The organism is Edwardsiella sp. A.80236 (assembly GCF_044540725.1).
GTDB classification, from domain to species: Bacteria; Pseudomonadota; Gammaproteobacteria; order Enterobacterales; family Enterobacteriaceae; genus Edwardsiella; species Edwardsiella tarda.
This window is the reverse complement of record NZ_JBIUCY010000021.1, coordinates 1-54156: the sequence shown is the minus strand read 5'-3', so window position 1 is coordinate 54156 and position 54156 is coordinate 1. Positions and strand designations below refer to the sequence as shown.

The 54156-nt window shown below is 56.7% G+C and carries 48 protein-coding genes, 1 tRNA gene and 1 pseudogene; 42 read left to right on the top strand and 8 right to left on the bottom strand.

Annotated features, from left to right (window positions below; translation table 11 throughout):
- The first annotated feature begins 524 nt into the window (after nucleotides 1–524).
- The gene (locus ACEQFP_RS15415; protein WP_071842160.1) at nucleotides 525–1310 is read left to right on the top strand and encodes an endonuclease/exonuclease/phosphatase family protein; all 786 of its coding nucleotides are present in this window, start codon (nucleotides 525–527) and stop codon (nucleotides 1308–1310) included.
- Between the two features lie 64 nt (nucleotides 1311–1374).
- Here ACEQFP_RS15415 and mltD read toward each other — a convergent pair whose 3' ends face one another.
- Together mltD and gloB are read right to left on the bottom strand one after the other, a co-directional pair.
- Nucleotides 1375–2754 (bottom strand): murein transglycosylase D, encoded by a 1380-nt coding sequence (gene mltD, locus ACEQFP_RS15410; RefSeq protein WP_047059254.1) that lies wholly within the window; start codon nucleotides 2752–2754, stop codon nucleotides 1375–1377.
- Nucleotides 2755–2823: 69 nt separating this feature from the next.
- Entirely contained in the window at nucleotides 2824–3579 is a 756-nt protein-coding gene (gloB, locus tag ACEQFP_RS15405) for a hydroxyacylglutathione hydrolase (RefSeq protein WP_068871693.1), read from the bottom strand.
- A 31-nt stretch (nucleotides 3580–3610) separates the two neighbouring features.
- Here gloB and ACEQFP_RS15400 point away from each other — a divergent pair, with 31 nt between their 5' ends.
- A complete protein-coding gene (locus ACEQFP_RS15400) occupies nucleotides 3611–4333 on the top strand; it encodes a methyltransferase domain-containing protein (protein WP_005295048.1) in 723 nt (240 codons plus the stop codon).
- Here ACEQFP_RS15400 and rnhA read toward each other — a convergent pair.
- The gene (gene rnhA / locus ACEQFP_RS15395; RefSeq protein WP_005289597.1) at nucleotides 4330–4800 is read right to left on the bottom strand and encodes a ribonuclease HI; all 471 of its coding nucleotides are present in this window, start codon (nucleotides 4798–4800) and stop codon (nucleotides 4330–4332) included. The genes ACEQFP_RS15400 and rnhA overlap by 4 nt on opposite strands.
- A 67-nt stretch (nucleotides 4801–4867) precedes the next feature.
- Here rnhA and dnaQ point away from each other — a divergent pair, with 67 nt between their 5' ends.
- Nucleotides 4868–5599: a DNA polymerase III subunit epsilon gene (dnaQ, locus tag ACEQFP_RS15390; protein ID WP_035600474.1), complete on the top strand. Its 732-nt coding sequence runs from the start codon at nucleotides 4868–4870 to the stop codon at nucleotides 5597–5599.
- A gap of 131 nt (nucleotides 5600–5730) precedes the next feature.
- Nucleotides 5731–5807: transfer RNA gene (locus ACEQFP_RS15385), tRNA-Asp, on the top strand.
- A gap of 343 nt (nucleotides 5808–6150) precedes the next feature.
- On the opposite strand, the gene hmpA is transcribed toward ACEQFP_RS15385, so the two are convergent.
- Nucleotides 6151–7344: an NO-inducible flavohemoprotein gene (hmpA, locus tag ACEQFP_RS15380; RefSeq protein WP_035600170.1), complete on the bottom strand. Its 1194-nt coding sequence runs from the start codon at nucleotides 7342–7344 to the stop codon at nucleotides 6151–6153.
- A 357-nt stretch (nucleotides 7345–7701) separates the two neighbouring features.
- On the opposite strand from hmpA, the gene glyA reads away from it, so the two are divergent.
- On the top strand, nucleotides 7702–8955 hold the full coding sequence (gene glyA, locus ACEQFP_RS15375; RefSeq protein WP_035600167.1) for a serine hydroxymethyltransferase: 1254 nt from the start codon (nucleotides 7702–7704) through the stop codon (nucleotides 8953–8955).
- Between the two features lie 47 nt (nucleotides 8956–9002).
- On the opposite strand, the gene ACEQFP_RS15370 is transcribed toward glyA, so the two are convergent.
- Both ACEQFP_RS15370 and suhB read right to left on the bottom strand, forming a co-directional pair.
- Nucleotides 9003–10034 (bottom strand): PRD domain-containing protein, encoded by a 1032-nt coding sequence (locus tag ACEQFP_RS15370; RefSeq protein ID WP_005295054.1) that lies wholly within the window; start codon nucleotides 10032–10034, stop codon nucleotides 9003–9005.
- 196 nt (nucleotides 10035–10230) lie between these two features.
- On the bottom strand, nucleotides 10231–11034 hold the full coding sequence (gene suhB, locus ACEQFP_RS15365; protein ID WP_005295055.1) for an inositol-1-monophosphatase: 804 nt from the start codon (nucleotides 11032–11034) through the stop codon (nucleotides 10231–10233).
- Between the two features lie 228 nt (nucleotides 11035–11262).
- Here suhB and trmJ point away from each other — a divergent pair, with 228 nt between their 5' ends.
- From trmJ to ACEQFP_RS15220, 29 genes are all read left to right on the top strand, one after another.
- Nucleotides 11263–12000, top strand: a complete 738-nt coding sequence (trmJ, locus tag ACEQFP_RS15360) for a tRNA (cytosine(32)/uridine(32)-2'-O)-methyltransferase TrmJ (protein WP_005289581.1) — start codon at nucleotides 11263–11265, stop codon at nucleotides 11998–12000.
- Nucleotides 12001–12221: 221 nt separating this feature from the next.
- A complete protein-coding gene (gene iscR / locus ACEQFP_RS15355) occupies nucleotides 12222–12719 on the top strand; it encodes a Fe-S cluster assembly transcriptional regulator IscR (protein WP_005295060.1) in 498 nt (165 codons plus the stop codon).
- Between the two features lie 69 nt (nucleotides 12720–12788).
- Nucleotides 12789–14003, top strand: a complete 1215-nt coding sequence (locus tag ACEQFP_RS15350; protein WP_005295063.1) for an IscS subfamily cysteine desulfurase — start codon at nucleotides 12789–12791, stop codon at nucleotides 14001–14003.
- Between the two features lie 30 nt (nucleotides 14004–14033).
- On the top strand, nucleotides 14034–14420 hold the full coding sequence (iscU, locus tag ACEQFP_RS15345) for a Fe-S cluster assembly scaffold IscU (protein WP_005289576.1): 387 nt from the start codon (nucleotides 14034–14036) through the stop codon (nucleotides 14418–14420).
- Between the two features lie 66 nt (nucleotides 14421–14486).
- A complete protein-coding gene (iscA, locus tag ACEQFP_RS15340) occupies nucleotides 14487–14810 on the top strand; it encodes an iron-sulfur cluster assembly protein IscA (protein ID WP_005289574.1) in 324 nt (107 codons plus the stop codon).
- 67 nt (nucleotides 14811–14877) lie between these two features.
- Complete coding sequence (hscB, locus tag ACEQFP_RS15335) at nucleotides 14878–15396, top strand: co-chaperone HscB (RefSeq protein WP_005289570.1); 519 nt, start codon at nucleotides 14878–14880, stop codon at nucleotides 15394–15396.
- Nucleotides 15397–15426: 30 nt separating this feature from the next.
- Nucleotides 15427–17277 (top strand): Fe-S protein assembly chaperone HscA, encoded by a 1851-nt coding sequence (hscA, locus tag ACEQFP_RS15330; protein ID WP_005289568.1) that lies wholly within the window; start codon nucleotides 15427–15429, stop codon nucleotides 17275–17277.
- Nucleotides 17278–17279: 2 nt separating this feature from the next.
- The gene (gene fdx / locus ACEQFP_RS15325) at nucleotides 17280–17615 is read left to right on the top strand and encodes an ISC system 2Fe-2S type ferredoxin (protein ID WP_005289566.1); all 336 of its coding nucleotides are present in this window, start codon (nucleotides 17280–17282) and stop codon (nucleotides 17613–17615) included.
- 1 nt (nucleotide 17616) lies between these two features.
- Nucleotides 17617–17817: a Fe-S cluster assembly protein IscX gene (gene iscX / locus ACEQFP_RS15320; protein ID WP_005295068.1), complete on the top strand. Its 201-nt coding sequence runs from the start codon at nucleotides 17617–17619 to the stop codon at nucleotides 17815–17817.
- Between the two features lie 133 nt (nucleotides 17818–17950).
- Nucleotides 17951–19252 (top strand): aminopeptidase PepB, encoded by a 1302-nt coding sequence (pepB, locus tag ACEQFP_RS15315; protein ID WP_035600163.1) that lies wholly within the window; start codon nucleotides 17951–17953, stop codon nucleotides 19250–19252.
- A gap of 79 nt (nucleotides 19253–19331) precedes the next feature.
- Nucleotides 19332–20198: an enhanced serine sensitivity protein SseB C-terminal domain-containing protein gene (locus tag ACEQFP_RS15310; RefSeq protein WP_005295072.1), complete on the top strand. Its 867-nt coding sequence runs from the start codon at nucleotides 19332–19334 to the stop codon at nucleotides 20196–20198.
- A 301-nt stretch (nucleotides 20199–20499) separates the two neighbouring features.
- On the top strand, nucleotides 20500–20931 hold the full coding sequence (gene ndk / locus ACEQFP_RS15305; RefSeq protein ID WP_005289558.1) for a nucleoside-diphosphate kinase: 432 nt from the start codon (nucleotides 20500–20502) through the stop codon (nucleotides 20929–20931).
- A 250-nt stretch (nucleotides 20932–21181) separates the two neighbouring features.
- Complete coding sequence (locus tag ACEQFP_RS15300; protein ID WP_172953296.1) at nucleotides 21182–22354, top strand: bifunctional tRNA (adenosine(37)-C2)-methyltransferase TrmG/ribosomal RNA large subunit methyltransferase RlmN; 1173 nt, start codon at nucleotides 21182–21184, stop codon at nucleotides 22352–22354.
- Between the two features lie 81 nt (nucleotides 22355–22435).
- Complete coding sequence (pilW, locus tag ACEQFP_RS15295) at nucleotides 22436–23185, top strand: type IV pilus biogenesis/stability protein PilW (protein WP_068871695.1); 750 nt, start codon at nucleotides 22436–22438, stop codon at nucleotides 23183–23185.
- Nucleotides 23175–24224 carry a cytoskeleton protein RodZ gene (rodZ, locus tag ACEQFP_RS15290; RefSeq protein ID WP_005295079.1) on the top strand — a complete coding sequence of 350 codons (1050 nt, stop codon included), beginning with the start codon at nucleotides 23175–23177 and terminating at the stop codon, nucleotides 24222–24224. The genes pilW and rodZ overlap by 11 nt, the downstream gene beginning before the upstream one ends.
- A 25-nt stretch (nucleotides 24225–24249) precedes the next feature.
- A complete protein-coding gene (gene ispG, locus ACEQFP_RS15285) occupies nucleotides 24250–25371 on the top strand; it encodes a flavodoxin-dependent (E)-4-hydroxy-3-methylbut-2-enyl-diphosphate synthase (protein ID WP_005289547.1) in 1122 nt (373 codons plus the stop codon).
- Between the two features lie 109 nt (nucleotides 25372–25480).
- Complete coding sequence (gene hisS, locus ACEQFP_RS15280) at nucleotides 25481–26755, top strand: histidine--tRNA ligase (RefSeq protein WP_396464355.1); 1275 nt, start codon at nucleotides 25481–25483, stop codon at nucleotides 26753–26755.
- Nucleotides 26756–26768: 13 nt separating this feature from the next.
- Nucleotides 26769–27389 (top strand): YfgM family protein, encoded by a 621-nt coding sequence (locus ACEQFP_RS15275; protein ID WP_005289543.1) that lies wholly within the window; start codon nucleotides 26769–26771, stop codon nucleotides 27387–27389.
- A gap of 11 nt (nucleotides 27390–27400) precedes the next feature.
- A complete protein-coding gene (bamB, locus tag ACEQFP_RS15270) occupies nucleotides 27401–28579 on the top strand; it encodes an outer membrane protein assembly factor BamB (protein ID WP_005289541.1) in 1179 nt (392 codons plus the stop codon).
- A 135-nt stretch (nucleotides 28580–28714) separates the two neighbouring features.
- The gene (gene der, locus ACEQFP_RS15265) at nucleotides 28715–30205 is read left to right on the top strand and encodes a ribosome biogenesis GTPase Der (protein ID WP_005289538.1); all 1491 of its coding nucleotides are present in this window, start codon (nucleotides 28715–28717) and stop codon (nucleotides 30203–30205) included.
- A gap of 93 nt (nucleotides 30206–30298) precedes the next feature.
- Nucleotides 30299–31255: an AEC family transporter gene (locus tag ACEQFP_RS15260; RefSeq protein ID WP_005289536.1), complete on the top strand. Its 957-nt coding sequence runs from the start codon at nucleotides 30299–30301 to the stop codon at nucleotides 31253–31255.
- 9 nt (nucleotides 31256–31264) lie between these two features.
- Nucleotides 31265–31486 carry a zinc ribbon domain-containing protein gene (locus tag ACEQFP_RS15255; RefSeq protein ID WP_005289535.1) on the top strand — a complete coding sequence of 74 codons (222 nt, stop codon included), beginning with the start codon at nucleotides 31265–31267 and terminating at the stop codon, nucleotides 31484–31486.
- Between the two features lie 442 nt (nucleotides 31487–31928).
- Nucleotides 31929–33383 (top strand): ammonia-forming nitrite reductase cytochrome c552 subunit, encoded by a 1455-nt coding sequence (nrfA, locus tag ACEQFP_RS15250; RefSeq protein WP_396464354.1) that lies wholly within the window; start codon nucleotides 31929–31931, stop codon nucleotides 33381–33383.
- Nucleotides 33384–33426: 43 nt separating this feature from the next.
- Entirely contained in the window at nucleotides 33427–34026 is a 600-nt protein-coding gene (gene nrfB / locus ACEQFP_RS15245) for a cytochrome c nitrite reductase pentaheme subunit (RefSeq protein WP_047059273.1), read from the top strand.
- A complete protein-coding gene (gene nrfC / locus ACEQFP_RS15240) occupies nucleotides 34023–34694 on the top strand; it encodes a cytochrome c nitrite reductase Fe-S protein (RefSeq protein WP_035600146.1) in 672 nt (223 codons plus the stop codon). Before nrfB ends, nrfC begins: the two co-directional genes overlap by 4 nt.
- Nucleotides 34691–35641, top strand: coding sequence for a cytochrome c nitrite reductase subunit NrfD (nrfD, locus tag ACEQFP_RS15235; RefSeq protein ID WP_035600143.1), 951 nt, complete (start codon nucleotides 34691–34693; stop codon nucleotides 35639–35641). The genes nrfC and nrfD overlap by 4 nt, the downstream gene beginning before the upstream one ends.
- A 33-nt stretch (nucleotides 35642–35674) precedes the next feature.
- The gene (nrfE, locus tag ACEQFP_RS15230; protein WP_068871697.1) at nucleotides 35675–37354 is read left to right on the top strand and encodes a heme lyase NrfEFG subunit NrfE; all 1680 of its coding nucleotides are present in this window, start codon (nucleotides 35675–35677) and stop codon (nucleotides 37352–37354) included.
- The gene (locus ACEQFP_RS15225; protein ID WP_005289523.1) at nucleotides 37354–37743 is read left to right on the top strand and encodes a cytochrome c-type biogenesis protein CcmH; all 390 of its coding nucleotides are present in this window, start codon (nucleotides 37354–37356) and stop codon (nucleotides 37741–37743) included. The genes nrfE and ACEQFP_RS15225 overlap by 1 nt, the downstream gene beginning before the upstream one ends.
- Nucleotides 37740–38324 carry a heme lyase NrfEFG subunit NrfG gene (locus ACEQFP_RS15220; protein ID WP_068871769.1) on the top strand — a complete coding sequence of 195 codons (585 nt, stop codon included), beginning with the start codon at nucleotides 37740–37742 and terminating at the stop codon, nucleotides 38322–38324. Before ACEQFP_RS15225 ends, ACEQFP_RS15220 begins: the two co-directional genes overlap by 4 nt.
- Nucleotides 38325–38347: 23 nt before the next feature.
- Here the strand turns inward: ACEQFP_RS15220 and xseA are convergent, their stop codons facing one another.
- The gene (xseA, locus tag ACEQFP_RS15215; RefSeq protein ID WP_068871699.1) at nucleotides 38348–39733 is read right to left on the bottom strand and encodes an exodeoxyribonuclease VII large subunit; all 1386 of its coding nucleotides are present in this window, start codon (nucleotides 39731–39733) and stop codon (nucleotides 38348–38350) included.
- 171 nt (nucleotides 39734–39904) lie between these two features.
- Here xseA and guaB point away from each other — a divergent pair, with 171 nt between their 5' ends.
- The 4 genes from guaB to ACEQFP_RS15195 all read left to right on the top strand — a co-directional run bounded on the left by guaB (nucleotide 39905) and on the right by ACEQFP_RS15195 (nucleotide 46647).
- A complete protein-coding gene (gene guaB / locus ACEQFP_RS15210) occupies nucleotides 39905–41371 on the top strand; it encodes an IMP dehydrogenase (protein ID WP_005289515.1) in 1467 nt (488 codons plus the stop codon).
- An 83-nt stretch (nucleotides 41372–41454) separates the two neighbouring features.
- Nucleotides 41455–43032, top strand: coding sequence for a glutamine-hydrolyzing GMP synthase (gene guaA, locus ACEQFP_RS15205; protein ID WP_005289513.1), 1578 nt, complete (start codon nucleotides 41455–41457; stop codon nucleotides 43030–43032).
- A gap of 307 nt (nucleotides 43033–43339) precedes the next feature.
- On the top strand, nucleotides 43340–44527 hold the full coding sequence (locus ACEQFP_RS15200) for a tyrosine-type recombinase/integrase (RefSeq protein ID WP_370547225.1): 1188 nt from the start codon (nucleotides 43340–43342) through the stop codon (nucleotides 44525–44527).
- Nucleotides 44528–44571: 44 nt separating this feature from the next.
- Nucleotides 44572–46647 (top strand): nuclease-related domain-containing protein, encoded by a 2076-nt coding sequence (locus ACEQFP_RS15195; RefSeq protein ID WP_370547226.1) that lies wholly within the window; start codon nucleotides 44572–44574, stop codon nucleotides 46645–46647.
- A gap of 80 nt (nucleotides 46648–46727) precedes the next feature.
- Here the strand turns inward: ACEQFP_RS15195 and ACEQFP_RS15190 are convergent, their stop codons facing one another.
- Nucleotides 46728–47618, bottom strand: coding sequence for a LuxR family transcriptional regulator (locus ACEQFP_RS15190; protein ID WP_370547227.1), 891 nt, complete (start codon nucleotides 47616–47618; stop codon nucleotides 46728–46730).
- A gap of 211 nt (nucleotides 47619–47829) precedes the next feature.
- Between ACEQFP_RS15190 and ACEQFP_RS15185 the strand changes: the two genes are divergently transcribed.
- From ACEQFP_RS15185 to ACEQFP_RS15170, 4 genes and pseudogenes are all read left to right on the top strand, one after another.
- Complete coding sequence (locus ACEQFP_RS15185; protein WP_040046762.1) at nucleotides 47830–48060, top strand: AlpA family transcriptional regulator; 231 nt, start codon at nucleotides 47830–47832, stop codon at nucleotides 48058–48060.
- A gap of 4 nt (nucleotides 48061–48064) precedes the next feature.
- Complete coding sequence (locus tag ACEQFP_RS15180) at nucleotides 48065–48928, top strand: helicase RepA family protein (RefSeq protein WP_370547228.1); 864 nt, start codon at nucleotides 48065–48067, stop codon at nucleotides 48926–48928.
- Nucleotides 48915–49667: pseudogene (locus tag ACEQFP_RS15175) on the top strand (ABC transporter ATPase); the annotation flags it as partial. The gene ACEQFP_RS15180 and the pseudogene ACEQFP_RS15175, both read left to right, overlap by 14 nt.
- Nucleotides 49668–50547: 880 nt before the next feature.
- On the top strand, nucleotides 50548–53895 hold the full coding sequence (locus ACEQFP_RS15170) for a VPA1262 family protein (protein ID WP_370547229.1): 3348 nt from the start codon (nucleotides 50548–50550) through the stop codon (nucleotides 53893–53895).
- Nucleotides 53896–54156: the final 261 nt, after the last annotated feature.

The following is a 54156-nucleotide window of genomic DNA, read 5'->3' as shown; positions in this document are numbered from 1 at the left end:
GAGCGGTAGTTCAGTTGGTTAGAATACCTGCCTGTCACGCAGGGGGTCGCGGGTTCGAGTCCCGTCCGTTCCGCCACTCATTTTAAAAGGCCCGCTATTTATAGCGGGTCTTTTTTCATATGCACTTCCTGGTCGTTCAGTTAGCCTTAGCCGATTCACCGACTCATCCCCTTGATCGACGTTTCACTGATTAATCCGTTGCGCTGTGTGCCATTCTTTGGTTATCAACAGAAGGCGATACCGGTGATAACGCGTTTCGCTGATGCCGCCAGATCGCTCCCGCTGATTGTCGTCATAAACCTGTTAGCCGTTAAGGTATCGCGCTATTGTTCGCTTGCGGTTCGGATCTGTGCGTAGCCTCCTACGTCGCTGAGATGCAGAGACCGCTACCTCCATGATGAAAGAGACGGTTGTAATTCGAGCTGTGCATACCTATAACAGAAGAGTAGACTCGTTAAGATAACGTAGTGTGTGCGCCATCGCGGCTCGTCTCTACGGTGTATTTTGAGCAACAGGCGGTAAACGTGCGCAAAAAGAACTTTGCTATGCGCTATACGGCGGGTATGCCGGCGACGCGTATTTTCCCCGGCGCTATTCATGAGCTTGGTCAACCCGTGGCGGCGACACATACGCTGCCAAGCGATGACATCCTACGCATCATGGTCTGGAATATCTTCAAGCAGCAACGAGCCGATTGGCTCTCGGTGTTGAAGGAGTATGGGCGGCGTTCGCAGTTGGTGTTGCTGCAAGAGGCACAGACGACGCCTGAGCTAGTCCGTTTCGCCACCAGTAACTATCTTACGGCCGATCAGGTACCCGCCTTCTCCCTACCGCAGCACCCCTCCGGGGTGATGACACTGGCGGCGGCTCATCCCATCTATTGTTGCCCATTGCGTGAGAAAGAGCCGCTGATCCGCTTGGCGAAGTCGGCGTTGGTGACGGTCTATCCTCTATTCGATGGGCGCCTGCTGATGGTGGTTAACATCCATGCGGTGAACTTTAGTCTCGGCGTCGAGGTGTATAGTAAGCAGTTAGATCCCATCGGCGAGCAGATCGCCTTGCATAAGGGGCCGGTGATCATGGCGGGGGATTTTAATGCCTGGAGCAATCGCCGCCTCAACGCGCTACGACGCTTCGCCAGTGGGATGGAGCTTCGTGAGGTGCATTTTACGAATGATCAGCGTCGTACCGCCTTTGGCCGCCCGCTGGACTTCGTGTTTTATCGTGGCTTGGGAGTGGTTGAGGCCTCGGTATTAGTCACCCAGGCATCGGATCATAATCCGCTATTGGTCGAGTTCCGCCCGGAATAGCGCTGGGATCTGTGAGCCAATAAAAAAAGCGCCGCGAGGGCGCTTTTTTTGCTGCAGGAAAACGTCAACTATTGCCGTCTTGCTTATCTTTCACATACAACGTCAGCAAGTCACCCGGCTGGATCTGGCCGTTATCGTTAACCTTGCTATTCCAGCGCATGACATCATCGAGATCGACGCCATGGCGGCGCGCGATGCTGGAGAGCGAATCACCTTTACGCACCTTGTAGGTGATGGTGTTGTCCGCCAACGCTTTCGCATTACCGTTAGCCGCGACCTTCAAGGTCTGCCCCGCCTTCAGTGTGCTGCCGCGCAGGTTATTCATGCTCAGCAGCGTCTGTTGCGTCATGTTCAGGCGACGGGCAATCCCCGAAATGGTATCGCCGCTACGAACCTTGTAGGTCGAGCTCATCCGGTTATCAGCCAACTGCGTATCAGGCTGAATCGCGGCGATCTCACGCTCGGCCAACGAGTCTTTCAGACGATCGACATGCGCCAAAGGAACCATGATGTAACGCGGGCCATGGCCTCGTGGTGCGGTCACATTGCGCTTATAGCCTGAGTTAAATGACTTCAGCTTGGTCAGCGACATACCTGCCATTTCGGCGGCTTGGCTGAGCTGAATCTGCTGCCCGACGTCAACGCGTGCCAAGGCTCGCTCCTGACTCGACTTCGGCAGTTTAATCCCATAGCGCTGGTTGTGCTTGATGATGTCGCTTAACGCTAACACCTTGGGCACATAGATCGACGTTTCACGCGGCAGAGAGAGCGACCAAAAATCGGTCGGACGCCCTTTGCGTTTATTGGCCTTGATCGCCTGCATGACACGCCCTTCACCGCTGTTAAAGGCGGCGAGGGTCAGCAGCCAGTCACCACCGAACATCTTGTTCATACGCTGCATCATATCCAGCGCGGCGGTGGTGGAGGCGGCGACGTCTCGGCGACCGTCATACCATTGATTCTGTTTTAATCCGTAATTACGACCCGTTTGAGGCACGATCTGCCATAGCCCTGCGGCATTGGCCGATGACGTTGCATGCGGATTAAAAGCGCTCTCCACTATGGGTAGCAGTACCAGTTCCATCGGCATATTACGTTTCTTAATCTGCTCGACAATCCAGTACATGTACGGCTCTGCCCGTAATGTTACATCGTGGAGATAGCTCTTATTGCGTAAATACTTGTTTCTTTGTTCACGGACCCGGTAGTTATCCGGAACCTTCATCTTCATGTCGTCACTAATGAAGCCCCATAAATCATCCTGCGCGATGGTACTACTGGTGTCTCCCCATCGCGCGGAGGTCGCTCGTGCGGCCGAGGGCTGTCCTGCTTCACTTCGACTGACAGAAGACAAACTCTGTGCATGCTGTTCTGGCTGCGACTGGGAACCCCCATGGCAGCCAGCTAACAACACAGAGGCGAAGATTATCGCTCTAGCCTTCATGTGTTTGTCACTGGTGATTAAAAGACGAGCAATAATACTTTGCTTGGCCGCGCAACACAAGAAAAAGCTTTAAAAGCTGTCTTTCATGTCACGTAGACAGGCAAAAACTCGCCAAATCTCATTAGGTTGCGTAGGAAAGCCTACATTCCTTTGCAAATCATCATCATAACAGCGTAAGAAAGGATTTATTTCCTTCTCAATCTGTAGGGTTGTGGGCACCGTAGGTTGGTGTTTTGCCCGCAACGCCGCCGCGTGTTGCTGATATGTTTCTATTAGCCTATTTTGGGGTAAGACATGACGTGCAAACCGCAGATTTGACTCAGTATATTCGTGCGCGCAACAAACCAGTGTGTTATTGGGAAGTTGCAAAATACGCTGTAACGAGTCAAACATTTGCTGCGCTGTCCCCTCAAACAGACGGCCGCAGCCCGCGGAAAACAGGGTGTCGCCACAAAACAGGTAGGGTGCGCTGTAGTAGGCCACATGGCCTAGCGTATGCCCTGGTACGGCGAGTACAGTCACTTCGAGCCCGAGCAGGGATAACCTATCGTTATCGGCCACCACCTGATTACATCCCGCCTCGCGGGTTTCTGCCGGGCCGTAAACCGGCAGATCAGGGTAGGCTTGGACGATTTCTGCAACGCCGCCAACGTGGTCATTATGGTGATGGGTGAGCAGAATGGCTTTAGGGGTTATCCGATTCTCTGTCAAATAGTGTAAAACCGGCGCGGCGACGCCTGGATCGACGATGAGGCAGTGACGCTGCGGATTGATTAGCAGCCAGATGTAGTTATCCTGTAGGACAGGAAGGCCGATAAGATCCATGATGTTATCTTCTCCAAAGTCAGAGGTGGCGATGAAAGCGGCACTCAGCAACTCCCCGTTTAGTGAACCCTTTACCTGGCGGCAAATCCCCTGGGGAATGCACTACCGGGCCGCATTGGAGTTACGCCTGACGCCCTGGTGGCCGAAGCTGTTTGGCTACCACCTACTGAAGTTGGGGGCGTTGAGCGCCGATCTGGCGACAGACCGTTGTACCATATCACATCAGGTGAATGTGGCTGCCGAGGGAGAGCATCTTCAGGTCATCACCGACTTAGCGCACTTACCCTTTGCCGCGAAGTCGGTGGATGCGTGTCTGCTGGGGCATTCGTTGGGGTATGCGGCGGCGCCACACCGGGTACTGCGTGAGGTCGACCGGGTCTTGGTGGATGATGGCTGGCTGATCATCAGCGGTTTCAGTCCGTTCAGCCTGCTCGGTGTCGGGCGTTTAGTGCCGGGATTACGTCGTCGCCCCCCCTACAATAGCCGGATGTTTAGTATGGGGCGCATCATGGACTGGCTGACGCTATTGAATTACGAGGTGTTGGAAGCCTCGCGCTTTCAGGTGTTACCCTGGCATCAGCCATCCATGTCGTTACTGAGTCGCCATTTCCCGGCGATGGGCTGCCTGATGCTGATCGTGGCGCGTAAGCGCACTATTCCGTTGACCTTAACGCCACAGCGCGCCTTGCATGCCCGTCCTGGCATGCGTCGCGCCTTGGGCGGCGCGGCGAAGATCCTGCGACGCCCGGGTTAATTTCCGTCGGGGCGGTAGCCCTCGTCCTCTCGTGTCGGTTTGCCCGCGGCCTGGCGCGCCAACTCATCACAGCGCTCATTTTCCGGATGGCCGGCATGGCCCTTGACCCATATCCACTCAACCTGATGTGCCTGAATGGCCTGATCTAGGCGTTGCCAGAGATCGACATTCTTGACCGGCTTCTTGTCTGCCGTCTTCCAGCCCCGCCGCTTCCAGCCATGGATCCATTGGGTGATGCCTTGGCGCACGTACTGGCTGTCGCTGTATAGTTTCACCTGGCAGTCACTGGTCAGCGCCTCTAGCGCGACGATCGCCGCCATTAACTCCATGCGGTTGTTGGTCGTCAGGTGATAGCCCGCGCTGAGCGCCTTCTCATGCTGTCGGTAGCGTAGTATGGCGCCATAGCCGCCCGGCCCCGGGTTCCCCAGGCAGGAGCCATCGGTGAAAATCTCAACCTGCTTTAACATCTCTGGTAGACTACTCCCTGATCAAAACCGTGAGTCTGACATAAAGTGACACGATGAGCACAGCAAAATGAGTACCCCAATCGCCCGCCAAATTGTCCTCGATACGGAAACCACCGGTATGAACCAGGTCGGTGCCCACTACGAGGGGCACCGCATCATTGAGATCGGCGCCGTCGAAGTCATTAACCGTCGTCTGACTGGCCGCAACTTTCACGTCTATCTCAAGCCGGATCGCTTGGTCGATCCAGAAGCGTTTATGGTGCATGGCATCAGCGATGACTTCTTGTTGGGTCAGCCGAGCTTTGCCGATGTGGTCGATGAGTTCCTCGAATTTATCCGTGGGGCGGAGTTGGTGATCCATAACGCGCCGTTCGATATCGGCTTTATGGACTACGAATTTGCCAAGCTGGGGCGCGATCTTCCCAAGACGGAGACCTTCTGCACCATCACCGATAGCTTGGTGATGGCGCGTCGCCTGTTCCCCGGCAAGCGCAATAGCTTGGATGCATTATGCAACCGCTATGAGATCGATAACAGCAAGCGAACCCTGCACGGCGCCTTGCTCGATGCCCAGATCCTGGCCGATGTCTATCTGATCATGACCGGCGGTCAGACGTCGTTGTCCTTCGCTAGCGAAGGGGATAGCGCGACGCAGGTGCAGGCCGCGGAGATCCGTCGCGTGGTGCGCGGTGCCCAAGGGCTACGGGTGGTGTATGCCAGCGAAGCGGAGCTGGCTGCACATGAACAACGTCTGGATTTGGTGCAGAAGAAGGGCGGCAGCTGCTTGTGGCGTAGCTGAAAGGCGAAAACTTACTGAAAAATCGCCAGAAAGTACAAAATATGCGCGAACGATAAACGCGAGAAGAAAAAGGGTTGACGCCACCCGGCACTCACCGTAATATGCGCCTCGTTCCCCAACGGGAACAACGCGGAGCGGTAGTTCAGTTGGTTAGAATACCTGCCTGTCACGCAGGGGGTCGCGGGTTCGAGTCCCGTCCGTTCCGCCAACATTCTAAGCCCTGGTTCAGCAATGAACCGGGGTTTTTTCTTTTTCGTTCTCTCTCTTTATTCCTGATCCCTGGCGTGGCGCAAGCCCGACCAGCGAGCCTGCTCCGTGTATCCCTTCCGTCTGCTTAAGCGCCTCATCGATTGACATGACTATGCGATCAACTCGGCGTCAGCCGCGCTGAGTTACGGGGGCGTTCTGGGCATAGCCGGCCAGGTCGCCGAGAGAGGGGGATGCCGTTAGGCGAAGCGGGCGGAGAGGCGTACCCAACACACAGCATGTGCAACTTGTCATCACACATGCTGTGCGCGCTGTAGATTCGCTAGCGCTCGTGACGAGCGGCTTTACAGGATTTTATGGGGCCCGAAACACTCGTAGTGCAGACGCGCGGCATCGACACCTTGGGCCAGTAGTTGCTGAGCCACGTGTTGCATAAAGCCGACTGGACCACAGAAATAGAATTGCATGTCAGTATCGCTGAGCGTCTCACCTAGCGCAGAGAGGTCCATCATCCCGGCGTGGCACCGTGTCTGTGGGCTGACCGGTACCTGGTGCGCGGATTGACGCAGCCAGAGATGAGCCTGGGCCTGGGGAAGGGGAGCGAGCAGCCGCTCAACCTCCGCGCCGAAGGCCCACGCTTGCACGTTGTCGGCGGCGTGTAACCAGTTGAGCGCGGCTGGATGTCCTTGTGCGCTCAAGGTGGCGAGCATGCTGAGCAACGGTGTTACGCCGACGCCGGCGGAGATCAGCGTCACCGGTGTCTGTGGCGTGGTGTCGAGCGTGAACTCCCCACAGGGGGCAGACAGGAATAGGGTATCGCCAGGTTGCGCGACATCATGCAGATAGCGTGAGACGACCCCCTGTTCCTCGCGCTTGACGGCGATGCGGTAGTCGCGCCCATTCGGCGCATGGGTCAAGGAGTACTGGCGGATCGCTTGGCGAGGCAGGCTTGGGTGGCGAATGTATACGCCGAGGTATTGCCCCGGGATAAAGTCGGCCACGGGGCCGCCATCTACCGGCTCTAGGATGAAGCGGGTGATCAGCGTGCTCTCCTCGCGCTTCTCACGAATACGGAACGCGCGTTGGTGTTGCCAGCCACCCGGCTGCGCCGCTTGCTGCCGATACAACTGAGCCTCGCGATCGATAAAGATCTGCGCCAAGACGCCATAGGCCTTCCCCCAGGCCGCTAACACCGCCTCGCCGGGATTCAATAGCTCCTCCAGGGTCTTGAGCAGATGGTGGCCGACGATGGCGTACTGCTCCGCTTGGATATCGAAACTGGCGTGTTTGTGGGCGATACGCTCTACGGCGGCGCTCAACGCGCTGGGATTATCGATATGCGCGGCATAGGCACAGATAGCATGGAATAACGCTTCACGCTGATCGCCGTTGCGCTGATGACTCAGGTTGAAAATGGCTTGCAACTCAGGGTTATGACTAAACATACGTTGATAGAAGTGGCCGGTAAGCCCAGGACCATACTGTTGTAGTAAGGGCAGGGTGGATTGCACGATGGCGATGGTGTTCTGATCCAGCATAGCGTTTCCTTGGCAGGTGTTATTCATAATGACGGTTAAGATGTATTTAAAATACAACTTAATCATTTTTCCTGTCGTTGTAAATCAGTCATTGCCGACCCGATGCGATTGGCGTTACGGTAGTGATGATTTTTTATGCGAGCACACGTGGCTTGGCACAAAAATGCAACACGATTCAGGATGTCGCTCCCACCTTGTGTCGCCTATAGCCAAACGTTTGCGTAAAAATCAGGGAAGAGTGTTTTTAACAAGCTAAAAACATATTACACTGTGGTCGATTGCCCGTTTGGGTGAGGATGTATTGGCTGTGGGAGCCAAAATTTACTCAAAAACGGTTAGCTGAGTCAGGAGAAACGGATGTTAAAGCGTGAAATGAACATTGCCGATTACGATGCCGATCTGTGGCAGGCAATGCAGCGGGAAGTAGAGCGTCAGGAGCAGCACATTGAGCTGATCGCCTCAGAGAACTACACCAGTCCTCGGGTCATGCAGGCTCAGGGTTCCCAACTGACCAATAAATATGCTGAAGGTTATCCGGGTAAGCGCTACTACGGCGGTTGCGAGTATGTGGATCAGGTCGAGCAATTGGCGATCGATCGCGCCAAGGCGTTGTTCGCAGCCGATTATGCCAACGTACAGCCACACTCTGGCTCACAGGCTAACTTCGCCGTGTATACCGCGCTGCTGCAACCGGGCGATACGGTGTTGGGGATGAACCTGGCGCACGGCGGCCATCTGACTCACGGTTCTCCGGTTAACTTCTCCGGTAAGCTGTATAACGTGGTGCCTTACGGCATCGATGCCCAGGGCCGTATCGACTATGACGATTTGGCGGCACAGGCGCAGGCACATCGTCCGAAGATGATCATCGGCGGTTTCTCCGCTTATTCCGGCGTCGTCGATTGGGCGCGGATGCGTGAGATCGCCGACAGCATTGGCGCCTATCTGTTCGTGGATATGGCGCATGTGGCGGGATTGGTTGCCGCCGGTGTTTATCCCAACCCGCTCCCTCACGCTCATGTCGTCACCACCACCACGCACAAGACCCTGGCAGGTCCGCGCGGCGGTCTGATCCTGGCGAAGGGCTTGGACGAGACGCTGTATAAGAAGCTGAACTCCGCCGTATTCCCTGGGGCGCAGGGTGGCCCGCTGATGCACGTTATCGCCGCCAAGGCGGTGGCGCTGAAAGAGGCGATGGAGCCGGAGTTTACCCGTTACCAGCAGCAGGTGGCGAAGAACGCTAAGGCGATGGTCGAGGTCTTCTTGCAGCGTGGCTATAAGGTCGTCTCCGGCGGAACCGAAAACCACTTGTTCCTGCTGGATCTGGTCGATAAGCAGATCACCGGTAAAGAGGCGGACGCCGCGCTGGGGCGTGCCAACATTACCGTGAATAAGAACAGCGTACCGAACGATCCGCAAAGTCCGTTCGTCACCTCCGGCATCCGTGTCGGTACCCCGGCCATCACGCGCCGTGGCTTCAACGAGGCGGACTCGCGAGAGCTGGCCGGTTGGATGTGTGACGTATTGGATAACATTCATGATGAGGCGGTGATCGCCAATACCCGGCAGAAGGTTCTGGCGATCTGCGCCCGCCTGCCGGTTTATGCCTAATCGTCGGTTTCACCGCTGTTCTTGAGCCCGCCTGTGTGCGGGCTTTTTTACGTCGCCGTCTCCTGGAGTTTGCCCGCCTGCATCAGCCACGCGCCGAGGCTGACGGCGATCAGACTGAGCTCTTCGGGCGAGAAGCGGATACGATAATGGTGCTCCAAGCCGGCGATGCTGTCGCGGGTCAGGGTCAGCAATCCCGGATGATGTAATTCCAACTCGGCCAGTAGTGGCGTACCGATGCGAATGCCGAAGCGGGCACGCTCGATAGCGGCACCCAGATGGGCGAACAGCCGGGAGCAGAGCTGTTCTCGTTGAGGAAAACGAATGCCACTACATGCCTCTACGCGCTCGACGCTCTCCTCGACTTCTTGCATCAAGGTCCGATCCTGGTCGTTATCCCGGGGCGTGGCGGCGTGATTTTTGAGTAGGCTTAGCATCAGCGTGGTGAATAGCTGTTCCTGCTGGCGCAGTTCAGGATCGAGCCGATCGAAGAGGATCTGACACAGCGCGCCCGCACAGCCATATTCACACTTCTGCTGTAAGGCGCGGCGATGGATGTCGGGTAGCCAGCAAGGCAGCAGATTCGTCAGCGGATGACGTTGTTGTTGCAGAGAGGCAAATAGCAACATCAAGCCGACGAGCTGTTTCTGACGAGGCGTAAAGGTGAAGCAGGGCAGCGTGGTGTGTTGATCGAGCAAGGCCGCGAAGCACGCCAAGCACGCCTCAGGCTGTAGCGTCGGAGCGACCTGTTGCAACGCGCTGAATAGTTGCGCCTCTGAGACGCCAGGGGCGAGACGCATTCCGCGTTGCAGCCAGTGCAGCAGACACAGGCGCCACTCATAGGCTGAGCCATACAGACGATAGCCTTGGCGTGGATGGTAACTGAGATGCAAGGCGTGGTAGCGCATCATTTCACCGACCAGATGGCTCAGATCGGCCTCCGCCTCCTGGCACGGCTGGTGGTTGATCTGGCATAGACGCTGCGACGTCAGCGGTGCGTCGGCAAGTAGCAAGGCCAGTGCCAGTGTACAGCGACGCGCGGCGGGCGTGCGAGCCTCGGACGGCGGGCTTGCGTTCTGCATCGGTATTCCCCCGGCCTGAATCATACTGGAATTAATCAAGCATAAGCATAGCAAAGTCCGTCATGGCACGCCGTCGGAGTAGGCTGAATTTGCACGCAGACGTGATGCGCGTCGACGCGGCGGGTCGCCCGGAGGCGCAGATAAAAAAACACCCTGCACGCAAGCGGGCAGGGTGTCTGTTAGCGGGGATGAGCTATTAGCGCTTCAGCGCGTCGCTCAGTTCGTCACGCAGGGCGCCCAGCAGGGACTTGACCACGCGCGGGTTACCGGCGACAACGTTGCCGCTCGCCAGGTAACCATGACCGCCGACGAAGTCGGTGACCAGGCCGCCGGCTTCGCGTACCAGCAGTTCACCGGCGGCGAAATCCCACGGCTTCAGGCCGATCTCGAAGAATCCATCCACTCGGCCGGCGGCGACATAGGCCAGGTCCAACGCGGCGGAGCCGGTGCGACGGAAGTCGGCGCACTGGGTGAACAACTTGTCGACCATCTTGATGTAGGTGGCGGCGTGATGTTTCACCTTGAACGGGAAGCCCGTAGCCAGGATCGTGCCGTTCAGATCTTTCGCCTGGCCGGTACGCAGACGGTAGCCGTTGAGCTGCGCGCCCTGACCGCGGGTCGCGGTGTACAGTTCGTTACGCATAGGATCGTAGACCACGGCGACTTCGGTACGCCCTTTGATACGGACGGCGATAGAAACGGAGAAGTGCGGTAGACGCTTAATGAAGTTGGTGGTGCCATCCAGCGGATCGATTACCCATTGGATCTCGTGATCTTCACCCAACAGTTCACCACACTCTTCACTGATAATGGTGTGCTGAGGATAAGACTTGCGGATGGTCTCGATGATCAGGTGTTCAGCATCGCGATCGACGTTGGTCACAAAATCATTGCTGCCTTTCTGGCTGGCTTCTACTGCGTCGGGCGTTTCGTAACTTTTGGCAATCAGGTTACCAGCCTTGCGCGCGGCGCGCACGGCGATGTTCAGCATCGGATGCATGGGAATCTTCCACTAGATGTTAAAGAACGGGAAATTTAGACGGCAGATATTATAGCAAAGCGTATGGCAAACAACCATGCCGTTTTGCGATTAGGTGTGAGCAAATTGAAGCTGTGATGTAGATCAAGGGGTTATCTATGTGAGTTTGTGACGAATAAATCAATAGAAACCATTAATAGTCGCTTATGGTAAAATGGTCAGCTCAATTCAACCGTGTAATGAGTAACCATGCTGGACAATATTCGCATCGTGCTGGTGGAAACGTCCCACACCGGCAACATGGGGTCGACGGCTCGCGCCATGAAGACCATGGGGCTGACCAACCTGTACCTGGTGAATCCGCTGGTGCGCCCCGACTCGCAGGCTATCGCCTTGGCGGCGGGCGCCAGCGACGTGATTGGCAACGCCACCATCGTGGACAGCTTCGACGAGGCGATTGCCGGTTGCAGCCTGGTAGTGGGGACGAGCGCTCGCTCGCGCTCACTCCCCTGGCCGATGTTGGAGCCACGAGAGTGCGGCCAGCGTGCGGCGCAGGAGTCGGAGCATGCGCCGGTCGCCATCGTGTTTGGTCGCGAGCGCGTCGGTCTGACCAATGATGAGTTGCAGAAGTGCCATTACCATGTGCAGATCCCGGCCAACCCGGAATACACCTCGCTGAACCTGGCGATGGCGGTGCAGATCCTCAGCTATGAGATCCGCGTCGCCCATCTGGATCGTCAGGCGGCCAAGTACCCGCCGGTAGGCGAAGAGGCCTACCCGCTGGTCGATGATTTGGAGCGCTTCTATAGCCATCTGGAGCAGACGCTGCATCATACCGGCTTTATCCGTGAAAAGAATCCGGGTCAGGTGATGAACCGTTTACGTCGCTTGTTTACCCGCGCGCGTCCCGAGGCGCAGGAGCTGAATATTTTGCGCGGTATTTTGGCGTCGATTGATAAGTACCACGCAGAACGGCACGAAAGTTAACACTCCCGGCCGTTATAGCATAGTAGAATACTAGGGTATTCCGGCGACGAGTGTTCATCGCGTTATCATTCGGTTTTCACTGATAAATACTACGAGCGGTACGGTAATACCTGAGTAAAATAGTAGGATAAATAGTTGACTGAAATAGTCAGGAATGAGAGGATGAACTTGTTAAATAATCGTGCATGTTTCACTTCTTACTCCCAAAGGGACTATTAGCCATGAGACTGACATCCAAAGGGCGTTATGCCGTAACTGCCATGCTCGATGTGGCACTTCACTCTCAGGAAGGGCCGGTACCGCTGGCGGATATTTCAGAACGCCAGGGGATCTCTCTCTCATACCTGGAGCAACTGTTTTCTCGCCTGCGTAAAAACGGCTTGGTCGCCAGCGTGCGCGGTCCCGGCGGTGGTTATCTGCTGGGCAAAGACGCCGCAGACATTGCCGTTGGGGCGGTGATTACGGCCGTCGATGAGTCGGTTGACGCCACCCGTTGCCAGGGTAAGGGGGGCTGCCAAGGCGGTACGCGTTGCTTGACTCACGCCTTATGGCGCGATCTGAGCGAACGCATCAGCGGTTTTCTCAATAACATTTCACTGGCGGAGCTGGTCAATAACCAAGAGGTTTTGGTTGTGGCCGACCGGCAGGATATGGACGTTCGGCGCAACATCGTGCCATCAGGACGTCAGGACATGATTAACGTGAACCTGCGCGCCTAAGCGCAGGCACGGCGTTGAATGATCACCCGTAAACAAATCATTTTTGGAAGTGATGTACGGAGCAATAGAATGAAATTACCGATTTATATGGACTACTCCGCCACGACGCCGGCTGATCCGCGTGTGGCCGAGAAGATGATGCAGTATCTGACGCTAGACGGTACTTTCGGTAACCCGGCTTCCCGCTCTCACCGCTTTGGCTGGCAGGCTGAAGAGGCGGTAGATGTGGCGCGCAACAACATTGCCGAGCTGGTAGGTGCCGATCCGCGTGAAATCGTGTTTACCTCGGGCGCGACCGAGGCCGACAACCTGGCGATCAAAGGGGCGGCGAACTTCTATCAGAAGAAGGGCAAGCACATTATCACCAGCAAGACCGAGCATAAGGCGGTGCTGGATACCTGCCGTCAGCTGGAGCGTGAAGGCTTTGAGGTGACCTATATGGCACCACAACCCAACGGCCTGATCGATCTGAAAGAGCTGGAAGCGGCGATGCGTGATGACACCATCCTGGTCTCCATCATGCATGTCAACAACGAGATCGGCATCATTCAGGATATTGAGACCATCGGCGAGATGTGCCGCGCGCGTGGCATCATTTTCCATGTCGACGCCACGCAAAGCGTGGGCAAACTGCCGATTGATCTGAGCAAACTGAAAGTGGATCTGATGTCCTTCTCCGGTCATAAGATCTACGGCCCGAAAGGCATCGGGGCACTGTATGTGCGTCGTAAGCCGCGTGTTCGTATCGAGGCGCAGATGCATGGCGGTGGTCACGAGCGTGGCATGCGCTCCGGTACGCTGCCGGTGCATCAGATCGTCGGGATGGGGGAAGCCTATCGCATCGCCAAGGAAGAGATGCCGACGGAAGTACCGCGTCTGCGCGCCCTGCGCGATCGCCTGTGGAACGGGCTGAAGGATATCGAAGAGGTGTACCTGAACGGCTCGTTGGAGCAGGGGGCGCCGAATATCCTGAATGTCAGCTTTAACTTTGTTGAAGGGGAATCCCTGATCATGGCGCTGAAGGATCTGGCCGTCTCTTCCGGTTCGGCCTGTACCTCCGCCAGTCTGGAGCCATCCTATGTGCTGCGTGCACTGGGCCTGAACGATGAGCTGGCGCACAGCTCCATCCGCTTCTCTCTGGGGCGCTTTACCACGGAAGAAGAAGTCGACTACGCCATCGATCTGGTGCGTAACTCCATCGGCCGTCTGCGTGACCTCTCTCCTCTGTGGGAGATGCATAAGCAGGGCGTGGATCTCAGCACCATCGAATGGGCTGCCCATTAATCCTCAGGACACCATTTTAGGAGCATCGATATGGCTTACAGCGATAAAGTGATCGACCACTATGAAAACCCGCGCAACGTCGGATCCTTCGATAACAGCGATCCGAGCGTCGGCAGCGGCATGGTCGGCGCGCCGGCTTGCGGCGACGTGATGAAGTTGCAGATTAAAGTCAACAACGAGGGTATTATTGAAGACGCTCGTTTCAAGACCTATGGCTGTGGTTCCGCCATCGCCTCCAGCTCGCTGGTGACCGAATGGGTCAAGGGGAAATCCCTGGATCAGGCGGCAGAGATCAAGAACACCGATATCGCCGAGGAGTTGGCGTTGCCACCGGTGAAGATCCACTGTTCTATCCTGGCGGAAGACGCCATCAAGGCGGCGATCGCCGATTATAAGAGCAAACATAACGCGGAGTAATTGCCGCGGACTTCGGCGGCCTCTTCGGCCGCCGTCACCCTGACTATTTTTGACTGAGGTTGTTGTATGTCGATTACCATGAGCGACTCCGCTGCAAAGCGCGTACAGACATTTTTGACCAATCGCGGTAAGGGATTGGGCCTGCGTCTGGGGGTGAAGACCTCGGGCTGTTCGGGCATGGCGTATGTGCTGGAGTTTGTCGATGTCCTGAACGAGGACGATGTGGTTTTCGAAGATAAAGGGGTGAAAGTCATCGTTGACGGTAAGAGCCTGGTCTATCTGGACGGCACCGAGCTGGACTTCGTCAAAGAGGGGCTGAACGAGGGCTTTAAGTTCAACAACCCGAACGTCAAGAACGAGTGTGGTTGCGGCGAAAGTTTCAACGTCTAATCCCACGCATCGTCATCCGTCGGCGCCATACGGCGCCGCATTTCCGTTATCAGCATCAGAGTACGGCATGGACTATTTCACGCTTTTTGGGCTGCCGACACGTTATGAAGTCGACGGCAATCTGCTCGCTGCGCGTTTTCAGGAGTTGCAGCGCCAGTTTCATCCCGATCGTTTCGCCACCGCGCCCGAGCGCGAGCGTCTCCTGGCCATCCAACAGGCCGCCACCATCAACGACGGCTACCAGACCCTGAAGCATCCTCTCAAGCGCGCCGAATATCTGCTCTCGCTCCATGGTTTCGACATCAATAATGAACAGCAGACGATGCACGATACGGCCTTTCTGATGGAACAGATGGCGTTGCGCGAGGAGCTGGAGGCGTTGGCGCAGCAGGCCGACGCCGAAGCGGCATTAATGAACTTTGCCGCCAGGATCGCTAAAATGGTACAGACACGCAGCGCGCAGCTGGTCAACGATTTGGACCGCCAGGCGTGGTCATCGGCGGCCGACAGCGTACGCAAGCTGCGCTTTCTCGACAAACTTCACCAGCAGGTCGAACAGCTCGAAGAGCGACTGCTGGGGATGTAACCCTATTTTGACGGATTAACGGAAGCGAACATGGCGTTATTACAAATCAGTGAGCCGGGGCTAAGCGCCGCGCCGCATCAGCGTCGGCTGGCGGCGGGTATCGATCTGGGCACCACCAACTCTCTGGTGGCGACCGTGCGTAGCGGCCAGGCCGAAACGCTGGCCGATGAGCAGGGACGCCACCTGCTGCCCTCGGTGGTGCGCTACCAAGCGGAGGGGCTGCTGGTGGGTGCGGAGGCGCGCGCGCAGGCCGCAACGGATCCGCTCAACACCGTCAGCTCGATCAAACGCATGATGGGGCGCTCACTGGCCGACATACAGGCGCGCTATCCCCATCTACCTTACCAGATGACGGCCAGCGAGAGCGGAATGCCGCAGTTGGCTACCGCCGCAGGCAACGTCAACCCGATCCAGGTGTCTGCCGACATCCTCGCCGCGCTCTCTGCGCGGGCGCAGGCGTCGCTGGGGGGCGAGCTGGACGGGGTGGTGATCACCGTTCCAGCCTATTTCGATGACGCTCAGCGTCAGGGGACGAAAGACGCGGCGCGTCTGGCCGGGCTGCATGTCTTGCGCCTGCTCAACGAGCCGACGGCCGCCGCGATCGCCTATGGCCTGGATTCGGGCCAGGAAGGGGTGATCGCCGTCTACGATCTGGGGGGCGGGACCTTCGATATCTCCATCCTACGCCTGAGCCGTGGCGTCTTCGAGGTGCTGGCCACCGGTGGTGACTCTGCATTGGGGGGGGATGATTTTGACCACCTGTTGGCCGATTGGCTGCGTGAACAGTCCGGGATGCACGATCGCCGCGATGCCGGATTGGCACGCCGCTTCTTGGATGCCGCCGTGGCGGCCAAGATCGCCCTCAGTAGCCAGGAGCAGGTTGAGGTCTGTGTCGATGATTGGCGGGGGCAGGTAAGCCGTGCGCAGTTCGACGCGCTGATCGCTCCGCTGGTGAAGCGTACCCTGTTAGCCTGCCGTCGCGCGCTGAAGGATGCCGCCGTCGGCGTCGAAGAGGTGCTCGAGGTGGTGATGGTCGGCGGCTCGACGCGTGTGCCGCTGGTGCGCAGCCTGGTGGGGGATTTCTTCGGTCGCCCGCCGTTGACCGCCATCGATCCTGACCGGGTGGTGGCGATCGGGGCGGCGATCCAGGCCGATATTCTGGTCGGCAACAAGCCGGACGCCGAGATGCTGCTGCTGGACGTGATCCCGCTCTCTCTGGGGCTGGAAACCATGGGCGGCTTAGTCGAGAAGGTCATCCCGCGCAACACCACCATTCCGGTGGCCCGAGCACAGGAGTTCACCACCTTCAAGGATGGTCAGACGGCGATGATGATCCATGTGGTGCAGGGCGAACGTGAGCTGGTGCAAGACAACCGTTCCCTGGCGCGCTTCACCCTGCGCGGTATTCCGCCGCTGCCGGCGGGCGGCGCCCATATTCGTGTCACCTTCCAGGTCGATGCCGATGGGTTGCTCAGCGTCACTGCGATGGAGAAATCCACCGGGGTGCAGGCGGCGATCCAGGTGAAGCCCTCCTATGGGCTGAGCGAGGATGAGATTGTCGGCATGATCCAATCGTCGATGGCGAACGCCGAAGGCGATCTCAGCGCTCGCATGTTGGCGGAGCAAAAAGTCGAGGCCGCGCGCGTGCTGGAAAGCCTGCGTGGCGCGTTGCAGCAGGACAGTGCCCTGCTGAGCGCAGAGGAACTGGCGGCGATCCGCCAGGTTGAGGATGGGCTGCAAGCGGCCGCCGCCGGCGATGATACGGCGGCGATCGAAGCGGCGATCCAAGCACTGGATGCACAAACCCAAGAATTTGCCGCGCGACGCATGGATGCCTCCATCCGTCGTGCACTGGCCGGTCACTCTGTGGATGAGGTTTAAACATGCCAAAAATCGTATTTCTGCCCAATCAGGAACACTGCCCCGAGGGCGCGGTGATCGAGGCCCAGGAAGGTGAAACGATCCTTGATGCCGCGCTGCGCAACGGGATTGAAATTGAACACGCTTGCGAGAAGTCTTGCGCTTGCACCACCTGCCACTGCATCGTTCGTGAAGGCTTCGACTCCTTGGCGGAGAGCAGCGAGCTGGAGGATGACATGCTAGATAAGGCTTGGGGCTTGGAGCCGGAGAGCCGTTTAAGCTGCCAGGCTCGGGTCGCGGCAGAGGATCTGGTCGTCGAGATCCCGCGTTATACCGTCAACCATGCGCGGGAGCACTAAGGTGGGACTGAAATGGCACGATAGCCGCGCCATCGGCGAGGCATTGTATGACGCGCATCCCGACGTTTCGCCGCAGAGCGTACGTTTTACCGACCTGCACCGTTGGATCTGCGCGCTCGATGAGTTCGACGACGATCCGGCGGCCTCGAATGAAAAAATTCTGGAAGCGATCCTGCTGGTTTGGTTAGATGAGGCAGAGTGAGCAGGGCAGCCCCGCCGTCGAATCTGGCGTGTGGGCGCCGCCCGGGCAAGCCACCCGTAGGGGTGGCTTTTTACTATTGGCGCCGTGCCAGCAAGGGCTGGTGCGGGCCGTGTAAGCAAGCGGGAGAATTAGCATGACGAATGAATTGATGCCGATCCGTTTATCGCGTCAGGCCGCCGATGCACGTTGGGGCAACGATGCCTTAGTGAGCGCCGACGCCCAAGGGATGACCATCCATGCCGGAGAAGGGGTCGATATCGGGCTGATCCAGCGCGCGGCGCGTCGCCTCGATGGGCAAGGCGTGAAGCGCGTCGCCTTGGTCGGCGATGATTGGAGCCTGGCCGCCAGTTGGGCCTTCTGGCTGGGTTACCGTAACCCGAAAGGCGGCCAGCAGATCGAATGGCCGGCGTTGAGCGCCGCCGATCGCAGCGAGCTGGATCGGCGTCTGGCGAGTGTCGACTGGGTACGCGAGATCATCAATACCCCGGCGGAGGCCTTGGGGCCGTCCCAACTGGCGCAACGTGCGGTCGATCTGCTGTGCGCTCAGGCCTGCGACAGCATCCACTACCGCATCACCAAGGGGGAGGATCTGCGTGAGCAGGGTTATATGGGGCTGCACAGCGTCGGGCGTGGCTCGTCTCGCTCTCCGGCCCTGTTAGAGCTGGATTATAACCCGAGCGGTGATCCGGCGACGCCGGTGCTGGCCTGCCTGGTCGGTAAAGGTATCACCTTCGACTCCGGTGGCTATAGCTTGAAGCAGAGCGCCTACATGGATTCGATGAAGTCCGACATGGGTGGTGCGGCACTGCTGACCGGCGCGCTGGCGCTGGCCATCGCCCAGGGGCTTCAGGCGCGGGTCAAACTCTACCTGTGTTGCGCCGATAACCTGGTGAGCGGTAACGCCTTTAAGCTGGGCGACATCATCCATTACCGTAACGGTAAGCGGGTTGAGATCATGAACACCGACGCCGAAGGGCGCTTGGTGCTGGCCGATGGTTTGATCGATGCCTCGCGTCAGAATCCTCGCCTGATCATCGACTGTGCCACCCTGACCGGTGCCGCCAAGACCGCCCTCGGTGGCGACTATCACGCGTTGTTCTCCTTCGACGACGCCTTGGCGGCGGCATTGCAGGCGAGCGCGGCCCAGGAGGATGAGCCCTTCTGGCGTCTGCCGCTGGCCGAGTTCCACCGCAGCCAGTTGCCATCTTCCTTCGCCGATCTCAGCAACGTGGCCGGAGCGGCGCACTCCGCCGGTGCCAGCACGGCGGCGGCATTCCTGTCACACTTCGTCAGCGACTATCGCCACGGTTGGTTGCATATCGACTGTAGCGCCACCTACCGCAAGTCGGCGGTGGATCAGTGGGCGGCTGGCGCGACGGGTATCGGGGTGCGGACATTGGCGCGCCTGCTGCTTAATCAGGCCGCGTGCTGCTAACGTGATGCTGTTGGCCTCGCCTGCATGGCGGGGCCGTTAGCCTGAGAGAAGATGGAATCGGATAACAGGAGTGAGTACGGTGTGCGCAAGCGATAATCATCCACAGCCTGGCGAACAGCCGCACGATCATCACCATGATCATCACCATGCGACGCCGGAGGAGCGGCTCGAGGCGAGCCTGATGCAGGCGAGCCGCGATCCCGCTTACCTGGCGTTATTCTACCGCGATCTGCTGGCGGCGACGGTCTATCTACCGTTGCGTGCGGCGAGCGCAGAGGGCGAGCAGGATGAGGGGGTGGAGATCGAACACTGGGAGATGAGCGATGGAAGTAGCGTCATCCCCTTCTTCTCATCGCCTCAGCGTCTGCAACAGGCGCTGGGCGGTGAGGCGGCAGGCGCGGTGACGGCGTTGCCGGCGCGCGAGTTGTTTAGCCTGACCCGTGGCGAGCAGTTATTCCTCAACCCGAAGTGTGAACAGGGCAAGGCCTTCTATCCACAAGAGATTGCCATGCTCCTAGCGAGTGATGGCATGGCGCCGTCGCAGAGTCTGGTGATCGACGGTGGGCAGTCGATTCGTATCGGGCCGTTGGAGAGCCCGCCAGAGGCGTTGCAAGCGGGACTGGCGACGCTGTGCGGGCAACGCGAGCTGGTGCGTAGCGCTTGGTTGGTGCATTTCCAAGATCCGCAGTGTGATGAGCAGCCCGTCTTGTTGCTGGCATTGGAGTTGGAGGGCGACGACGAGGCGGCTCACCAGGTGTTGATCCACGAGGCGGGAACCCTGGTCAGTGGCTTGCTGGAGCAGGATGAGGTGGTGGATGTCTGCTGTATTCGCCGCACGCAAGCCGATCCGCTGGCTGACTATCTACGTACCCATATCACCCCCGCCTACCAACGGCGTTGGGGGGGATGGTTACGTAATGCCATTCCCATCGCGCCGAGTTGTTAAGCGCACCTCGCCTACCACCGTGTGCATCGCTGTGGTAGGCATCAAAAAATTCATATCTTTTTAACAAATTAACGCCGGGCACCATAGGCAACGCCCCGGCGCTCACCTTATAATCGACGCGCTTGGCCAGGATACCCTTTGGGGTGATATCGGGCCGGCGTTGCGCCGTCGCCGGAGGGAGCCGTAAGTAAAATCTTCCGTCTGCTCATGGCGTTAGCATGGCCGGTCGGCTTTCTTCCGGCGCCGTGGCGCCGTAGAATCCCGCGCGGATTTTGATTCAAGCAGTCTGACAGGGGTAGACATGACCTTAGAACGTACCTTTTCCATCGTAAAACCGAATGCGGTTGCCAAAAATGTGATCGGCGCCATCTATGCACGCTTTGAGGCGGCAGGGTTGTCGATCGTCGCCGCTAAGATGGTGCACCTGACGCGCGAGCAGGCGGAAGGCTTCTATGCCGAGCATCGCGAGCGTCCTTTCTTTACTGGCTTGGTCAACTTTATGACCTCTGGGCCGATCATGGTACAGGTACTGGAAGGGGAGGACGCGGTTCGGCGCAACCGTGAGATCATGGGGGCAACCAACCCGGAGAATGCCTTGGCGGGCACACTGCGTGCGGATTATGCCGATAGTCTGACGGAGAATGCGGTGCATGGCTCCGATTCGCCCGCCTCCGCCGAGCGGGAGATCGCCTACTTCTTCAGCGCCGACGAGCTCTGCCCGCGCACGCGTTGAAGCCGTAGTCTGGCGGTGAAATCCGCCCCGGATGCACGATCGCCATGGCATCGTCTGGCGAGAGTGAGTACAATATAGCGCCCCGTGTTTCTACCGGGGCGTTATTGTCTACCCGTTTTTCCATCTCGCCGCAGGCGGCGCGATGGCAATGAGCCGCAAAGTGTAACAACGAGGCCTAGCTATTTTTATGTCCAAGAATCCTTCATCGCATGCGGGCCGTGCGCCCGATGCCACTGCCGTCGAGTCTCCCTTGTCTGATATTCATCTTAACCCACTCTCTGCCGAGGGGGCGCCTTGCGCAGCCCAGCCGGCGGAAAAAATTAACCTGCTTGATCTGAACCGTAAGCAGATGCGTGAATTCTTCGCCGCGATGGGCGAAAAACCGTTCCGTGCCGATCAGATCATGAAGTGGATCTATCATTATTGCTGCGACGACTTCGATGCGATGACCGATATCAACAAGGTGCTGCGCGCCAAGTTGAAACAGGTGGCGGAGATCCGGGCGCCGGAAGTGGCGGTGGAGCAGCGCTCCTCCGATGGCACCATCAAGTGGGCTCTCCAGGTCGGTGACCAGCGAGTCGAGACGGTCTACATTCCGGAAGACGATCGGGCCACCCTGTGCGTCTCGTCCCAGGTGGGCTGCGCGCTGGAGTGCAAATTCTGTTCGACGGCTCAGCAGGGCTTTAACCGTAACCTACGGGTGTCGGAAATCATCGGTCAGGTCTGGCGCGCGGCCAAGATCATCGGCGCTCAGAAGGTCACCGGCAACCGTCCGATCACCAACGTGGTGATGATGGGGATGGGTGAGCCGTTGCTCAATATGACCAACGTGATCCCGGCGATGGAGATCATGCTGGATGACTTTGGTTTCGGCCTCTCCAAGCGGCGTGTCACTCTCTCCACCTCAGGGGTGGTGCCGGCGCTGGATAAGCTGGGCGACATGATCGACGTGGCGTTGGCGATCTCGCTGCATGCCCCGAACGACGCGATCCGCGACCAGATCGTGCCGATCAACCGTAAGTACAACATCGAAACCTTCCTGGCGTCGGTGCGTCGTTACCTAGAGAAATCCAATGCCAATCAGGGGCGGGTGACGGTCGAGTATGTGATGCTGGACCATGTCAACGATGGGACGGAGCACGCCCACCAACTGGCGGAATGCCTGAAGGATACCCCATGTAAGATCAACCTGATCCCATGGAACCCCTTCCCGGGCGCGCCCTTTGGCCGCAGCTCCAACAGCCGGATCGACCGTTTTTCTAAGGTGTTGATGGAGTATGGCTTTACCGTCATCGTGCGTAAGACGCGTGGTGATGACATCGACGCGGCCTGCGGTCAGTTGGCCGGCGAGGTCATCGACCGAACCAAACGGACCCTGAAGAAGCAGGCGGCCGGGGAACCTATCAACGTGCGCGAAGTCTGATGTAACAGGGCGCCCGTCGCTGATTGGCGGCGCGCGCCTCACATCGAGGCTTGCTCGCATGCGAGAGTGCGGGAGCAAGGGATGAGAACGATAAGGGCGGTGATGAGTTGGGGGTTGGCCGTCGTGCTGGCCGGGTGTGCTGAACGGTCAGTCGAGACCTCACCGGATCGCGCGGCGGCGTTACCGCTTCCGCAGCAGGTGTTTACGGCGTTGGCACGCGGCGATCTGCCGCAGGCACAACAGGCGCTCTCACAACTCTCGGCCTCCGCGCCTGATGACTATCGTACCTTGCTGCTGACGGCGATGTATCAGCAACAGCGCGGCCAGCTGCAAACGGCCGCGCAAGGCTATCGTCAGGCACTGGCGGCGGCGCCGGACAGCGCCACCGTGATGAATAATTACGGTGCGTTTCTCTGCACTTTAGGGCAGTATGTAGCGGCGCAACAACAGTTTAACGCGGCGGCCTCCCGCTCCGATGAGGGATGGGTTGCCGGCGCATTTTTCAGCGCAGGAAGCTGCTTCTTGCATGCCGCCCGTCCCGATGAGGCGCGTAGACTTTTCATCCGTGCGTTGAAGGCGGATCCGCAGCAGGGCGCGCACCTGCTGGCGGTGGCCTCGCAAGCGCTACAACAGGGTAAGCGCACGGAAGCACGACTGATGTTGGATGTTTACAATCATATTTTACCGGCTAGCGCCGATAGTTTATGGTTACAAATCCGTTTCGCTGCGTTAGATGGGCGCCAGACGAACCTTGAACGTTATGGCAAACAACTGGCGCGAAATTTTCCACAATCCCAACAGTACCAGCAGTTCCTAGCGAATGAATACTGAAGCCTCCCAAGATCAAGCAGCACCGATGAGCACTGGCGAGCGTCTGCGCCAGGGCCGTGAACGTTTAGGGCTTACCCAGCAGCAGGTGGCAGAACGCCTGTGTCTGAAGCTCTCGACAATACGAGATATCGAAGAAGACAAGGCCCCCGATGGCTTAGTGTCAACCTTCGTCCGTGGCTATATCCGCGCCTATGCCAAGCTGGTACAGATCCCCGAGCAGGAGATCGCACCGCTGCTGGCCAAGCAGGCACCGGTCCGGGCGGTAAAAATGGCACCGATGCAAAGCTTTTCGCTGGGCAAGCGGCGTAAGAAACGCGAAGGCTGGTTGATGACCTTCACCTGGCTGGTGATCTTTGTGGTAATTGGCATCACCGGGTCATGGTGGTGGCAGAACCATAAGGCTCAGCAGCAGGATATCGTCGAGATGGCCGATGAGTCCTCGGCGCAGCTGGCGAAACAGCAGCAGGCTCAGCCCGTCGACTTGTCCGCCTCCGCGGCGTCGGCGGCGGATGACGCGGCGGCCAGCACGGCATCCTCCTCCCAGCCTGCGACCCCTAGCGCCCCGACCAGCAGCGATAGCGCGGCCCCGGCGGCGCAGGGTGAGAGCACCCCTCCGGCCGTCAACGCCGCCAACGGGAGCGCGCAAGCGACTCCGGCACCGAGCGCGACGACGGCACCCGGCGCGGTAGTGGCGCCGAGCCAAGCCGATGTCACGCCGTTATCTACGGCGTTGCCGACGGCGGCGGCTAGCGTTGCGGCAGGGAGCGAGGCGGCGAGCACACAGCCTCTGGTCATGCACTTTAACGACAAGTGCTGGCTGGAAGTGCGTGATGCCAGCGGTAAGATCCTGTTCAGCGGCTTGCAACCGGCAGGGGCGAAGCTCGAACTTTCCGGTAAGGCGCCTTACCGTCTGAAGATCGGCGCGCCAGCGGCGGTGCAGATCCAGTATCTGGGCAAGCCGGTCGATCTGAGTCGTTTTATCAAGTCAAGCCAGGTTGCCCGTTTGACGTTAGACGCACAACCTGCGGCGGCTAACTGAGTTACGGCAAGGGCGGAGAGAAGTCATGCATAACGCATCCCCCATCAAGCGCCGTAAATCGACGCGTATCAATGTCGGCAGTGTGCCGATCGGTGACGGCGCTCCGATTGCCGTCCAGTCTATGACCAACACCCGTACCACCGATGTGGCGGCGACGGTGGCCCAGATCCGCGCCTTGGAGCGGGTCGGGGTCGATATCGTGCGGGTCTCGGTGCCGACCATGGAGGCGGCCGAGGCCTTTAAGCTGATTAAGCAGCAGGCCCAGGTGCCGCTGGTGGCGGATATCCACTTCGACTACCGCATCGCCTTGAAGGTGGCGGAGTACGGCGTGGACTGCCTGCGCATTAACCCCGGCAACATCGGCAACGAGAGTCGCATCCGTTCGGTGGTCGACTGCGCGCGTGAGCGCGGTATTCCCATCCGTATCGGGGTGAACGCCGGCTCGCTGGAGAAGGATATCCAGGAGAAGTATGGCGAACCGACGCCGCAGGCGTTGCTGGAGTCGGCCATGCGTCATGTCGACATTCTGGATCGGCTCAATTTCGATCAGTTCAAGGTCAGCGTGAAGGCCTCTGACGTCTTCTTGGCGGTCGGGGCGTATCGCCTATTGGCGGAGCGTATCGATCAACCGCTGCACCTGGGGATCACCGAGGCGGGCGGCGCCCGTAGTGGCTCCGTCAAGTCGGCGATCGGGCTGGGCATGCTGTTGGCGGAAGGGATCGGCGATACCTTGCGTGTGTCGCTGGCCGCCGATCCGGTGGAAGAGGTCAAGGTCGGGTTCGACATCCTCAAGTCGCTGCGTATCCGTTCTCGCGGCATCAACTTCATCGCCTGCCCGACCTGTTCGCGTCAGGAGTTTGACGTGATCGGCACGGTGAATGCGTTGGAGCAGCGTCTGGAAGATATCGTCACGCCGATGGATGTCTCCATCATTGGCTGTGTGGTTAACGGCCCGGGCGAGGCGTTGGTCTCGACGCTGGGGGTGACCGGCGGCCATAATAAGAGCGGGTTTTACGAAGATGGCGTGCGTCAGAAAGAGCGTTTCGACAACAGCGCCATCATCGATCAGTTGGAGGCGAAGATCCGCGCCAAGGCGGCGCAGTTGGATGAGAAGATGCGAATCGGCATCACCCAACTGGACGCCTAATGACATGCACGGCGCCGCGTCGGCGGCGCCGTAGTCTGCCCGCGTTGAAGAGGGACTAGCGTTGCCTCTATAATCGGGCCAGTTTTTGCAAATTACATAGAGAGTTGACGTGGCTAAGAATATCCAGGCCATTCGTGGCATGAACGACTATCTGCCGGCAGACACGGCGCTGTGGCAGCCGATCGAGGCGGCGCTCAAGCAGGTGCTGGCCAGCTACGGCTACAGCGAGATCCGTTTGCCGATTGTAGAGCAGACCCCGTTATTCAAACGCGCCATCGGCGAAGTGACCGATGTGGTTGAGAAAGAAATGTATACCTTCGAAGACCGCAATGGCGACAGCCTGACGCTGCGTCCAGAAGGGACCGCGGGTTGCGTGCGCGCCGGGATCGAGCATGGTCTGCTGTACAATCAGGAGCAGCGTCTGTGGTACATCGGGCCGATGTTCCGTCATGAGCGTCCGCAGAAGGGGCGCTATCGCCAGTTCCATCAGTTGGGTGCCGAGGTGTTTGGCCTCGCTGGTCCAGACATCGATGCCGAAATCATCATGATGACCGCTCGCTGGTGGAAAGTGTTGGGCATCGCCGAGCACGTGGCGTTGGAACTGAACTCTATCGGCTCGCTGGAGGCGCGCGCTAACTATCGCGATGCGCTGGTCGCTTATCTGGAGCAGTATAAAGATCAGCTGGACGAAGACTGCAAACGTCGCATGTACAGCAACCCGCTGCGTGTGCTGGATTCGAAGAATCCCGCCGTGCAGGCGCTGTTGAACGATGCCCCGCGTCTGTCAGATTATCTGGACGAGGAGTCTCGCACCCACTTCGCCGGGCTATGCCGCCTGCTGGACGACGCCGGTATTGCCTACACGGTGAATGAACGCCTGGTGCGTGGCTTGGACTACTATAACCGTACCGTATTCGAGTGGGTGACGAACAGCCTGGGCGCCCAGGGCACCGTTTGTGCCGGTGGCCGTTACGATGGTCTGGTGGCGCAATTGGGCGGCCACGCCACACCGGCGGTCGGCTTCGCCATGGGGCTGGAGCGTCTGGTGCTGCTGGTACAAGCGGTTAACCCGGACTTCCTGCCGCAGCGTACGGTCGATGTCTACCTGATCGCCGTCGGCGAGGGGACCCAGAGCGCGGCGATGCGCCTGGCCGAGCAGCTGCGTGATGCGCTGCCGCAGATGCGTCTGATGACTAACTACGGCGGCGGTAACTTTAAGAAGCAGTTCGCTCGTGCCGACAAGTGGGGCGCCCGTATCGCCCTGGTGCTGGGAGAGAGCGAAGTGCAGAGCGGTCAGGTGAATGTGAAGTGCCTGGCAAGCGGCGAACAGCAGAGCGTGGCGCAGGATCAGGCCGCGGCGTTGTTGGCGACCATGTTGGGCTAAGGAGTAAGAAACCGTGGAAGTCTATAGCACAGAGAACGAACAGGTTGATGCCATCCGCCATTTCTTGCAAGAGTATGGTAAAACGCTGGTGGTCGGGGTGGTGATCGGCGTCGGCGCACTGTTTGGCTGGCGTTATTGGGCCAACCATCAACAGGCCGGCATGGCGCAGGCTTCCCAAACTTACCAGCAGGCCAGTGAGGCGCTGAGCGGCGGCAAGCAGGATGGGGTCGCGCTCAGCGAGGCCTTCATCAAAGAGAACGCCAATAACTATGGTGTCTTGGCCGCGCTTCAGCTGGCGCAACACGAGGTCGATAAGGCCGAGTTTAGCAAGGCGCAGAGCCAGTTAGCCTGGGCGGCAGGACAGGCAAAGGATGAAAACCTGAAGGCGCTGAGCGATCTGCGTCTGGCGCGGGTACAACTACAGGATAACCAACTGGATGCCGCGCTGAAGACCCTGGATGGCGTCACCGCCAAAGGGTGGCAGGCGTTGGCTCAGGATGTGCGCGGTGATGTGTTGCTGAAGAAGGGTGACGCCAAGGGCGCGCGCGAGGCCTACAGCAAAGGGCTGGCAGAGGGGGCCTCTCAGTCATTGCAGGCGCTACTGCGAATGAAACTGAATAATTTATCCAGTTAAGGGGATAATCGATGCAATTGCGTAAAACGCTCCTGGTCGGCTTACTGTCAGCAACCATGCTGAGCGGGTGCTCCTGGTTTAGCGGCGAGACGGATACGGTGGTGATGGCGCCGTTGCCGCAGGTTGAAAACCAGTTTACTCCACAGACGGTCTGGAGCCGCTCGGTGGGTAACGGTGTCGGTGATTTTTACTCCCACCTGCGTCCGGCGTATCAAGATAATCATATCTATGCCGCCGATCGTCAGGGGCTGGTGATGGCGATGAACGCCGAAAATGGCGACAAGCTGTGGTCGGTGAATCTGGGTGAGAAGGACGGCTGGTTCTCACGTAGCGACGCGTTGCTCTCCGGCGGGCTGACCGTTGCCGGTAGTAAGCTGTATGTCGGCTCCGAGCACGCGCTGGTGTATGCGCTGAATAGCGACGATGGCAGCGTGGCCTGGAAGACGACGGTGGCCGGTGAGGCCATCTCCCGTCCGGTGGTCAGCGATGGTTTGGTGCTGATCCACACCAGCAATGGTATGTTGCAGGCGTTGGATGAGAACGACGGCGCGATCAAGTGGACCGTGAGCCTGGATATGCCGTCGCTGACGCTGCGTGGCGAGTCGGCACCTGCCGTCGCCTATGGCGCGGCGATCGTCGGTGGCGATAACGGCCGCGTCAGTGCGGTATTGCTGCAACAAGGGCAGATGATTTGGCAGCAGCGGGTGGCGCAGCCGACCGGTGCGACTGAGATCGATCGCCTGAACGACATCGACATGACGCCGGTGGTGGTTGATGGGGTGGTTTACGCCCTGGGCTACAACGGCAGCCTGTCGGCGCTGGATCTGCGCTCTGGCCAGATCGTCTGGAAGCGCGACATGGGCGGGGTGAATAACATCATCGTCGATGGCGGGCGCATCTATCTGGTGGATCAGGATGGCCGCGTTGCCGCCCTGGGTATCAACGGCGGTGTGGTGCTGTGGAAGAACAGCGAGCTGTTGCACCGTGGCGTGACGGCGCCGGTACTGTATCGCGGCTACCTGGTGGTCGGCGATGCGGAAGGGTACCTGTACTGGATCAACCCGGACGATGGACGCCTGGTGGTGGAGCAGAAACTGGATAGTTCGGGTCTGCTCAGCGCTGGTCAGGTCGCGGGGGATAACCTGATTATTCAGGCGCGTGGTGGTGACGTTTACGCCATTTCCCGTTGATTTATAAAATGATATAGGGTGGTTTTCTACCGCCCGGAACGGCTCCTGATGACCTCAGGGGCCGTTTCATCTTCTGCATATTCCTGTACGCCGAGCGGCGCTGCAGGATGAGATTACGTAATAGAGGCTTCAACAATGATACCTGTCGTCGCGCTAGTCGGGCGCCCGAATGTGGGGAAATCCACCTTATTTAACCGGTTGACGCGCACCCGTGATGCGCTGGTCGCCGACTTCCCCGGGTTAACCCGAGATCGCAAGTATGGTCGTGCTGAAGTGAACGGTCACGAGTTTATCATCATCGATACCGGTGGGATCGATGGTAGCGAGAATGGGGTCGAAACCCACATGGCGGAGCAGTCGCTGCTGGCGATCGAAGAGGCCGACATCGTACTGTTCCTGGTCGATGCCCGCTCCGGGCTGCTGCCGGCGGATGAGGCGATCGCCCGTCATCTGCGTAGCCGTGATAAGTCCACCTTCCTGGTGGCGAACAAGACCGATGGCATCGATGCCGATGTCGCCATCGGCGACTTTTACTCCCTGGGGTTGGGTGAGGTTCATCCGATCGCCGCCTCGCATGGCCGTGGTGTGACCCAGTTGATCGAAGATGCGCTGGTGCCGTTCATCCCGCAGGAGGAGCCGGCGCCGGAGCTGAGCGAAGAGGAGGCGAATGCCGCCTATTGGGCCGAGCTTGAGGCGGAAGAGGCCGAGGCTGAGGCTGAGGCCGACGAAGAGGAGGAGTTTGATCCGATCGGGCAACCGATTAAGATCGCCATCGTCGGTCGTCCTAACGTGGGTAAGTCCACGCTTACCAACCGCATCCTGGGTGAGGATCGTGTGGTGGTGTATGACATGCCGGGCACCACGCGCGACAGTATCTACATCCCGATGGAGCGCGATGAGCGCGAATACGTGTTGATCGACACCGCCGGGGTGCGTAAGCGCGGCAAGGTGACGGATACGGTAGAAAAATTCTCGGTGATCAAGACGCTGCAAGCGATCGAAGACGCTAACGTGGTACTGCTGGTGATCGATGCGCGCCAGGGCATCTCCGATCAGGATCTCTCGCTGCTGGGCTTCATCCTGAATAGTGGGCGCTCACTGGTGGTGGTGGTCAACAAGTGGGACGGCCTGAGTCTGGAGGTCAAGGAGCAGGTGAAGGATATGCTGGATCTGCGCCTGGGCTTCGTCGACTTCGCGCGCATCCATTTTATCTCCGCGCTGCATGGCAGCGGGGTCGGCAACCTGTTCGAGTCGATTCAAGAGGCCTATGAAAGCGCCACCCGTCGTGTCAGTACCTCGATGCTGACGCGTATCATGACCATGGCGCAAGATGACCACCAACCGCCGATGGTGCGTGGACGCCGCGTGAAGTTGAAGTATGCGCACGCCGGTGGCTACAACCCGCCGATCGTGGTGATCCATGGCAACCAGGTAAAAGATCTGCCGGACTCCTATAAGCGCTACCTGATGAACTACTTCCGTCGCTCGTTAAACGTGATGGGGACCCCGATTCGTATCCAGTTTAAAGAGGGGGATAACCCGTTCGCCGGTAAGCGTAATACCTTGACGCCTAACCAGATGCGTAAGCGTAAGCGCTTACTGAGCCATCTGAGAAAGGCCAAGTAACGACGCCAAGCGGGACACGAAAGTGTCCCGTTTTTTTTGGCGCTGTGCTAACGTAAATGCCCACTCTTTCCCGCCTTGCAACAAGGATGTGCTATGTCCTGGGAGACCTGGAGTTTCGCCTTTGGCGTGACCGTTCCCAATCTGCTGATGTTGTTGATCGGCATCCTGCTGCGCCGTTGGCGTCTGCTCGACGATCGTTTCTGCGATAGCGCCACGCGCCTGGTGTTTAACCTGTCGCTGCCCTGTCTGCTGTTTTTCAGCATTGCCACCAGCCAAGCCTCGCTACGCCAAAACCTGCCCTTCGTGCTGTACGGCGCCGGGGCGACGCTACTCAGCTTCCTGTTGTTAGAGTGGGTTTCTCGCTGGCTGGTGCGTGATGCACGCGAGCGGGGGATCTTCGTCCAGGGGGGCTTTCGCGCCAATACGGCGATCGTCGGCTTAGCCTACTGCGCCAGCGCCTATGGCAGCGAAGGGGTGGCGATCGGCTCACTGTATATGGCGGTGACGGTGATCCTGTTTAATGTCTTGTCGGTGATCACCCTGACACGCTCGCTCTACGGCGATACTCAACAGGGGATCGGCTGGCGCAGCATGTTGCGCGGGATCGCCTTGAATCCACTGATCATCGCCATCATCCTTGGGCTGCTGTGGGCCGCCAGCGGCTGGCCGATGGTGCAGGTGGTGCATGACACCGGTAACTTCCTCGCGGCGATGGCCCTACCGTTGGCGTTACTGTGCGCCGGTGCCAGTATCGATTGGCGGGCCATGTTCGGTGCATCGAATGTGGCTGGTTATGCCTCGCTGGCCAAGCTGCTGCTCTTGCCGCTCTTCATGACCGGTGGTGCCTGGTTGTTCGGTTTCCGCCATGTTACGCTGGGGGTGATTTTCTTGTTGAGTTCGACGCCGACCGCGGCGGCGAGCTATGTGATGACGCGGGCGATGGGCGGTAATGCGACGCTGGCGGCGAATATCATCGCGATCACCACATTGGGTTCATTTTTCACCACGGCGTTGGGACTCTACTTTCTACGTCAGTGGGGAGTGATTTAGGAGCGTATGATGCAAGACACCTGTCCGCAGTGCCAGCAGGCGCTAACGTGGCAAGATGGGCGCTGGGTGTGCCCCGTCTGTCAGCAAGCCTACCGCCGCGAGGCTTTGTGCCCGCAATGCCAACACCCTTTGCAAGTATTGCAGGCGTGCGGTGCCGTCGACTATTTTTGCCAACAGGGTCATGGTCTGATTTCGAAAAAGCAGGTACATTTTCGCTATATTCCCTGCTAACGCAACGACTCTATTTTATTTAAATTAAAATACCCCACTTGGGGTATTTTTTATTTGTTGTGATAAGCGCGAGTTGTTTTTTATTTGTTTTGTCGGGTTTTCCTCAGCTCTGGCGTGTATTAGACCATGTTTTCATTCCTCTTCGTGGCCTTATCTACAGAATATTTCATTGTTATATATGGTTTTTTCTCGCCTTGATCGAAAACAATATTTTTTATGTGGTTTTTGCTATTTATAGTGGGCGATCAATAAAAATAAACTGCGCGCAGACTGGGGTGCATTAAATATTTATTAGGCGAGATACCATTATTTATGTCGCTGCTGGCTGTTTTACTTCGGTCTGGAAATTATTTTCATCCTCACGCCCAGGGATGTGCGCTGTGTTAATCCTAACCTGCGGGTTAGCTACCAGGCAGGTGTTATAACGGTGGATGGAACGCTTATGAGCAAGGTAAGCAATGCACTACAACGGATGCTGTGCGGGGTGGTGTTAGGGTTATGGGGTTGGGGCGCGCAGGCCGCCGACGCGACAGAGAAAGGAAACGCGGCGCCGCCGCCTGCTGGCGTGGCGGTGGAGGCGCGCAACGATCGTTTCGCCGCCATTCACCCCGATCAATACGCCTCCTGGCTGGCAACGTCGGAGCAGGGCGAGCGAGCCGATGCCTTGGCCGAGGATCCCCGCCTAGTGATTTTGTGGGCCGGTTACGCCTTCGCCAAAGACTATAACAAGCCGCGCGGGCACGCCTATGCGTTAACCGATGTACGCGAGACATTGCGTACCGGAGCACCGATGAAACCGGAGGATGGCCCGCAGCCGATGGCCTGTTGGAGTTGTAAGAGCCCCGACGTGGCGCGGGTGATCGCAGAACAGGGCGAGGATGCCTACTACCATGGTACCTGGGCGAGCGGCGGGCCACAGATCGTCAATGCCTTGGGCTGCGCCGATTGCCACAACACCGCGTCGGCCGATTTTGCCGCCGGAAAACCGGCCTTGCACCTGTCGCGTCCCTACGCGGTACGCGCCCTAGAGGCGATCGGCAAGCCCTTCGAACAGGGTAATCGTTTCGATCAGCAGTCGATGGTTTGCGGCCAGTGCCACGTGGAGTATTACTTCTCCGGCAAGGAGAAGCACGTCAAGCTGCCTTGGGATAAAGGGACCCAGGTCGATGAGATCGAGGCCTATTACGACGGTATTGGCTTCACCGATTGGGTGAACCCGCTCTCCAAGGCGCCGATGTTAAAGGCGCAGCACCCCGAATATGAGACCTGGCGCGTCGGGATCCACGGCCAGAATAATGTCTCTTGCGTCGATTGCCACATGCCCAAGGTACAGAATGCCGAGGGTAAGCTCTACACCAGCCACAAGATCGGTAATCCCTTCGATAACTTCGAGCAGACCTGCCGCAGTTGCCACACTCAGGATAAGGCCACCTTGCAGCAGACCGTGGCCAAGCGTAAGCAAGACATCCAAGATCTCAAGCTGAAGGCGGAGGATCAGCTGGTGCGAGCGCACTTCGAGGCTAAGGCCGCTTGGGCCGCCGGCGCCACGGAGGCCGAGATGCAGCCGATCCTGACGGATATCCGTCATGCCCAATGGCGTTGGGACTTCGCCATCGCCTCTCACGGGGTGCAGATGCATGCGCCGGATGTGGCGTTGCATATGCTGGGCAGCGCGTTGGATAAGGCCGCTAACGCGCGTACTCAGTTGGTGCGCGTCTTGGCGCGTTATGGCGTCAACGAGGCGGTCGCATTGCCGGATATTTCCACCAAGGCACTGGCTCAGCAGGCGCTGGGGATGAATATGCCGCAGATGACCGACGAGAAGCAGCGCTTCCTGAACACGGTTGTTCCCGAGTGGGAAGCTCAGGCGCGTAGCGCCGGGCGCCTGGATAATTAACCCCACGGCCCCGCGTTAGCGGGGCATGGCAGATGGAGTCATCATGAACCGACTGCGTTCGTTTTTTAGCGTTGGGGTGCTGCTCGGAGGTCTGGCGCTGGCTGCCCCATCATTGGCCGTAGCACAGGCTACGCCCGGTGCCGTGTCGGCCGCCTCGACGGAGGTCGCGGCGCAACGCGACCCGAACCAGGCTTGCCTGGATTGTCATAAACAGCCGCAGGATGCCCTGCATGGGCGTCACGCGAAGGAGTTGAACCCCAATACCCAACAGGCTATCAGTTGCACCAACTGTCACGGCAATGTGTCGTTGGAGACGCATCGCGATGGCGCGCCGGATGTGATGCGCTTCAACCGCGATGGTCACAGTGCGGCACAGCAGAACAGTGTGTGCCTCTCCTGTCACCTGCCGGAGAAGCTACAGAAGGCCTTCTGGCCGCATGACGTGCATCTGACGAATGTCACCTGCGCCGCCTGTCATCGCGCCCATCCCGCCGTCGATCCGGTCATCCGGCTGAACGAGCGTGAGCGTATCACGCTGTGCGTCGACTGCCACCGTCAACAGCAGAATAACCCGGCCTTCGATGGCGCGGCGGTGACGCTGACCCTGCCGTCGGCAACGCCGACTAAGGAGCCACAGCCATGAGTTGCTCGCGTCGCCGCTTTATTGCCGGGTTGGGGGTGATGGCCCTGTCCGGCGGCGTCTTGCCGCGGGTGGTGGCCGCCAGCACGACGCCGCAGGGCGTCCGCTTGGGGATGGTGTATGACGAGACGCGCTGTATCGGTTGTACCGCATGTATGGAGGCGTGTCGCGAGGTCAATCAGGTGCCGGAGGGCGTCTCCCGCCTGGAGATCCTGCGCAGCGACCCCATCGGTAGTTTCCCCGAGGTGAAATATCGTTTCTTTCGCCACTCCTGCCAGCATTGTGACTCGCCACCTTGTGTCGAGGTCTGTCCGACGGGAGCGTCGTTTCGCGATGCCGCTAGCGGCATCGTCGACGTCGATCCCGATCTGTGCGTCGGCTGTCAGTACTGTATCGCCGCCTGTCCTTACCGGGTGCGCTTTATCCACCCGGTCAGCAAGACGGCGGATAAGTGCGATTTCTGTCGCAAGACCAACCTGAAGGCGGGGAAGGCGCCAGCCTGCGTGCTGGCCTGCCCGACCCAGGCGTTGACTTTTGGCAATTTGGACGATCCCGACAGTGCGGTGAGCCGCCTGTTGCGTAGCCAGACGACCTATCGCTACAAGCTGGCGTTGGGCACGCGTCCCAAGCTGTATCGCATTCCGTTCCGTTACGGGGAGGTGACTCAATGACATCGCCGTTTCATTTTCCGTCGCTGGTGTGGGACTGGCCGATCGCGGTGTACCTGTTTCTGATCGGCATCTCCTCGGGGCTGGTGGTCTTGGCGATCGTGCTGCGTCGTAGCACGCCGGGAGCCGGTGAGAGTCAGAGTGCGTTGATGCGCGTCACCTTATGGTTGGCACCCGGCTCGGTCATGTTGGGGCTGTTGATCCTGATCTTCCATCTGGCGCGTCCCTGGACATTCTGGAAGCTGATGCTGCACTACAGCCCGACCTCGGTGATGTCGATGGGGGTTATGCTGTTTCAGGTCTACATGTTGGCGCTGTTGCTGTGGCTGGCATTGGTATTCCATACCGAGCTGAGTGCCTTGCAACATCGTTGGTTGCCGCGCGCGGTGTGGTTGCCACGTTGGTTGGCACGCCTACATGCCGCCTTACGCCCCTTGGAGACCCTCTTACTGGTGCTGGCGATCCTGCTGGGCGCCTACACCGGTTTCCTGCTGTCGGCGCTGAAGTCGTATCCGATGCTGAATCACCCGTTGTTGCCTGCGCTGTTCCTGTTTTCCGGCCTCTCCTCCGGCGTGGCGGTGGCACTGCTTGCCTCGCTGGGGCGCTGGGGGCACGGAGAGGCGGGGCATCGGGAGCGGCGCTTCCTGCATCGTGTCGAGGTCCCCATCGTCTGGCTGGAGATCTTCCTCCTGGCGGCCTTCCTGGTCGGCCTGGCGTTGGGGGATGAGGGTAAGGTACGCGCCTTTCACAGTGTGGTGGATGGGGGCTTCTGGAGCTGGTGGCTCTGGCTAGGGGTCGTCGGTGTGGGGATGGCGGCACCGCAGTTGGTGCATGCCTACCGGCGTTGGAGCGAGGCACGGCGTATTCTGTGGAGCGCGGGGCTGACTCTGTGTGGGGTGCTGCTGTTACGCTTCTTCGTGCTGTATGCCGGCCAATTGACCGTCGCCTGAGTATGACGCACTCCTCACGCCTAAGGAGGCGTCATGCTGTGGTGGCCTGAACTGGGCTTCTTTGCCTTATTGTTGGCGCTGTGTGTCAGTCTGCTGGCGGCGTTGCGCGGTCTCGTCTTAGCGCGTCGCCTGCCGGCGTGGCATCCTCGCTGCTGGGCATGGGCGCAAGGGGGGTTGGTACTGGCCGCCTTTCTGCTGCTGTTACAGGCCCTACTGGCGGATGATTTCACCCTGCACTATGTGGCACAGCATAGCCATTCGGCGCTGGCCTGGGGGCTGAAACTGGCCGCCGCCTGGGGGGGACACGAAGGTTCGCTGCTGTTATGGCTGTTGTGTCTGGCTGGCTGGAATGCATTATTCGCCTGGGGCGCTCGCCGACAGGCGACGCCGGCGCGCGACTATACCCTGGGGCTGATGGCGCTGATGATCGCCGCCTTCTTGGTGTTTATCGTCACCCTGGGCGATCCTTTCGCCCGGCAGTTCCCTGCGCCCCTACAGGGGCGAGATCTCAACCCGATGTTGCAGCATCCCGGGCTGATCTTCCATCCGCCGTTACTCTACCTAGGCTATGCCGGTCTGGCGCTCTGCGCTGCGCGCCTCCTGGCCGGGCTGTTGGCGCATCAGACGGCGCAGGCGATGGCCGATGGCTGCTGGCGCTGGCTGTTACCCGCCTGGGGTTGTCTGACGGGCGGCATTATGCTCGGCTCCTGGTGGGCTTACAGCGAGCTGGGCTGGGGGGGATTCTGGTTCTGGGATCCGGTCGAGAATGCCTCGCTGCTGCCGTGGCTGACGGCCACGGCCTTATTGCATAGCCTGAACGTCACCCGACGCACTGGCGCCTTAGCGCATTGGTCGTTGTTGCTGGCCTTGGCCTCGCTGATCTTCACCCTGATGGGGACGTTGATCGTGCGCTCCGGCGTCCTGCTGTCGGTGCATGCCTTCGCCCTGGATGAGGAGCGGGCGCTGGCCTTATTGCTGCTGTTCGGCGGCCTCTCCATCGGCGCACTGACGCTATACGCCCTCTACGCCGGGCGTTTGAGCCGTGTCTCGGCCGTGCCCACGCGCGCCTTGCAGGGGATACTGTGGCTGTTTAGCGCCGCCACGCTGATCGTGCTGGTGGGGACGCTCTATCCGATGCTGTATGGCTTGTTGGGATGGGGGCGTATCTCGGTCGGGGCGCCCTATTTCAATAGCGTATTGTTGCCCTTCGCCCTGCTGGCGCTGGCGTTGATGCTCTATCGTGGCTTGCGCCGTCCGTTGGCGGCGGGCGTCCGTTTGGCACATCTGGGAGCGTTATTGTGCGCGCTGGGGATCGCGGCCTATGCCAGTGGGCAGCAGGAGCGCAGCGTGGTGTTGGCGCCCGGTGAGTCGGTACAGTTAGACGCGTATCGTTTTACCTTACAGGGGGTGACGCAGTTCGCCCGCAGCAACTATACCGCCGAGCGAGGGGAGATCACGGTATGGCACGAGGGACGGCAGGTGGCGCATCTCTACCCGGAACGGCGCTATTACCTCGCCCGTAATCAGGCAATGTTCGAACCGGGCATCGCCTGGGGATGGCGTTACGATTGGTATGGCTTGATGGCGGAGAAGCAGGGGGAGCGCTATGCGCTTCGTCTCTACCTGCGCCAGGGGATCCGTTGGATCGGCGCCGGGGCGATCCTGATGATCGTTGGGGCACTGTTGTGCCTGGTGAAAGGAGGGCGGCGTTGATGCGTATGGCGATGCTCTGGAGAGCGAGCGGGTTGTGGCTGGCCCTGGCGGGCCCACTGTGGGCGCAGGTGGTGGATACCTGGGAATTCCCGACACCACAGGCGCGCGAGCAGGGATTAGCCATCGCCGCCCAGCTGCGCTGTCCCCAGTGCCAGAATCAAAACCTGTTAGAGTCGAACGCGCCGGTGGCCGTCGCGATGCGTCATGAGGTCTTCCGCCGGGTGGCGCAGGGGCAGGGCGAGGCGCAGATCGTCGACTTTATGACGGCGCGTTACGGCGAGTTTGTCCGCTATCAGCCGGCGATCAATCGCCATACCATGCCGTTATGGGGATTACCGCCGTTGCTGTTGGCGTTGATACTGATCGGTCTATGGCGGAGGCGGCGATGAGCGTGCGTGGAGGTGCTCTACTCGGGCCGCTGCTGGCCATCTTACTGGCGTTGCTGCTGTATGGGCTGAGTGGGCGGGGCAGCATGGTGTGGCAGGCGCAACGTCAGCAGCAGGAGGCGGCGCAGATGACCGCTCAGCAGCAGGCCGATCAGCAGTTGACTCAGCGCTGGTTGGCGGTGCGTGCGGCGCCGCAAGATAGCGCGGCGTGGGCAGCCTTGGCGCAGCGCTACCTGGAGCGGAACGAGTATCGCGAGGCCTTGCGCGCCTATGATCGGGCGTTGCAGCTCCGTGGCGAAAATGCCGAGTTGCTGGCAGCGCGGGCGACGGCACACTACTACGCCGCCGGGCAGCGTATGACGCCGCCAGCGCAAGCCGATGTGACGGCGGCATTGCGTTTAGACGCGCAAGAGGTGTCGGCTTTGATGTTGCTGGCGGAGGCGGCCTTTAGACAGGCGGATTACCCACGGGCGATCGCTCTCTGGCAGCGCCTATTGGACGGCGCTTCGCCCCGTATCAATCGCCCGCGCTTGATCGAGGCTATCGCCACCGCGCGCTTGTTGGAGCAGGCGCGTGCCCGCTGAGTACGCCGCCGGTCGGTATGGCGTTAGGTTTCATCGTGCGGCTTACGCCGGCGGCGGCGAGGCGCGAGCGGCACGCTTCCCGTCACTTGACTCTCGATCCAGCCATCCTCCAGACGCGTGCGTAGCACGTCACCCACGGCGACTTGAGCCCGTCGGCGTAGCACGTGGCCATCGGCGCACTGGGTGACGCTGAAGCCGCGCGCCAGCGTGGCCAGAGGGCTGACCCCTTCGAGGCGGGCGCACAGGGTGGCGAAGCATTCGCGCTGCTCGGCCATGCGCCGTTGCAGCTGGCTCTCTAGGCGGTGTTGCCATTGTTGCAGTTGGTAGGCCCGGTTGCGCAGGCTATGTTGCGGTGAGTGTTGGGCGAGGCGTTCGGCGCCGTGGCGCCAACGCCGTTCCGCCTGACGCAGACGGGTATCCATGGCTTGCGCCAGACGGCGGCGCAGGACGAGTAACTGCGCCTGTTGGCGCGCCAGGCGCAGTTGGGGATGCTGTTGCGCCAGGCGGTGGTGCAGCTGTTGCAGGCGTTGACGCTGGCGCGCCAGGGCATAGTCCAGCGCCATCTCCAGGCGCTGACGCTGACTCAGTAGGCGGCGTAGTAACTCATCACGGTTACGGCTGACCACTTCCGCCGCCGCCGAGGGGGTCGGCGCACGCAGGTCGGCGACGAAATCGGCGATGCTGACGTCGGTCTCGTGGCCCACGGCGCTGACGATGGGGATACGGCTGGCGAAGATCGCCCGCGCGACTCGCTCGTCGTTAAAGCTCCACAGATCCTCCAACGATCCGCCGCCGCGTCCGACGATCAAGACGTCACACTCCGCCCGTTGGTTGGCGCGTTCGATGGCGCCAACCAACTGCGCCGGAGCCTCAGCCCCCTGTACCGCGCTGGGGTAGATCACCACCGGCAGGGCCGGATCGCGCCGGCGCAACACATGCAGCACATCGTGCAGCGCCGCCCCACTGGCCGAGGTGATCACCCCGACGCAACGTGCCGGCTGCGGCAAGGGCTGCTTATGGCGGATGTCGAATAATCCCTCGGCTTGCAGACGTTGCTTGAGTGCATCGAACTGTTGCTGCAACAGGCCGTCACCGGCGGGTTGCATGCTTTCGGCGATCAGCTGGTAGTCGCCGCGCGGCTCATACAGGGTGATGCTGGCTCGGACCAGCACCTGTTGGCCATTCTGCGGGCGGAAGGTGACGCGCCGGTTGCTGTTGCGAAACATGGCGCAACGCACCTGGGCCTTGTCATCCTTAAGGGTAAAGTACCAGTGGCCGGAGGCGGGTTGGGAGAAGTTGGAGATTTCGGCCGACAGCCAGATCTGCCCCATCTCCAGCTCCAACAGTTGGCGCACGGTCTGGTTCAACCGGCTGACGGTAAAGATGGTGGGGGTAACAGGCTGCGTCATGTGACCTAGATCAAACTTAAAATCATACTGTTAATTAGTCGATACTACATGCATGAACATGCATCGCAAGATATTTTTGAAAAAAATGCTGGAGGCAACCGATTCCGGCCTGTATAATGCCGCGGCAATATTAAATCTGGTTTGACCTTCCACTCTGGTGAGATATTGCTCATGCTACGTATTGTTAAAGAAGCCCTGACGTTCGACGACGTTCTCTTAGTTCCTGCCCATTCTACCGTTCTGCCGAATACCGCCGAACTTGGCACTCAGCTGACTGCCTCTATCCGCCTAAATATTCCGATGTTGTCCGCCGCGATGGACACTGTCACCGAGGCACGCCTGGCGATTGCCCTGGCGCAGGAAGGCGGTATCGGTTTTATCCATAAAAACATGTCCATCGAGCGTCAAGCCGATGAAGTGCGCCGGGTGAAGAAGCACGAATCCGGTGTTGTGACCGATCCGCAGACCGTCACGCCGACCACCACCCTGCGCGAAGTCAAGGCGCTGACCGAGCGTAACGGCTTCGCCGGTTACCCGGTGGTAACCGAAGGTAATGAGCTGGTGGGGATCATCACGGGTCGCGATGTGCGCTTCGTGACCGATCTAGACCTGCCGGTGACCGCCGTGATGACGCCGAAAGAGCGTCTGGTGACGGTGAAAGAGGGCGAGGCCCGCGAAGTGGTGCTGCAGCGCATGCACGAGAAGCGCGTTGAGAAGGCGCTGGTGGTGGACGATAGCTTCCATCTGCTCGGTATGATCACGGTAAAAGATTTCCAGAAGGCCGAGCGTAAGCCGAACGCCTGTAAGGATGAGCACGGTCGCCTGCGCGTCGGTGCCGCCGTCGGTGCCGGTGCCGGTAACGAAGAGCGTATTGCCGCCCTGGTGGAAGCCGGTGTCGACGTGTTGCTGATCGACTCCTCACACGGTCATTCCGAAGGTGTGTTGCAGCGTATTCGCGAGACACGCGCCAAGTTCCCGCAGTTGCAGATCATCGGTGGTAACGTCGCCACCGCCGCCGGCGCCAAGGCACTGGCCGACGCGGGTGTCAACGCCGTTAAAGTGGGTATCGGTCCGGGCTCCATCTGTACCACCCGTATCGTCACCGGTGTCGGTGTGCCGCAGATCACCGCCGTCTCCGACGCCGTCGCCGCCCTGGAAGGCACCGGTATCCCGGTGATCGCCGATGGGGGCATCCGCTTCTCTGGCGACATCGCCAAGGCTCTGGCCGCTGGCGCCGCCTGCGTCATGGTCGGCTCGATGCTGGCCGGTACCGAAGAGTCCCCGGGTGAGATCGAACTGTATCAGGGGCGCTCCTTCAAGTCTTACCGTGGCATGGGCTCTCTGGGCGCGATGTCCAAAGGCTCCTCCGACCGTTACTTCCAGAGCGACAACGCCGCCGACAAACTGGTGCCGGAAGGCATCGAAGGGCGCGTGGCCTATAAGGGCCGCCTGAAAGAGATCGTCCATCAGCAGATGGGTGGCCTGCGCTCCTGCATGGGGCTGACCGGTTGTGCGACCATCGACGAGTTGCGCACCAAGGCGCAATTCGTTCGTATCACGGGCTCCGGTATCCAGGAAAGCCACGTGCATGACGTCACCATCACCAAAGAATCACCTAACTACCGCCTGGGTTCATAATCCGGCGAGCCGGGTCAGGCATTTGCCTGACCCACTGAGTTTGTACCGTTTTGCCCGTTCAATTTGCCAATATAGAGCCACTAATGACGCAAAATATTCATCAAGACCGCATTCTGATCCTGGATTTCGGTTCACAGTACACCCAGTTGTTGGCCCGTCGCGTACGTGAAATCGGCGTTTACTGCGAGCTGTGGGCATGGGATGTCAGCGAAGCGCAGATCCGTGACTTCAACCCGAGCGGCATCATCCTTTCCGGCGGCCCGGAGAGCACGACGGAAAGCGGCAGCCCGCGCGCGCCGGAGTATGTCTTCCAGGCTGGCGTCCCGGTACTGGGCGTCTGTTACGGCATGCAGACCATGGCCATGCAGATGGGCGGCCGAGTAGAAAGCTCTACCGAGCGTGAGTTCGGCTATGCCAAGGTAGAGATCACGTCGCCCAGCGCCTTGTTCGACGGCATTCAGGATTCCCTCAGCGACGACGGCAAGGCCGTGCTGGATGTGTGGATGAGCCACGGTGACAAGGTGACCGCCATTCCGGCTGACTTCACCACCGTCGCCAGCACCGAGAGCTGCCCGTTTGCCATCATGGCAAACGAAGAGAAGCGTTTCTACGGCGTGCAGTTCCACCCTGAGGTGACTCACACCCATCAGGGCCAGCGTATGCTGCAACGCTTCGTCCTGGATATCTGCGGCTGTGCCGCACTGTGGACGCCGGCGACCATCATCGAAGACGCCGTGGCGCGCATGCGCGAGCAGATCGGCGACGACGAGGTGATCCTCGGTCTGTCCGGTGGTGTCGACTCCTCCGTCACTGCGCTGCTGTTGCATCGCGCCATCGGCAAGCGCCTGACCTGTGTCTTCGTCGACAACGGCCTGCTGCGCCTGAATGAGGCCGAGCAGGTGATGGCGATGTTTGGCGACCAGTTCGGCCTGAACATCATCCATGTCAACGCCGAAGATCGCTTCCTCGCCGCGCTGGCCGGCATCGCCGACCCGGAAGCCAAGCGTAAGACCATCGGTCGCGTGTTCATCGAGGTGTTCGATGAGGAGGCCGCCAAGCTGCCTCAGGTCAAGTGGCTGGCACAGGGCACCATCTACCCGGACGTGATCGAATCCGCCGCCTCTGCCACCGGCAAGGCGCACGTGATCAAGTCACACCATAACGTGGGTGGCCTGCCGGAAGAGATGAAGCTGGGTCTGGTTGAGCCGCTGAAAGAGCTGTTTAAGGATGAAGTGCGCAAGATCGGTCTGGAGCTGGGCTTGCCGCACGACATGCTGTACCGTCACCCGTTCCCGGGACCGGGTCTGGGCGTGCGCGTGCTGGGCGAAGTGAAGAAGCCCTACTGCGATCTGCTGCGCCGCGCCGACGCCATCTTCATTGAAGAGTTGCACAAGGCCGACCTGTATAACAAGGTCAGCCAGGCCTTCACCGTCTTCCTGCCGGTACGCTCCGTCGGTGTGATGGGCGATGGGCGTAAATATGACTGGGTCGTCTCGCTGCGTGCGGTAGAGACCATCGACTTCATGACCGCCCACTGGGCGCATCTGCCTTACGACTTCCTGGGTCGCGTCTCCAACCGCATCATCAACGAAGTCAACGGCATCTCTCGCGTGGTGTACGACATCTCCGGCAAGCCGCCGGCCACCATCGAGTGGGAATAATGCTCCTTTAAGAAAGGTCTGGCATTAACAAGCACTAAATGATATCTAAGTCCGCGTAAGTGCGGACTTTTTTTGTTTTTGGCTTAGCCATTTTTGGTAATGTCTGGCAACGCCAAGCACGGTTTGACCTTGGTATTTTGATGGGTATGATTCATTGGTAATGCCATGGATTACGCCCGATACCATGCTGAGTGTTTGTAATGGGGCATGGTATTAAATTTTCATATCTTTCTGTTTTATAAGCATTAACCTCCAGTTATTTAGAGGTTTTTCAGCATGGTATCAAACAAGAATAATAGGATGAAACATGCTGACTGATACTAAGCTACGCAATCTCAAACCCAAGGATAAACTTTACAAAGTCAATGACCGTGATGGCCTCTATGTTGCCGTCACAACCACAGGGTCTATCTCCTTCCGCTACAACCATTCGATCAATGGCAGGCAAGAAACCATAACCTTTGGCCGCTACGGAGTAGGAGGCATAACGTTAGCAGAAGCACGTGAGCGTCTCAATGAAGCGAAGCGAATGGTTACTGATGGAAAGTCTCCGGCCAAAGAGAAAGCTCGTGCTAAGGCGAGAACGAAAGGTGCTGAAACCTTTGGTGCCTGGGCTCAGAAATGGCTGCGTGGCTATCAGATGGCCGACTCCACCCGGGATATGCGTCGCTCAGTCTATGCGCGGGAGCTGGAAACGAAATTTGGCAACCAGAAGTTGACCGAGATCACCCATGAAGATTTGCGCATGCTGACGGATGCCATTGTGGAGCGAGGGGCTCCAGCAACGGCTGTTCATACCCGTGACATAGTGCTGCAGATTTATCGTTGGGCCATCGAACGAGGGCAGAAGGTTGAAAACCCAGCTGACCTTGTGAGGCCAACGAGCATCGCCAGATTTGAGCCGCGAGATCGAACTTTGTCGCCTGCAGAAATCCGGCTTATGTATGAATATATGGGGCGGATTGGTACATCGCCCTCCATCCGTGCGGCGGTAAAGTTGCTGCTTTTGACCATGGTGCGCAAAAGTGAGCTGACCAATGCGACCTGGAACGAGATCAATTTCAGCGAGGCTCTTTGGACCATCCCAAAAGAGCGGATGAAGCGGCGAACCCCGCATCTTGTGTTTCTATCCAGACAAGCCCTGGACATCCTGGTCGCTTTGAAGACCTTCTCTGGTGGCTCTAGCTATATTCTGCCATCCCGTTACGATTCAGATTTGCCCATGAGCAGTGCCACCCTGAATCGGGTGATGACCATGACCTATACACTGGCACAGAAAGAAGGCAAGCCGCTCGCCAAATTTGGTCCCCATGACCTGAGACGCACGGCTAGCACCCTGCTACATGAAGCTGGCTATAACACTGATTGGATCGAGAAATGCCTTGCTCATGAGCAAAAGGGCGTGAGAGCGGTATATAACAAGGCTGAATATCGCGAGCAGCGCACTGTGATGTTGCAGGACTGGGCTGATATGATTGATGAATGGACTGAATAATATTTAGTTATTTTACAATATGATTGTGTGATATTGAGGGTGATATGTTAACTGAATTGAATGAGTTTAAAATAGAACTGTTAGATGAATATTTAAAAGGCGGTGTTGTTAATTCTGATTACATTTACAATATCATAAACAGTACATTGAGTCGCCCAGAAATTATTTGTATAAGAGATAAGGAGGGGCGCAAAAAACGAAATGAATTCATCATGAAACTCAAGGGAACTATTCCTGATGAATACCATGATATTCATAATTTGCTTCACTCTAAGAGTATTTTACTTGATGTATCAGAAAATCTTTTTGATCGATTATCTTCATTCATAAACCAGTGTGAGATAAGTAAGTATGATGAGGCTATACAGGTTTGGTCTCACATTAAACGGGCCGAGGAAGAATTTAAGTTAATTCATGGCGGCATAGAAAAATCTTTAAACAAAAAACCAAAAAGTAAATACCTTTCGCCTTACGTAAATATAGTAGATGATAATGGTAATGTTTTTTCTGCTGATGGAGCATCTGAAAATATAATTAAATATTTATCTATAACTTTAAAACTTCTAGCGTATCACTTTAAATGGTTTTCTGATGATAAAATAATAGTGCCTGATGAAGTTGCTGTTGAGGATGATAATGTATATCAGGCAGGCTCGATTGCTCTTTTGGCTCGTTCATGGATGGAATTAGAAGACATAAGCCAGAGAAGTTTAATATTTGGTGGTGATATCCATGTGTGTGAAGGTGAAGATGTTCCAGAAAGCGCTAGAATGGCCGGTGTAAAGGTTTCTTATCATTATGAAAGAAAGGAATCAGAGTTTGAGCTTTATGATGCAATAGCATGTGAGCGAGTGAGGCGAAAATCCCTTCAAGTGTTTATGGATATAATATCATCTAAAGATATTAGAAATATGGTAACACGAGATTTGCAAAATGTTGGGAAAATAGAGGATGGTAGTTTTCTCAGTGAGGAGGAGGTACTTGCATGTTTTACTCTTGGCGATATTTTTTGTGTGGATATTCTGTCGGATACCAAAGAGTACCATTGCCTTACGCTTGCTGAGTGGGTGAGGTGTTACTATGTTCTTCAGAACATATCAAAAAAAATAGTTGAAGAAAATACCAGTGATATCTTGGAACAAGAGGAAATAATTAGTGCTCTTGAAAACGTTGGGATAAGTAGAGAGAAAAGTTTAGCTTTTATAAACTTGGTCTCATTTTCAAGAGATTCTACAGACCTTTATGATTGTCCATTGATCACCACAAGGTCTGGGGGATGTTATATATCATATAACAGCCTTTTACATGCAAACATATCTAATATAGTTATGTCTCGACTTTCATCTCTAGAGACTAATTCCAGTGATAAAGGATATAAGTTTGAGTCCGAAGTCAATGATCTTATACGAAAAGTGATTGGAGATTGTAAATCTTTTAAATTTAAGAGAGGAGAGGATGAATATGAGTATGATGCCGCATTTATTTTAGATAGTAACTTGTTTATATTAGAATGCAAAAACCGGTCTCTATCTTGGTATAATCCAGTAAGAACATATAGAAATAAAAAATTTATCTATGATTCAGTTCGGCAAGTGAAAAGATTGAGAAGTGCTCTATACAAATATCCTGAAGTGGTTAAAGAACACTTTGGTGTTGAATGTTCAGATGTAAACATAATTCCTGTAGTATTCAATTGCTTGCCGTTCTCTCTGAGAGGAAGTATTGATGAGGTCTATGTGACTGATTATTCTTCTTTCTCGAGGTTGTTAAAAAGCTCTGAAATTAACAAGGTAATGTCAAGTTTAAACGGGCAAAAGAACATTAAGTCTGGATATAAGCAATGGAAAGGACATTCTTTATGCTCGGAGGATATAATAAGACATTTTGAAAATCCTGTTCAGTTGGCTCCATTCATTGATTCGAGAAAAGAAGACTATAAATGGTGGGTCGCAGATAGTGAAGTTGCTTTCATGGTTAAAAGCTTCGAAGTGGATACTAAAGAGTACGCCAAGAAAGAAAAGAAATTATTTATATCATTGCCATTGAAAAAACAGAAAAAACCTAAGGCAAATCGCAAAGCAATGGAGAAAAAATCTAAAAAGAAAAATAGGACAAAATAGTCATAATGAGAATGTTTTATAATCGCTTTCCCATTGAACTATGTATTTTATAACTCTGAAATAAAAATGTGGCAGGAACTTTAGCAGCTAAAGCTCCTGCCAGTCTGTTCGCCACTGAGGATCAAAAATTCATTACGTATTGTGGCTAGTGCTTTAGATACCGCTTGTCGTGTCATAGGTTGTTGCTTGGCATTTAGTATCCGTTGCCCAATCTTAGCCTGATTCAATCCTAACATTTTGAGGACAAGTATTCTTTTCTTGGTGTCAGAAAATTTTGAGTCCACCATTCTACGAGCTAGGTTGCGAAATTCTGCTTCGTCTGCTGGCTGCAAGGTTAATCTCAGCATTAATTGGAAAAAATATTTATCTATCAGCTCATCGCCTGATAGTGCGTTAGGTCTGGAGCGGTTGGCGCACTGGTGAGTCAGCCTAGTAAGTTCGATATTAAATTGTGTTAGGGAGCGTTTTGCCTGTCTATATAAAGGATTCCACTCGCCAGTTACCAACTTGGGTCGGTGCTCGCTGCAATACTGGTAACTGAGCTCTAATTTTTTGTGATCTTCGAGTTCGCAATTATTAATCCGGACCTCCTCAACCGTTGCCATAAAGGTAGCAAACTCAGTCATATTTCCGCAGAATTCGCAAAACCCATGTTTTCGTTGCTTATTTAGGTTGACACCCTTTTGGGAGGTAGACCTTTTGGGGGATTTGCATGCGCAGCACCAGACTAATCCAATCAAAGATTCAAGCGTAGCGACAAAGCACAGGTCTTTCGCCGTTTGCTGGTCTTCAGTTTTGATGAACTGTCGCAACAACTGACGTTGCATACGGACCATGGCCTCTAGCCCCACCAGTCTGACAATTTCACTGAAAGGTACACCGACCGCCGCACCAGGAAGATATCCTGTGTAGTTTGCTGGAAGAGTCTTTATGTAGCTATTTACAGCTTGGTCGAGGACTTCTTTGATCAAGCGAAGGATAGGGTATCGACGTGATGATACCGAGTATGGCAGCCAGAGTGCTTCAAACTGCTGGATGGCAGCCGAAATGTGATGATCACAGTTTTCCCAGATGACTATCTTTGGTGCTTTTTCATGTCAACCATTTTAGCCAATTAATGCGCTTACTCAAGTTCTATTGCTTGGCACTATAAAGCCTTCACTAGTTGCTGGAGGCAAACACATGCAAACAATGGCATTCAAGACTCTGATTAATAGAAAAGCACTTTTGGATATGATCCCACTTTCTGCGCGAACAATTTACAACATGGAACTGCGGGGTGAATTCCCACGCCGTATTGCGCTGACAAGTAGAAATGTTGCTTGGGATCTGTCGGAAGTCGAAAAATGGATTGAAGAGCGCAAGTCTTCTGGATTCCATGCTTCACGCCCCGGCCAGACTATTAGAGGTTAATAGCATGGCCCTCGATCTCATGGCCGCTTTTACTGAGCTGCTGCCGCCTATTGATTACGTTCTACCAAATATGGTTGCGGGAACTGTAGGCGCAATTGTTTCACCTGGTGGGGCGGGTAAGTCCATGTTGGCCTTACAGCTTGCGACACAGATTGCTGGAGGCCCAGATCTACTGAACATTGGTAAGTTCCTCACAGGGGCTGTGGCTTACCTGCCAGCTGAAGATCCGACCGCCACGATTCATCATCGGTTACATGTATTGGGTGCACATCTCACGCTTACAGAACAGCAGGCGGTAGCTGATGGATTACTGATTGAGCCGCTGATCGGTCGGTGTCCTGACATTATGTCTTCGGCATGGTTCGACGGACTCAGACAGGTTGCTGATGGCCGACGCCTGCTCATTCTGGATACTCTGCGGCGCTTCCATATTGAGGAGGAGAACGCCAGTGGGCCAATGTCACAGGTGATTGGCCGGATGGAGGCCATAGCTGTCGAAACCGGCTGCGCTATCGTATTTCTCCATCACTCCAGCAAGGGTGCGACCATGATGGGGGCTGGTGACCAACAGCAGGCCAGTCGTGGTTCATCTGTACTGGTCGATAACATCCGTTGGCAATCCTACCTTTCGGGGATGACGCTAAAGGAAGCCGAAGAGTTGGGGGTCAACGACGGTCAGCGAGGTTACTTCGTCCGCTTTGGCGTCAGCAAAGCCAACTATGGCGCACCTTTTCCCGAACGTTGGCTGCGCCGAAATGAGGGGGGCGTACTCAAGCCGGCTGTGTTGGAGAGGCGGCGTAAAACTAAAGAAGTATTGCCGTTCAAGAAATCGGAAATTGCTCTGGAGGGCGCTGATGACAATTGGTAACAAGGTCGTTCCAACCAGTACCAGCGCACAGGCACGAGTGATGATCTACCAGGCGACTCAACGCCCGAGCATGAGGGAGGCAAACTGGATGAATACATCCTTTGGCCGTTGCTCTATTCAGGGGAGGTTAGGACAGCGGCACGCAGATGTTGTTGAGGCAATCTTGTATTGTGCCGAACGTCGCCGCGATGTGTCCGATGGTGGTGTCGAACTTCTGGTAGACCCTGCTAAAGTGCGGAAAACGCTGTCAGACAGCCGGTATAGCCTCTTCCAGCTTGAGAAACTACTGACTGAACTGCGAGCAGCAACCGTAACTATTGAAACGTCACAGTTCGATTTTCCAATAATCGGTGGTTTGATAGATCATGTTATCCCTTCACCGATGAGACGCCTTGATCCTCTGACGGGAGGAGAGCGGAACTTATGGAGAGTTCGGCTTGGTATCGCACTGGTCATGTTATTGGAGCATGACCTAAGCCTGTACTACGATCTGGCGCCCATTGCCCGTTTGCGACACGGTATTAGCCAAGCTATTGCTCGCCATATATTGACTCACAAGCATGAGCCCGCCGGAGGATGGCATGTTGACACCCTGATTCGCGCAGTGTGCGGTGAAAATCTCAATAGCAAAAAGATACGAAATGAGCGTTACAGGCTCAGGGAAGATGCGGAAAAATTGCATGAGGTTGGGATAGCAATAGATGCTGAAAATAGGATAAAGCGTCTCACACCCGCCCGATTTTTTACTCTTTTGGCAGGATATTCAGGATATCTCAGGATCCTCAGTCGGAGTAACCGTCCGCTTTATGCGGACGGTTACTCCTTGCCGGACTGCGCAATCGGCCAGAGGCCGAGCATTGAACGCCAGGAAAGGATCTCACCCTGAAAGCTGATTGAGGGGGCTCGTAGGAAAGTGCACGGGAACTATGTGTAAAGTTATTGGGTTTAGCTAAGTAAAGCATATGTATTTTCGTGGTAATTTACTGTTTTATATGACTTTTTATCTTTTCTGGATCTTTTTTTGGATCTTTTTCTGGCGTAAGTACATTACTTAATCCTATGTATGGCGATAACAGCCCTTTCCTATTGAGTATCCCCGAGAGAAACAAGGCTGATCTGAGGGCAGGATGTGTGAAGTTAGCTAACCGGCAAGCCGGTTAACTCTCTTCACTGTCCCTTATTCGCACCTGCGGCGCTCAACGTACTTCCTGCCCTGCGTGGCTTGTCAGCTCTAAGCTGGTGATCACAAACCTTGTTGAGTCGGGCAATCGTTCCGTCTACGGGCCTATTCTGTCCGCATCTTGGCTGATGACTCGGCCATATCCCGCCGAAGCTCCGCTAGTTCATGGGCTGTCAGTCTTCGGGCACCTTTGCTTGTGGGGGTGGTTTCGAATGACAACGCTTGGTCGGAGTTATTGTCAGATTTTTTGAGTATCTCTTTACACATGCTTCTCACCTATCGATTCCTCAATAAACCCATTATAACGTTCATAAAACGGTGGTTTTCTGTGCAGCCCACCAGATCGTTGGTCCACATTTCCCTGAGGCATAAGTCCTGTTAAAGTTTCAGACAATAATTTGATCGGATATTGAGAATGCGGACGAGGACTTTTGATGTGATGGCTCCAAAACTAGATGACCTGCTCACTGATGACCGACTAGCTAGATTGTTCACGACGGATAGCCGCGACTGCGCGCTCCAGTTGTGGGTTTTGGAGATCAAATGTCAACGGTTGACTGAAAATCGTGTGGTTTATGGTCGTCTTCTTCCTTATAGTCATTCTAGTAATAGCTGGTCCTATAGCAATAATGACGATTTCCAGATGTTTGGCCAAACAAAGGTGAAAGTTACTAGGCTTAATCTTTATATCAAAAGTAGCCGTTGTGCGGAACTTTTACGGCTTCTTTGTGAAGGGAAGTCACTATCTGAAGTCAGTGAAGTGTTGAAATTGACACTGCCAAATGGATTTGAAAAAAAATTTGGGGCTACATCGCTAGGGATTGGCAATCAAATCTACCGCCCAGTTTCCTACCTGCTAAACCGCGACGCATATGATCGGAGATCGATCTCTAGCCCGCATAGCGCAGCTGGCGCATTTAGTGCCTCAATTACCCTGGCTAACAAGGCGGAATTATTTATTCTGGCCGGTGTCTACGATCCAGACTTGACGACTATGGTGGTCAAGTGTCTCAATGCGGAAACTGGATTAGATTTCAGTGGTTCTGATATTACGAGGTTTGGTGACCTTGAAATGCTGGTGTTTCCCACGCTTAATGATCACGAGCAGAGCTTGCTGAGTGTGGATTGGGTGGATTCTCCGCGTACTTTGGTTGCACGGTTCAATCCGCTACAGGTGCCGCATTTTAATAGTTTTCAATTTCGCCTGAGCATTTACAATGACGCTCAAATCGTCTATTCGGGCCTGGCTTCTGCGGTTAGGGATGAAGCTGGCGAGTTCGTGTGCAAGTTTGAATTAGGTGATCAACTGCGCGAGAGAACCGATAGCACCGAACTGGAAATATTTGGATTCCACAGCAATTACCCAAATGCAGGCTTGTTGTGCTGCCGTTGGCGGGTCGGATATATCCGGGAATTTAATTTTCAGGGGCACGTTGTGAACCACGGCGGCGGTCAGGTCAAGTTTGATTGGCTAGAAAAGACAGTTCGCCCATCAGAGTCGGTGCGGGCGAAAGCAGCTCTGACCATTAATCGCGGCGATTATGGATTCGGCAATAGCTTCGGTGGGCGTAAGGCGGACCCTTGGGTGCCGGTCAACCGAGAACTCGTATCTCTTTTCAAACGACTTCATCCACCAAAGTCAGAGGGACAGTTTCTGTTGCGTTGGGGAAAGGAAGATTCCGAGAGTAGACTGAAATTCATTGAATGGTTCAAGACTCTACTGGCCAAGTACCAGCAACACCAGATTGTCATCTTCGATCCCTACTTCGAGGATGCGGGATTAGGTCTGCTTTTGATCTGTGCGGCACATAATACAAACCACATTGTTTTCAGATCATTACCAAAGAAACGACCCAAAGAAATAGAGCCAGCGTCGAGCACTCTTGAAGAGCCTGGCCTGAACGGAATTAATAACTTGCTGAAAAATTGCGAGAACAATCGGCAACAGCTCAGACGTCTCAAGCTCCGTATCTACGGATTGAGGGAAGGTAAGCTGCATGACCGTTACATCTTGATTATAGGGAGTGATGGTCTGCCTGTTGCAGGCTTTAATCTGTCTAACTCTTTTCAGAAAGCTGCTGAGAATTACCCATTGCTGATCACTCCGATCCCTGCGGACATTTTGCTCAATGTTGAACAATATATGTCCGACCTCATGCAGGAGGCAGGGGCTACGCAGATCAGAGACGAAACAGAAGATCCTTCTATACGGATTCTCTTCGACTCTATGGAATCATCAACGGCAGAGCAAAACTACGAGCCACCACACTATCTTGACAAACACCAAGCTGGTGACGTTCTGAGCACGTGGGTCGGTGAGGAGTCCTTACAAGGCCTGAGCGGTGATTCGTTAAAGGAGAGAATGGCTGTATTAGGCCTACTTACTGATGGGTCACTCGCATTCTCAGAGACAACAGGCCTGCACAATTGTCTGCGTCAGAAAGCGGGTAACTTCACGGACTTTATGGCTACCTGGGAAATAATCGGCGACGTGCTCGCTCATTCGCGCATAGAGGAATACTTCTTACGCGAGCTTGAACCAGAACCAGAACGTGGTTTTCTGGAGTTTTTGGCGCGGTTTCTTGAGGCATCGTTCAATCGTACTCATGACGAGTTTGGGAAGGAAGTGACGGTAATAGAGGCTCGGTTCTTCCGGATGCCAGTCGAAACGTTGTTACAAAGCTCTTATCACCCACATCATTTATACCATCCGGTAAAATACACGGTCCTGACCTGGACGGAGTTCTACACAATTAAGTTTTTGTGGTGGTATGCCCCAGACGCTCTGCTGTTGATCGCTGAAGCGCAGATGGCTAGCGTACTCACGGAACCTCAAGGACCGGATACGGTGCGGCTGTCTCTATTGAGTCAAGTCGTGAGCGAGATTTCGTTGACGGTGCAGTTCGGCACCAATGCGAGACAGCGGGATCGGCTCGTTGGAAGCAGTAATGGTCTGCTGCAATGGTTAGGGTTATGTGCGATTGAGACCCAACTGAAAAAACCGGGAGGCCTCAATGCCGTGTTGCAGTTGGTAGCCGCTTTTGACTACCCCGAGCGGGTTCGCGCTCTGGGCTGGATGGTTCATCATATGGCAAGGAACCCGCAGAAGATCGATCTGTATAAAGGTCTAGTTGCGGCACTTCACGATGCGTTGCCTCCAGACATCCCGGCCGAAGAACTAGCGCGCCTAGTCAACTCAATGCGCGGGCATATGCAGCAACTGGCTTGGGTTGAGCCATGGTTATTCCAAGATGTGATCTTTCCCTTGTTGCAGAATAATCGTGTCCACTACGATGATGCCTCCGCCCTGTGGAGCCAAGAGCTGGCTAATATGCTGGAACCGAAGCTGAGTGATCAATCACTGTTATTTGACCGAGCACGTGAGGGGCAGACAACGAACATCTCTGCGTTTCTTTTTGCCTACAGTAGCCCCACACGACAGCAAGCCATATTGAAAGTAATGCAGGACATTCTTAGACGGCAGCAGCGGGTTGTGCAACAACCTCTTGCAAGTACCTCGAACTGGACTCGATGGGACCGTGCCCTCACAGTCTCACTATGGTTACTGGCTTTCTTCAGATGGGGTGAATTTTATCTGCGCCAACGCTGCTCGACTGATCACGAGTTAGAGAAACTCTCTTCAATTGCACGAGCGCTGGTTATGGTCAGACCGATGCGTGAATGGCGATTTGATGGAGTCGGTAAGCTGGGCGAGCTCGCAGCGTTTCTTGATCAAGTGGATGAACTCTTGGATACATCCGATGGGCGGAAAGATGGCCTCCAATAAGCATGAGTAAATGTGAAAATATGGTATTTTCATGGTATCCAAAATAAGTCTCATGGTAATTTATTGATTTATAAAGAAAACGGTGATCGTTTTACCATCGAGTGGGAATGATTTCCCGTCTGGCGCTAGCCTGAACGGATAAGCCGTAAAACACCACTAAGCCCGCATCACTGCGGGCTTTTTTGTTGTCAGCTTTAAACCACCTCCTCGGGAGGTGGTGATTGTCCCTGTGAGGCTATAGCCTGAAGGAAGCCCATGCCA

Bases quoted from the DNA above. Each gene is read 5' to 3' on its own strand.
- mltD (WP_047059254.1), bottom strand. From the start codon at position 2,754: ATGAAGGCTAGAGCGATAATCTTCGCCTCTGTGTTGTTAGCTGGCTGC.
- gloB (WP_068871693.1), bottom strand. From the start codon at position 3,579: ATGGATCTTATCGGCCTTCCTGTCCTACAGGATAACTACATCTGGCTG.
- ACEQFP_RS15400 (WP_005295048.1), top strand. From the start codon at position 3,611: ATGAAAGCGGCACTCAGCAACTCCCCGTTTAGTGAACCCTTTACCTGG.
- rnhA (WP_005289597.1), bottom strand. From the start codon at position 4,800: ATGTTAAAGCAGGTTGAGATTTTCACCGATGGCTCCTGCCTGGGGAAC.
- dnaQ (WP_035600474.1), top strand. From the start codon at position 4,868: ATGAGTACCCCAATCGCCCGCCAAATTGTCCTCGATACGGAAACCACC.
- hmpA (WP_035600170.1), bottom strand. From the start codon at position 7,344: ATGCTGGATCAGAACACCATCGCCATCGTGCAATCCACCCTGCCCTTA.
- glyA (WP_035600167.1), top strand. From the start codon at position 7,702: ATGTTAAAGCGTGAAATGAACATTGCCGATTACGATGCCGATCTGTGG.
- ACEQFP_RS15370 (WP_005295054.1), bottom strand. From the start codon at position 10,034: ATGCAGAACGCAAGCCCGCCGTCCGAGGCTCGCACGCCCGCCGCGCGT.
- suhB (WP_005295055.1), bottom strand. From the start codon at position 11,034: ATGCATCCGATGCTGAACATCGCCGTGCGCGCCGCGCGCAAGGCTGGT.
- trmJ (WP_005289581.1), top strand. From the start codon at position 11,263: ATGCTGGACAATATTCGCATCGTGCTGGTGGAAACGTCCCACACCGGC.
- iscR (WP_005295060.1), top strand. From the start codon at position 12,222: ATGAGACTGACATCCAAAGGGCGTTATGCCGTAACTGCCATGCTCGAT.
- ACEQFP_RS15350 (WP_005295063.1), top strand. From the start codon at position 12,789: ATGAAATTACCGATTTATATGGACTACTCCGCCACGACGCCGGCTGAT.
- iscU (WP_005289576.1), top strand. From the start codon at position 14,034: ATGGCTTACAGCGATAAAGTGATCGACCACTATGAAAACCCGCGCAAC.
- iscA (WP_005289574.1), top strand. From the start codon at position 14,487: ATGTCGATTACCATGAGCGACTCCGCTGCAAAGCGCGTACAGACATTT.
- hscB (WP_005289570.1), top strand. From the start codon at position 14,878: ATGGACTATTTCACGCTTTTTGGGCTGCCGACACGTTATGAAGTCGAC.
- hscA (WP_005289568.1), top strand. From the start codon at position 15,427: ATGGCGTTATTACAAATCAGTGAGCCGGGGCTAAGCGCCGCGCCGCAT.
- fdx (WP_005289566.1), top strand. From the start codon at position 17,280: ATGCCAAAAATCGTATTTCTGCCCAATCAGGAACACTGCCCCGAGGGC.
- pepB (WP_035600163.1), top strand. From the start codon at position 17,951: ATGACGAATGAATTGATGCCGATCCGTTTATCGCGTCAGGCCGCCGAT.
- ndk (WP_005289558.1), top strand. From the start codon at position 20,500: ATGACCTTAGAACGTACCTTTTCCATCGTAAAACCGAATGCGGTTGCC.
- pilW (WP_068871695.1), top strand. From the start codon at position 22,436: ATGAGAACGATAAGGGCGGTGATGAGTTGGGGGTTGGCCGTCGTGCTG.
- rodZ (WP_005295079.1), top strand. From the start codon at position 23,175: ATGAATACTGAAGCCTCCCAAGATCAAGCAGCACCGATGAGCACTGGC.
- ispG (WP_005289547.1), top strand. From the start codon at position 24,250: ATGCATAACGCATCCCCCATCAAGCGCCGTAAATCGACGCGTATCAAT.
- bamB (WP_005289541.1), top strand. From the start codon at position 27,401: ATGCAATTGCGTAAAACGCTCCTGGTCGGCTTACTGTCAGCAACCATG.
- der (WP_005289538.1), top strand. From the start codon at position 28,715: ATGATACCTGTCGTCGCGCTAGTCGGGCGCCCGAATGTGGGGAAATCC.
- ACEQFP_RS15260 (WP_005289536.1), top strand. From the start codon at position 30,299: ATGTCCTGGGAGACCTGGAGTTTCGCCTTTGGCGTGACCGTTCCCAAT.
- ACEQFP_RS15255 (WP_005289535.1), top strand. From the start codon at position 31,265: ATGCAAGACACCTGTCCGCAGTGCCAGCAGGCGCTAACGTGGCAAGAT.
- nrfA (WP_396464354.1), top strand. From the start codon at position 31,929: ATGAGCAAGGTAAGCAATGCACTACAACGGATGCTGTGCGGGGTGGTG.
- nrfB (WP_047059273.1), top strand. From the start codon at position 33,427: ATGAACCGACTGCGTTCGTTTTTTAGCGTTGGGGTGCTGCTCGGAGGT.
- nrfC (WP_035600146.1), top strand. From the start codon at position 34,023: ATGAGTTGCTCGCGTCGCCGCTTTATTGCCGGGTTGGGGGTGATGGCC.
- nrfD (WP_035600143.1), top strand. From the start codon at position 34,691: ATGACATCGCCGTTTCATTTTCCGTCGCTGGTGTGGGACTGGCCGATC.
- nrfE (WP_068871697.1), top strand. From the start codon at position 35,675: ATGCTGTGGTGGCCTGAACTGGGCTTCTTTGCCTTATTGTTGGCGCTG.
- ACEQFP_RS15225 (WP_005289523.1), top strand. From the start codon at position 37,354: ATGCGTATGGCGATGCTCTGGAGAGCGAGCGGGTTGTGGCTGGCCCTG.
- ACEQFP_RS15220 (WP_068871769.1), top strand. From the start codon at position 37,740: ATGAGCGTGCGTGGAGGTGCTCTACTCGGGCCGCTGCTGGCCATCTTA.
- xseA (WP_068871699.1), bottom strand. From the start codon at position 39,733: ATGACGCAGCCTGTTACCCCCACCATCTTTACCGTCAGCCGGTTGAAC.
- guaB (WP_005289515.1), top strand. From the start codon at position 39,905: ATGCTACGTATTGTTAAAGAAGCCCTGACGTTCGACGACGTTCTCTTA.
- guaA (WP_005289513.1), top strand. From the start codon at position 41,455: ATGACGCAAAATATTCATCAAGACCGCATTCTGATCCTGGATTTCGGT.
- ACEQFP_RS15200 (WP_370547225.1), top strand. From the start codon at position 43,340: ATGCTGACTGATACTAAGCTACGCAATCTCAAACCCAAGGATAAACTT.
- ACEQFP_RS15195 (WP_370547226.1), top strand. From the start codon at position 44,572: ATGTTAACTGAATTGAATGAGTTTAAAATAGAACTGTTAGATGAATAT.
- ACEQFP_RS15185 (WP_040046762.1), top strand. From the start codon at position 47,830: ATGCAAACAATGGCATTCAAGACTCTGATTAATAGAAAAGCACTTTTG.
- ACEQFP_RS15180 (WP_370547228.1), top strand. From the start codon at position 48,065: ATGGCCCTCGATCTCATGGCCGCTTTTACTGAGCTGCTGCCGCCTATT.
- ACEQFP_RS15170 (WP_370547229.1), top strand. From the start codon at position 50,548: ATGGCTCCAAAACTAGATGACCTGCTCACTGATGACCGACTAGCTAGA.